The organism is Shewanella corallii (assembly GCF_023349125.1).
Taxonomy (GTDB): Bacteria; Pseudomonadota; Gammaproteobacteria; order Enterobacterales; family Shewanellaceae; genus Shewanella; species Shewanella corallii.
In genome coordinates, this window is sequence record NZ_JAKIKT010000001.1 from 865,073 (window position 1) to 922,743 (window position 57,671).

At 51.3% G+C, this 57,671-nt stretch carries 41 protein-coding genes and 1 pseudogene (2 of these 42 running past the window's edge); 19 read left to right on the top strand and 23 right to left on the bottom strand.

The window, feature by feature from the left end; translation table 11 throughout:
• The 3 genes from L2725_RS03815 to L2725_RS03825 form a co-directional block, all read right to left on the bottom strand.
• On the bottom strand, positions 1-2,479 hold the 5' portion of the coding sequence (locus L2725_RS03815) for a TonB-dependent receptor plug domain-containing protein (RefSeq protein ID WP_249247709.1). Its footprint begins 116 nt before the window's first position; 2,479 of the gene's 2,595 nt are visible here — the first part of the coding sequence; the start codon lies at positions 2,477-2,479; the stop codon falls past the left edge of the window.
• A 200-nt stretch (positions 2,480-2,679) separates the two neighbouring features.
• Positions 2,680-3,801 (bottom strand): PQQ-dependent sugar dehydrogenase, encoded by a 1,122-nt coding sequence (locus tag L2725_RS03820; protein ID WP_249247710.1) that lies wholly within the window; start codon positions 3,799-3,801, stop codon positions 2,680-2,682.
• Positions 3,802-3,957: 156 nt separating this feature from the next.
• On the bottom strand, positions 3,958-4,863 hold the full coding sequence (locus L2725_RS03825) for a permease (RefSeq protein WP_249247711.1): 906 nt from the start codon (positions 4,861-4,863) through the stop codon (positions 3,958-3,960).
• A gap of 223 nt (positions 4,864-5,086) precedes the next feature.
• On the opposite strand from L2725_RS03825, the gene L2725_RS03830 reads away from it, so the two are divergent.
• The gene (locus L2725_RS03830; RefSeq protein WP_249247712.1) at positions 5,087-5,395 is read left to right on the top strand and encodes an ArsR/SmtB family transcription factor; all 309 of its coding nucleotides are present in this window, start codon (positions 5,087-5,089) and stop codon (positions 5,393-5,395) included.
• A gap of 64 nt (positions 5,396-5,459) precedes the next feature.
• Here L2725_RS03830 and L2725_RS03835 read toward each other — a convergent pair whose 3' ends face one another.
• The 6 genes from L2725_RS03835 to L2725_RS03865 all read right to left on the bottom strand — a co-directional run bounded on the left by L2725_RS03835 (position 5,460) and on the right by L2725_RS03865 (position 12,424).
• Positions 5,460-6,623, bottom strand: coding sequence for a PQQ-dependent sugar dehydrogenase (locus tag L2725_RS03835; protein WP_249247713.1), 1,164 nt, complete (start codon positions 6,621-6,623; stop codon positions 5,460-5,462).
• 406 nt (positions 6,624-7,029) lie between these two features.
• Positions 7,030-8,187 carry an iron-containing alcohol dehydrogenase gene (locus L2725_RS03845; protein ID WP_249247714.1) on the bottom strand — a complete coding sequence of 386 codons (1,158 nt, stop codon included), beginning with the start codon at positions 8,185-8,187 and terminating at the stop codon, positions 7,030-7,032.
• 381 nt (positions 8,188-8,568) lie between these two features.
• Positions 8,569-10,014: a DUF3300 domain-containing protein gene (locus L2725_RS03850; RefSeq protein WP_249247715.1), complete on the bottom strand. Its 1,446-nt coding sequence runs from the start codon at positions 10,012-10,014 to the stop codon at positions 8,569-8,571.
• A 118-nt stretch (positions 10,015-10,132) separates the two neighbouring features.
• Positions 10,133-11,455 carry an ATP-binding protein gene (locus L2725_RS03855; RefSeq protein WP_249247716.1) on the bottom strand — a complete coding sequence of 441 codons (1,323 nt, stop codon included), beginning with the start codon at positions 11,453-11,455 and terminating at the stop codon, positions 10,133-10,135.
• Between the two features lie 2 nt (positions 11,456-11,457).
• Positions 11,458-12,132, bottom strand: coding sequence for a response regulator transcription factor (locus L2725_RS03860; RefSeq protein WP_249247717.1), 675 nt, complete (start codon positions 12,130-12,132; stop codon positions 11,458-11,460).
• Between the two features lies 1 nt (position 12,133).
• On the bottom strand, positions 12,134-12,424 hold the full coding sequence (locus L2725_RS03865; protein ID WP_115135249.1) for a PepSY domain-containing protein: 291 nt from the start codon (positions 12,422-12,424) through the stop codon (positions 12,134-12,136).
• A 225-nt stretch (positions 12,425-12,649) separates the two neighbouring features.
• Here L2725_RS03865 and L2725_RS03870 point away from each other — a divergent pair, with 225 nt between their 5' ends.
• Together L2725_RS03870 and L2725_RS03875 are read left to right on the top strand one after the other, a co-directional pair.
• Positions 12,650-13,432, top strand: coding sequence for a choice-of-anchor H family protein (locus tag L2725_RS03870; protein ID WP_249247718.1), 783 nt, complete (start codon positions 12,650-12,652; stop codon positions 13,430-13,432).
• A 118-nt stretch (positions 13,433-13,550) separates the two neighbouring features.
• Positions 13,551-13,889 carry a zinc ribbon domain-containing protein YjdM gene (locus L2725_RS03875; RefSeq protein ID WP_115135245.1) on the top strand — a complete coding sequence of 113 codons (339 nt, stop codon included), beginning with the start codon at positions 13,551-13,553 and terminating at the stop codon, positions 13,887-13,889.
• 119 nt (positions 13,890-14,008) lie between these two features.
• Here L2725_RS03875 and amrS read toward each other — a convergent pair whose 3' ends face one another.
• A complete protein-coding gene (amrS, locus tag L2725_RS03880; RefSeq protein ID WP_249247720.1) occupies positions 14,009-15,079 on the bottom strand; it encodes an AmmeMemoRadiSam system radical SAM enzyme in 1,071 nt (356 codons plus the stop codon).
• A 118-nt stretch (positions 15,080-15,197) separates the two neighbouring features.
• On the opposite strand from amrS, the gene amrB reads away from it, so the two are divergent.
• Both amrB and amrA read left to right on the top strand, forming a co-directional pair.
• Positions 15,198-15,983: an AmmeMemoRadiSam system protein B gene (gene amrB / locus L2725_RS03885; protein ID WP_249247721.1), complete on the top strand. Its 786-nt coding sequence runs from the start codon at positions 15,198-15,200 to the stop codon at positions 15,981-15,983.
• Positions 15,955-16,548: an AmmeMemoRadiSam system protein A gene (amrA, locus tag L2725_RS03890; RefSeq protein ID WP_249247722.1), complete on the top strand. Its 594-nt coding sequence runs from the start codon at positions 15,955-15,957 to the stop codon at positions 16,546-16,548. The genes amrB and amrA overlap by 29 nt, the downstream gene beginning before the upstream one ends.
• 51 nt (positions 16,549-16,599) lie before the next feature.
• On the opposite strand, the gene L2725_RS03895 is transcribed toward amrA, so the two are convergent.
• Positions 16,600-17,343, bottom strand: a complete 744-nt coding sequence (locus L2725_RS03895) for a sporulation protein (protein WP_249247723.1) — start codon at positions 17,341-17,343, stop codon at positions 16,600-16,602.
• 272 nt (positions 17,344-17,615) lie between these two features.
• Between L2725_RS03895 and L2725_RS03900 the strand changes: the two genes are divergently transcribed.
• From L2725_RS03900 to L2725_RS03915, 4 genes are read left to right on the top strand one after another with little or no spacing between them, the layout of a single operon-like run.
• Positions 17,616-18,131 (top strand): PepSY domain-containing protein, encoded by a 516-nt coding sequence (locus tag L2725_RS03900; protein ID WP_249247724.1) that lies wholly within the window; start codon positions 17,616-17,618, stop codon positions 18,129-18,131.
• A gap of 57 nt (positions 18,132-18,188) precedes the next feature.
• Positions 18,189-18,470, top strand: coding sequence for a hypothetical protein (locus tag L2725_RS03905; RefSeq protein WP_249247725.1), 282 nt, complete (start codon positions 18,189-18,191; stop codon positions 18,468-18,470).
• A gap of 24 nt (positions 18,471-18,494) precedes the next feature.
• Positions 18,495-19,193: a response regulator transcription factor gene (locus L2725_RS03910; protein ID WP_249247726.1), complete on the top strand. Its 699-nt coding sequence runs from the start codon at positions 18,495-18,497 to the stop codon at positions 19,191-19,193.
• Positions 19,187-20,380, top strand: a complete 1,194-nt coding sequence (locus L2725_RS03915; protein WP_249247727.1) for a sensor histidine kinase — start codon at positions 19,187-19,189, stop codon at positions 20,378-20,380. The genes L2725_RS03910 and L2725_RS03915 overlap by 7 nt, the downstream gene beginning before the upstream one ends.
• Positions 20,381-20,441: 61 nt before the next feature.
• On the opposite strand, the gene L2725_RS03920 is transcribed toward L2725_RS03915, so the two are convergent.
• Positions 20,442-20,945 carry an ACT domain-containing protein gene (locus tag L2725_RS03920; RefSeq protein ID WP_249247728.1) on the bottom strand — a complete coding sequence of 168 codons (504 nt, stop codon included), beginning with the start codon at positions 20,943-20,945 and terminating at the stop codon, positions 20,442-20,444.
• Between the two features lie 242 nt (positions 20,946-21,187).
• On the opposite strand from L2725_RS03920, the gene L2725_RS03925 reads away from it, so the two are divergent.
• The 4 genes from L2725_RS03925 (at position 21,188) to L2725_RS03940 (ending at position 24,595) form a co-directional block, all read left to right on the top strand.
• A complete protein-coding gene (locus L2725_RS03925) occupies positions 21,188-21,511 on the top strand; it encodes a DUF4242 domain-containing protein (RefSeq protein ID WP_249247729.1) in 324 nt (107 codons plus the stop codon).
• On the top strand, positions 21,508-22,164 hold the full coding sequence (locus L2725_RS03930; protein ID WP_249247731.1) for a hypothetical protein: 657 nt from the start codon (positions 21,508-21,510) through the stop codon (positions 22,162-22,164). The genes L2725_RS03925 and L2725_RS03930 overlap by 4 nt, the downstream gene beginning before the upstream one ends.
• A 64-nt stretch (positions 22,165-22,228) precedes the next feature.
• The gene (locus tag L2725_RS03935; RefSeq protein ID WP_249247732.1) at positions 22,229-23,527 is read left to right on the top strand and encodes a glycosyltransferase; all 1,299 of its coding nucleotides are present in this window, start codon (positions 22,229-22,231) and stop codon (positions 23,525-23,527) included.
• A 207-nt stretch (positions 23,528-23,734) separates the two neighbouring features.
• Complete coding sequence (locus L2725_RS03940; RefSeq protein WP_249247733.1) at positions 23,735-24,595, top strand: AraC family transcriptional regulator; 861 nt, start codon at positions 23,735-23,737, stop codon at positions 24,593-24,595.
• Positions 24,596-24,780: 185 nt separating this feature from the next.
• On the opposite strand, the gene L2725_RS03945 is transcribed toward L2725_RS03940, so the two are convergent.
• From L2725_RS03945 to L2725_RS03955, 3 genes are all read right to left on the bottom strand, one after another.
• On the bottom strand, positions 24,781-25,812 hold the full coding sequence (locus tag L2725_RS03945; RefSeq protein ID WP_249247734.1) for an HlyD family secretion protein: 1,032 nt from the start codon (positions 25,810-25,812) through the stop codon (positions 24,781-24,783).
• Positions 25,809-26,282 (bottom strand): magnesium transporter, encoded by a 474-nt coding sequence (locus L2725_RS03950; RefSeq protein ID WP_249247735.1) that lies wholly within the window; start codon positions 26,280-26,282, stop codon positions 25,809-25,811. Before L2725_RS03950 ends, L2725_RS03945 begins: the two co-directional genes overlap by 4 nt.
• Before the next feature lie 425 nt (positions 26,283-26,707).
• On the bottom strand, positions 26,708-27,028 hold the full coding sequence (locus L2725_RS03955) for a hypothetical protein (RefSeq protein ID WP_249247736.1): 321 nt from the start codon (positions 27,026-27,028) through the stop codon (positions 26,708-26,710).
• Positions 27,029-27,318: 290 nt separating this feature from the next.
• Here L2725_RS03955 and L2725_RS03960 point away from each other — a divergent pair, with 290 nt between their 5' ends.
• Complete coding sequence (locus tag L2725_RS03960; protein ID WP_249247737.1) at positions 27,319-27,801, top strand: DUF2569 domain-containing protein; 483 nt, start codon at positions 27,319-27,321, stop codon at positions 27,799-27,801.
• A 52-nt stretch (positions 27,802-27,853) separates the two neighbouring features.
• Positions 27,854-28,411: a hypothetical protein gene (locus L2725_RS03965; RefSeq protein WP_249247738.1), complete on the top strand. Its 558-nt coding sequence runs from the start codon at positions 27,854-27,856 to the stop codon at positions 28,409-28,411.
• A 111-nt stretch (positions 28,412-28,522) separates the two neighbouring features.
• Here the strand turns inward: L2725_RS03965 and L2725_RS03970 are convergent, their stop codons facing one another.
• From L2725_RS03970 to L2725_RS03995, 6 genes and pseudogenes are all read right to left on the bottom strand, one after another.
• Positions 28,523-31,498: a TonB-dependent receptor plug domain-containing protein gene (locus L2725_RS03970; RefSeq protein WP_249247739.1), complete on the bottom strand. Its 2,976-nt coding sequence runs from the start codon at positions 31,496-31,498 to the stop codon at positions 28,523-28,525.
• Positions 31,499-32,244: 746 nt separating this feature from the next.
• Positions 32,245-33,678 (bottom strand): annotated as a pseudogene (locus L2725_RS03975) (PfaD family polyunsaturated fatty acid/polyketide biosynthesis protein); the annotation flags it as partial.
• Positions 33,679-33,824: 146 nt separating this feature from the next.
• On the bottom strand, positions 33,825-39,632 hold the full coding sequence (locus tag L2725_RS03980) for a hotdog fold thioesterase (RefSeq protein ID WP_249247740.1): 5,808 nt from the start codon (positions 39,630-39,632) through the stop codon (positions 33,825-33,827).
• Complete coding sequence (locus L2725_RS03985) at positions 39,616-41,760, bottom strand: PfaB family protein (RefSeq protein ID WP_249247742.1); 2,145 nt, start codon at positions 41,758-41,760, stop codon at positions 39,616-39,618. Before L2725_RS03985 ends, L2725_RS03980 begins: the two co-directional genes overlap by 17 nt.
• Positions 41,760-49,157: a type I polyketide synthase gene (locus L2725_RS03990; RefSeq protein WP_249247743.1), complete on the bottom strand. Its 7,398-nt coding sequence runs from the start codon at positions 49,155-49,157 to the stop codon at positions 41,760-41,762. Before L2725_RS03990 ends, L2725_RS03985 begins: the two co-directional genes overlap by 1 nt.
• Positions 49,154-49,987, bottom strand: a complete 834-nt coding sequence (locus L2725_RS03995; RefSeq protein ID WP_249247991.1) for a transcriptional regulator — start codon at positions 49,985-49,987, stop codon at positions 49,154-49,156. Before L2725_RS03995 ends, L2725_RS03990 begins: the two co-directional genes overlap by 4 nt.
• A gap of 272 nt (positions 49,988-50,259) precedes the next feature.
• Here L2725_RS03995 and L2725_RS04000 point away from each other — a divergent pair, with 272 nt between their 5' ends.
• Positions 50,260-51,060, top strand: coding sequence for a 4'-phosphopantetheinyl transferase family protein (locus tag L2725_RS04000; RefSeq protein ID WP_249247744.1), 801 nt, complete (start codon positions 50,260-50,262; stop codon positions 51,058-51,060).
• A 122-nt stretch (positions 51,061-51,182) separates the two neighbouring features.
• Entirely contained in the window at positions 51,183-53,213 is a 2,031-nt protein-coding gene (gene fusA / locus L2725_RS04005) for an elongation factor G (RefSeq protein WP_249247745.1), read from the top strand.
• A 530-nt stretch (positions 53,214-53,743) separates the two neighbouring features.
• On the opposite strand, the gene L2725_RS04010 is transcribed toward fusA, so the two are convergent.
• Positions 53,744-54,928 carry an alginate export family protein gene (locus L2725_RS04010; protein ID WP_249247747.1) on the bottom strand — a complete coding sequence of 395 codons (1,185 nt, stop codon included), beginning with the start codon at positions 54,926-54,928 and terminating at the stop codon, positions 53,744-53,746.
• Positions 54,929-55,139: 211 nt separating this feature from the next.
• Positions 55,140-55,997, bottom strand: coding sequence for an NADPH-dependent 7-cyano-7-deazaguanine reductase QueF (gene queF / locus L2725_RS04015; RefSeq protein WP_248934539.1), 858 nt, complete (start codon positions 55,995-55,997; stop codon positions 55,140-55,142).
• A 60-nt stretch (positions 55,998-56,057) separates the two neighbouring features.
• Here queF and syd point away from each other — a divergent pair, with 60 nt between their 5' ends.
• Positions 56,058-56,705 (top strand): SecY-interacting protein, encoded by a 648-nt coding sequence (syd, locus tag L2725_RS04020; protein ID WP_249247748.1) that lies wholly within the window; start codon positions 56,058-56,060, stop codon positions 56,703-56,705.
• 174 nt (positions 56,706-56,879) lie between these two features.
• Positions 56,880-57,671: the 5' end (the start) of a hypothetical protein gene (locus tag L2725_RS04025; RefSeq protein ID WP_249247750.1), read on the top strand. 1,047 nt of this gene lie beyond the right edge of the window; 792 of the gene's 1,839 nt are visible here — the first part of the coding sequence; the start codon lies at positions 56,880-56,882; the stop codon falls past the right edge of the window.

Here is a 57,671-nt window from a genome sequence, read left to right on the forward strand (position 1 = left end):
CCAACAGGTTCTGGGCGCCAATGGAGGTGCTCAGAGCGTCGGTCCAGTGATAAGTCGCTTCAACATCCAGCGTGATTTCACTACCGGCATAGATGGGCAGATCACCACCTGTATCCAGGTGATCCTCATAATAGTCGCCGTAGTAGTTTACCCTCGCCAGCAGATCTACAGCCTGGTAACGCCAGTCTGTGGTAAAGGTAAACCTGTGAGCCGGCAGATTGTCTTCCAGCATCTGGACTTTGGCGTCATTGATGTTATCCGGGTTGAAGTCATCGACAGTGGTATCAGTCCAGTTATAGGCAAATGCAAACTTGGTATCACCACCTAGCAGCTCAGTATTGTAGTTGGCGACAAGATCTACACCCTGGGTGGTGGTATCAAAGTCGTTGGTGAAATACTTAACGCTGGAGAAGCTGGTGGCATCATTGATACCCAGCGCCAGCAGCGCATCAATATCCGCAGGCGTCAGCTCCAGTGGTGAGGTTTGGCTGATCCTGTCGGTCAGTTTGATATGGAAGTAATCCACGGTCAGATAGATACCATTATCAAACTCGGCTACCAGACCCGCACTCAGGTTAACAGACTCTTCAGGCTCCAGTGGCTGACCACCTTTTTGCACTGAGATAGGATTGGTTGGCGGCAGAGTTGCCTGATCTTCCAGACCATCCTCGGTGAAGGCTGTGGTGACGTTACGCACATTGCTTTGCCCCACGGTTGGAGCGCGGAAGCCTGTGCTGGCAGCAGCACGCAGACCTATGGTGTCGCCAACCTGATAATGGGTTGATACTTTCCAGTTGAGGGTGGTGCCGAAGTCACTGAAGTCCTCAAAGCGCAGCGCCGCAGTCATTAACCAGTCTTCATTCAGGTAAGACTCGATATCTACATAGGCCGCCCAGTTGTAACGTGACCAGGAACCGGCATCTTCAGGTTTGAAACCGGGGAAACCGTTGGAGCCGATACCAAAGCCTTGAGAGGCCAGAGGACCAATGGCAAATGACTTGGCGTCACCGGCTTCAATTTCGAAGGTTTCAGCTCTGTACTCCAGACCTGCTGCGAAGTTAACAGGCTCATCCCATCCGGAGATCTCGATAGGCCTGCTCACATCAAAGTTGTAAGTTTGCTCTATCTGGGTGTAGGTACCAGGTTCAAATTCGAACGGGGTATCCGGGCCAAGAGAAGGGTTGATGGTATTGTAGATGGAGTAATCCACATTGCTGTAACCCAGGCTGGCGCTGATGTCATACATCCAATCATTGCCCCATTCGCCCTTGGTGCCGAGCGCCATAGACATATCTGTTACTTCGCCACCAAATCTTGGTGTAAAACCACCGCGAAGACGGTCGATTTCATTGAACGCGAAACAGTTGGGATCGTTCAGTACCTGCTGGAATGCATCGCTTTGCAGCACATTGGCACCGGTAAAGACGGTGGGGCAGGTGAGCCCATCATCCGGTGTTAAATCGGCAACCAGCAGAGTGGGTGCCATGATTGGATCGCCATTGTCATCTACCTGTCCGGTCGGCTTCATACCACCGTCAAAGATGCCGCCACGGGTGTGAGGGTTACGATAGTAGAAGCCACCATCGATATCGCGCTTGGCATAGTTCAGCCACATGTAGGCTTCGTCGGTATCATTCAGATCCAGACCGAAGTTCGCCAGGAATTTAAAGTCTGATTTTATCTCAGGTGTACCCCAGATCTGGGCTGGAACAGGTACAAAGGTGTTACCTGCATCTATCAGTCCCTGAGCATCACTGCGCTGGACACTGCGGGAAGTGTCGTCGACAGTACGGTACTCTGCGGAGAAGTTGGCGAAGCCATTCTCACTCAGAGGCATACCTATATTGCCGCTTAATTGAACAGTATCACCGTCACCTTCATAGTACTGACCATATCTGGCCTCCAGCATGCCGCCGTCACTGCTGTCCTTGAGGACAAAGTTGATCACACCGGCAATGGCATCTGAACCATATTGCGCCGCGGCGCCATCCCGCAGAACCTCGACCTGCTTAAGTGCAGATACCGGAATATTTGAGATATCCGGCCCCTGAGCACCATCAGACAGACCACCACCGAGGAAGGTGATTACTGCGCTGCGATGGCGGCGTTTACCGTTAACCAGTACCAGAGTGTGGTCTGCCGCCAGGCCCCTGAGGTTGGCGGGACGCACCAGAGTAGAGGCATCATTGATGGGTTGGTCGTTCACGTTAAAGGAGGGGGTCACGCTGGACATCAGAGATTTAAGGTCGGTACTACCCTGACGGACAAACTCATCACCACTGATAATATCAAGAGGTACAGGTGAGTCTGTGACAGACCTGGGGGCAGCCCTGGTCCCGACGACAGCGATTTTTTCGATATTCTCATCTTTGGCTTGTTGATCTTCAGCGGCCGCTGAAGAGGTGAACATCATGGCTCCGGTACCGGACGCAAACGCCAGCACCATCGCCTTATACAGGCTGGTGTGTCTCACTTTCATGTTTTCCCCTGGTCTTCTCTAATATTTTTTGTAAGGTTTGCAGACCCCTGCTTTGGAGGTCTTACCACATACCAATACAGGAAAAACAATTGCGTGTTAACAAAAATGTAACCAAGGTTACAAATTTGCATTAGACATTAGTCGTAGGCTAAAGGGATGGGAGAAGGTGGACTAAAGTCCACCCTTTATAAATTAATGAGTTAGCTCTGCGGAGTGAGTTTAAGCAGTTTGCCGTTGCTGCTGTCGGTCAGCAGGTAAATAACACCTTCGGGGTCTATGGCGACATCACGAATCCGGCCGAATTGGTTATCCAGCAACTGCTCTTCACTGACGACTTTGCCATCTTTAATCTCCAATCTGACCAACAAGCCAAACTTGAGCGACCCCAATAGCAGGTCACCATTCCATTTGCTGAATAACTGGCCTTTGTAGGCGGTCATACCGGATGGCGCGATTGATGGCACCCAGTAGTGGACAGGCTGTTCCATCCCTTGCTTTTCAGTGCCTTCACCTATGTCTGTGCCCGTGCCATAGTTCTTGCCATAGGTGATGACCGGCCAGCCGTAGTTGTTGCCTTTGGCTATCAGGTTGAGTTCATCGCCTCCCTGAGGGCCATGCTCATGGGTCCACAGATCCCCCTGATCTGTGATGGCAATGCCCTGAATGTTTCTGTGGCCATAGCTGTAGATTTCCGGCTGTGCGCCTTTCTCCTGCCAGCTGGGGTTGCCCGGACAGGGAGCGCCATCAAATGTGAGCCTCAGCAGACTGCCGGTGTGACTGGTTAAATCCTGGCTGGAAGGACGCTCACCCCTGTCCCCCAATGTCAGCCACAGACATTGGTCCTGTACAGCCAGACGACCACCAAAGTGACGTCCACCGGAATGTTTGGGGTTAGCCGAGAAGATGGTTTTCACATTCACCAGGCGGTTGCCCATCAGCTGACCTTTGGCAACGGCTGTGCTGGCCTGGTTACCCCGGGTACCCTCTGAAAAAGCGATAAAGACTTCGCCGGTTTTGGCGAATTCAGGTGACACGGCTACACCAAGCAGCCCGCCCTGTCCCCGTTGCCAGGCATCCGGGCCACCTTCAATATCAGTTACCTTGCCGTCGGAACCGATAAGCTTGAGCTCTCCATTGCGCTCACTGACCAGCCATTGTGGACTCTCCCCGGGTAACAGAGCCATAGACCAGGGACGTTCCAACCCTTCTGCCAGCATATCGACCTGGATACTGTAGTCCTGGGATTTGATGGTTTCGGCGGCAAGTGTCTGGGTTACAGCTAAAGTGGCCAGAGTCAGGCATGTCAGAGTGCGGAGCTTCATGGTGTCATCCTTGTTGCACAATCAATGTGAAGATTCAGTGTACAGAATATGTACGAATTGTCCTGGCTGTAAATGTAACTAATCCCAACAAATACTTGTTAGCTCTGACAAACAAAAAGGCCCCGCACAGATGCAGGGCCTTTAACGTGAAGGTTATCAGAACAGCCAGGTGTAACCATAACCGGCAATGACTGCCATCAGCAGGATCACCGTAACAAAGGCGACGATCAGGCGGGTTTTGAACAGGGACTTAAGCAAAATCACTTCCGTCAAACTGGCTCCGGCGCTGCCAATGATCAGTGCCATTACCGCCCCCAGACTCATGCCCTTGGCTGCCAGCGCTGCGCTCAATGGGATCACTGCTTCGGCGCGGATATAAAGCGGGATACCAATGACAGAGGCAACCGGAATCGCAAACGGGTTGTTCTCACCGGCATATTTGACCACCAGATCTGTTGGCATAAAGCCATAGATCATTGAGCCAATGGCAATACCCAGCAGCAGGTAAGGCAGTACCTGTTTGAAGTCTTTCCAGGTGCCGTCCCAGATTTTTTTCCAGCGACTGACTTTCGGGCCACAGCTGCAACCACAGCCGCCGGCGGCTTGTTGCTCTTCCAGCGCCTCGGTGCGGATATACTTTTCATAGCCGAGCCTTTCCAGCAGCCAACCTGCCAACAGGGATACCCCCATGGCGACGGCAAAGTAGAAGAGTGCCACCTTAACGCCGAATGTCACCACAAACAGACCTATGATGATGGGGTTCAACAGTGGGCTGGCGAACAGAAATACCATCATGGTGCCGAACCCGGCTCTGGCCTTTAACAACCCTTTCAGGAATGGGATGGTGGAGCAGGAGCAAAAGGGAGTGATGGCCCCCAGTGCTGCGGCAATAAAATAGCCCTTACCTTGTTTGGCACCCAGGATCTGCTGAATCTTCTTTGGTGGCAGATAGCTTTGCAGCACGCCCACACCATAGCTGATCAGCAGGAACAGCAGGGTCAGTTCAACCGCCAGGAAGGCAAACATATGCAGCGCCTGCTGCAGTGACTCTGAAGTAAACATATCGAACTCTCTTGTGAAACTATATTTCTAGAATGTTCGAAATATTATTTGCGGGACTTGTGCTCGTCAAGATATTTCTAATAAAATCGAAATATAGATTATCGATAGGTCTGCTGGAACCTGGAAAATCTCGTCAGATCTTTCACTGTGGTTTTTGTAAAATCGATATAGTTCAACGTGTTAATCTTATGGGGTGAGCGAGCAGCCCAATTGGAGTGGGGTGATGACACAGGTAGAAGATATTGCCAAGGCGCTGAAAGAGTTGGGGCATCCAATTCGACTCAGCATTTTCAGACGTCTGGTTAGGTCTGGACATCAGGGGCTGGCCGTGGGCAACCTGCAGGAGGAGTTGGGCATTCCTGGCTCGACTTTGTCCCACCATATTGCCAGTTTGATGTCGGCGGGCTTGCTGAGCCAAAGGCGGGAAGGACGGGTGCTTTATTGTGTGCCGGAGTATGACCGGCTGAATGTGGTGCTCGACTTTCTGCAGGAGGAGTGTTGTCAGGACGAGTGCGCTCCGACTGGCGAGTGAGTCGCATCCCTGAGATAAAAACAGCAGGACAATTCCTGCTGTTTTTTTATTCACTGAGGGGTGATTAGTTAGCGGGAGTCATTCGCAGCAGGTGGCCATTGCTTGAGTCTGTCAACAGGTAGATGGCGCCATCCTGACCCTGTGCAAGATCCCGGATCGGCCCGTAACGATTTTTCAGCAGTCGCTCCTGCTTAAACACTTCACCATCGCGCAAATCAAGACGGATTAACTTGCCAAATTTGATTGAGCCCAGAAACAGGTTGCCTTGCCATTCGGGGAAGAGTTCACCGTTATAGCGCAACAATCCCGATGGTTTAATGCTGCTCACCCAGGTAAAAACCGGTGTCAGCATACCGTCGACATTGTCCTTGGCTCCCTGAGTCACCCTGGAAGCGATACGTGTTCCCTGAGTCACCACAGGCCAGCCATAGTTGCCACCTGGGGTAATCAGATTGAGTTCATCGCCTCTGTCCCGCCCCGCTTCGTGGCTCCATACCTGACCTGAGTCATCTATGGCCAGACCCAGGACTTCTCTGTGCCCATAGCTGATAATTTCAGGCCTGGCATCGATGGATTGCTCCGCCCAATTGGGGTTGTCCGCGCAGGGGGCGCCATTAACATCTATCCGCAGTATGCTGCCGCTGTGATTATTGGGTTGCTGGGCACTGGCTTCATCCCCTCTGTCACCGACAGATAGCCAAAGGCAGTTGCCTTCAATGGCCAGACGGCCACCAAACTGGCGGCTTCCCCGATAGGACGGCTGGCTGATAAAGATGGTTTCCATTGCTGACAACTGGTTATCGTTCAGCAGGCCCCTTGCTACCGCAGTACTGGCGGTGCCATCCTCATGTTGATGTGAGTATGAAACAAATATCTGCCTGTCTTGTTTGAAGTCAGGGGAAACGGCCAGACCCAACAGGCCGCCATCACCTCTTTGGCTAACGGGTAAAGAGATAGCCATTGGCGTGATATTGCCGCTTTGTGAGATCAGTTTGAGTCCATCCTGACGCTCGCTGACCAGCAGCTGCCAATCCTGCTCTGCCGGTGTTGGCAAAAACACCATGGCGGATGGATGACGTAATCTATCGGCAATCGACTCTACTTTGATTTTGTATTTGTTGGAGTTGAGTAGTTCAGGCTCGGCGGCGCAGGCAAAGCTCAGTGTCAACAATGATGCCATCAAAAGCATGGGGGGGAGCAGAGGAGTTGATGCGGTTTTCAATGTCATTTCTCATCCTGATATCGACCGGCTGAAAAAGCCTCATAGATCAACATACTCTTAGGGTCTGTTAACCTTTCATGGTTGAATTTTGCTCGAGATAGACGCGCTTTAATCGCGACGCAAGGTGTGCAGCTTAGGGGCCTAAGCAAATACCTTGCAACAAAGAGTAAAGCGCTTATAGCCGAGCCCTTCGGGCAGTGTTTGTCGTCGCTTTCTACTGCATTAACGCTCATTTATGTAGAACAACTACACCACAATCGCGTTGCTTTGTATAAAACAACGACAAAAAGCTGCAAAAACCATCTTCAAAGGTCAACAGACCCTAGTCGCTTGATTATTCCTTAAATAATTACTGGTTCCCGGATAGCAAAAAGGGACCACTGGCCCCTTTTTATACTGCCAATACTCAGATTCAGCTCAATGCCGCCATCAGGATCTTACGGCTTTCTTCCGGAGTAATCGCCTGGTTTTCCCCCATGGCGTTCAGACCATGTTTCTCCAGCTGTGTCATCAAGGCGGTGACTGCGTCATCTTTTGCCTGCCCCTGACGATCTTCACTGGTCAGTATTGATGCAACTCCCAGGCTATTGTAGAAGGCCTCAATGGCATCAATGGTTTGTTCAGCCAAATTATCACTGGCTTCAAGCCCAAATACATTACGGCCCATCTGCGCCAGTTTAGCTCGCTTAAAGTCGACTTGATTGCGCAGTAATGAGGGCTGGATGATCGCCAGAGAGCGGGCATGATTTACCCCATACAGCGCCGTCAGTTCATGGCCAATGGCGTGGGTTGCCCAGTCGTGGGCGACACCACTGCCGATAAGGCCGTTAAGCGCCTGGTTGGCTGTGTACATCAGATTGCTACGCCACTCATTGGTGTCATGGTCTGCAAAATCATTGCCCAGTACCAGCAGGTTTTTCAACAGGGATTCGGCATAGCCGTCCTGCACCATAGTGCCCTGTGGCCAGGTCAGATACTGCTCGCAAATATGCACCCAGGCATCAACGATACCGTTTTTCAGCTGCCATTCCGGCAGGGTTTTCATGGTATCCGGGTCCATCACAGCAAATACCGGCTGAACATAGGGAGACATAAAGCTGAGTTTGTCCTGAGTTTCCGCTTTAGTGATCACTGAGCCTGAGTTTGACTCCGAGCCCGTAGCTGGCAAGGTCAGGATGGCGCCAAGAGGAATGGCAGCAAAGATTTTGTGTTGGCCGGTGACTATGTCCCAGCCATCGCCGTCGTAGCAGGCGGCCGCGGCAATATACTTGGCGCCATCGATTACTGAGCCACCGCCCACAGCCAGAATAAAGTCAATATTTTCAGCTTTCACCAGGGCTACAGCCTTATCCAAAGTCTCCTTGGTGGGGTTGGGTTCGACACCGCCGAACTCAAGACACTGGTAACCCTGCAGGGCAGCTACAACCTGATCGTAGACGCCGTTGCGTTTGATGGAACCACCACCATAGAGCACCAGCACTTTTTGTTCAGGGGTAATAATTCGATTGATGTTGGCGATTTGGCCCTGGCCAAACAGGATATGAGTAGGGTTGTGGTAGTGAAACTGCATCTCAGACTCCTTATACCAATTTCATTTAATAGTTGATCTGTTTCAGCGGGAGTTCAATGCGCTTGAGACAAGGCGAGTCGGCGAAGTCATAGTGGTTCTATGTCAAGGCGACTTAACGCAGTATCAAGCGCATTGAAACCCGCACTGCGTTAGCGTGTCAGGCATCCTGCTTCTGTGTTGCATTGCTCTTAAAGGGAGCCACCCTTAGTCAATCAATGCGCCTTGAATCAGAATCCCTGACACGCTCTGAATTGATCAGACTATTAATGAAGTTGGTATTATTGCTTCCGGAAGGGCTCCGGTTGACTGTTTTGGCGATTCTAAGCTGCGGTGGTGGCAGGGACAACTGCTTTATGTCCCTCGGTTTATTGAATAATCCAATTAGTGCCTGCGCTGACGACTGCCATGATTGCTGCCTGAAGGGCGGGAGCGCGGAGTGCTGCGCACCGTCCTTGGGGCCTGTCTCACAGGTCGCACCTGACTGCGCTGCACGGATTGCCTTTGCATACCGGTTTGTCGCTGTGCATGGCTTTGACCTTGAGTTGTCTGTCGCTGGGGCGATTGGCGATTGACTCTCACCGACTGATTGTTATGCCTTGTTACGGCAGGGGCTGTGGCCCTTTGGCGGTCTGGGCTATTTAACTCAGATCTGATCCTGCGCTCTGAATTAATACCTGCCTGGCGTTGCACATTGGTGCGGCGTTCTCTGTCATTAATGGAACGCTCCTTCAGTGCTGCCTTCAACTCTGTTTGATTGTTTCTTTGCCTGTTGGCATGCCTTGTCTCTGAATCGCGATTGAATCGGTTGGCAACGGGCTTGTCCTGTCGATATTGATTGGTCTGCCTGTTTCCGTCCAGTCTCTGACGGGTTCTGTGCTCCATCTCTCTGACACGGGTTTGCCTGAACTCGCGTTTTACCTGTTTATATCCCTCAGCCACCCGTACCCTGTTGTGGTGCTTGTACACCCTGTCATGGATATTGCGATTGGCATAGCGGATCCCTTTTCTGTGGTGAGGGTTATGATGCCAGCGTTTGGCACCATAACTGGTGGCGACTCTGTGGCGGTAATGGGGCCTGTGGTGGTAGTGACCGTGTCTGTGCACCATCACATGGCGGTTATGCCAGTGAACACTGCCGAAGAAAAAGTTAAATGAGATATGGATTCCCGGACGCCAGTAAAACAGTGAGCCGGGTGAGCGATAGCTGAACCAAACCGGGTCATAGGCCCACCATACCGGCGGGTAGGCTGGCCAGCGCCAGTAGGGATAAACCACTCTTGGGTCGTAATAAGGTACATAGACTATCTGTGGTGAGTCCGACTCAATAATGATCTCCCGTTCAACCCGGGTCACAGTGACATTGTCCATCTGCTTCAGGTTGCCGGCATCATCCGCTTCCTGCCTCAGGGTTTGAACCATATCCAATACCCGACTCTCATTGGCAAGAAAGGCATCACCCAGACCTGAGGTCCAATCCAGCTCATCGCTCATACGTTCAAGCACATCGGGGAATGGCAGCAGGGCTTTGACGCTGGGATCCCAATCCTGCTTTTCTGCGCGTTCCACCAGTAACTCATTGCCCAGGTGCTTATTCTTGCTGCGCCAGCGGTCGGCTTCAATGATTTCCAGCGGGTAGGTAGAGGCGATAAGAATATGAGTCAGCAGGCTGTCAGGATAGAGAGCAACCGGTGCCAGCAGCTGGGCCAGTCTGGCTTCGCTGGGCTGTTGCTCACTGGCAAATGCATCGGTTTTGCACATCACCAGCACTGCGGTCAGCAGCAATAGGGTCAGCAATTTATGAAAGAGTGGCGACTGTGTTTTTAACATGGAACCCTCCCGGCAGCATTGCGGTAAGCCAGGCTGCACAATTTTGCATCATGGTTCTCAGTCTAGGTAAGTCAAGATGAACGCAGGCTGAAGGTTTCAAAGAGGGGATATAGGGGGATCAGTCGCCACTGAATTTAAGGGTAAAACGGGCGCCACCCAGGGAGGGTGATCGGTCGATAACCAATCTGGCCCGGTAGCTGTCAGCCAGGTCCTGCACTATGGCCAGACCCAGGCCATGGCCGGAATCATAGGAGTCGGCGCGCTTACCCCGCTGTACCAGTTCACCGGCTTTTTCCGGCGGCACACCCGGGCCATCATCCTCAATGGAGATACTCATGCTGTCGCCAGCCTTGACGGCATAAATCATCACTTTTGAGCTGGCGGCCTTGCAGGCGTTATCCAACAGGTTACCCAGCATCTCCATTAGATCAGCAGTATCACCGCGGAACCTGAGTTCCGGAGTCACGGCCTGATTGAACTCAATGTTGGGGTAAAGTTTGGCCAGAGTACGGCAGAGTTTGTCGGCAACAGGGGAGAGTTCAGTACCTAGGTGCCATGCGGATTCACCGGCACTTTGGGCTCGCTTGAGCTGACGGCTGATGCTTTGACTGATAGCTTGGATCTGCTCCTGAGCCGAGACCGGCAGATTTTGTTCACTCTGCAATACCGCCAGCGGTGTTTTAAGGCTGTGAGCCAGATCCGACAGGGCATTACGGAAACGTTTACGCTGATTTTGTTCGGTTTGCAGCAGGCGATTCAGCTGGGAGGCGACGGAATGTAACTCGGCTGGGTAGTCGGTGGATAGTTCATCACTGCGACCCTGCTCTACATCATTCAGCTCCTGACGGAAACGCTGCAGGGGTCTCAGGGTCCACCACAGCCAGCTGCCACTGATCACCATAAGGACGACTGTCATTACCAATAGCCAGTTACGCATCTGCTCGCCAAATTCCGCAGAGCTTGCATTTATCTCAGCCATATCCTTGATGATATGCACTGTGTAAGGCACATCTTTGCCTTTGTCTGTCACAAAGCTCACCCCGTAGCTTTCTACAAAGTGGGGTTGTCCCTTGATATCGAGCTTGGCAAAGTTGCGGGAGCCTGTGTCGGGTTTGGGTAGCGGCGGAAGTTCGAGCCCCAGCAGGGAGTCGGATTGCCAAACCGGTTGGCGGTCCTGGGTGATAATGGCGTAAAGGCCGGACTGAATCAGGTTAAAGCGGTTTTCCAACAGGGCGGCAGGCATCACCAGTTTGCCTTTTTCCACTTCTGCTACCGCCAGCACGCCATAGAGGTGGGCACCCAGCTCATCTCTGGCGGTTCGCTGCATATGTTGGTTAAAGGCGTCGACCAGAGTAATGCCGACCAGGGGCAGGATAAGCAGAATCATCAGGGCGGCACTGAGCATCACCCTGAATTTGAGGCTGTGAACGGCAGAACTCATTCCTACTCAAGTCTCCTCAGGCGATAGCCCTGACCCCGCAGGGTTTCGATAAGACCAAACTCGCCATCGGCATCCAGTTTTTTGCGCAGACGACGGATAAACACCTCAATCACATTGGAGTCCAGATCAAAGTCCTGATCATAGATATGTTCTGTCAGCACGGTTTTGGACAGCACTTCGCCGATATGCAGCATAAAGTACTCGAACAACTTGTACTCTGAACCACTGAGGCTGATAAGGGCATCACCACACTTCACTTCCAGTGTACTGGTATTGATGCTGAAGGGGCCGTTGTTCACCAAGGGGCTTGCTTTACCTGCGCTGCGGCGGATAAGGGCGTTGATACGGGCAACCAGCTCTTCCGGATGAAAGGGTTTGGTGAGGTAGTCATCTGCCCCGGCATCAAGACCTTCTACTTTATCCTGCCAACTGTCACGGGCGGTCAGGATAAGTACCGGATAGTCGATATCACTGGCTCTGAGCTGAGTGATCAGGGATATACCATCAAGCTTGGGCAAGCCGACATCGATAATGGCGGCGTCATATTGATACTCAGTGGCCTGAAACAGACCTATTTCACCGTCATCGGCGGTATCGACGGAAAAGTTGGCCTGTTGCAGGTGGGTTTTCAGGTTTTCCTGCAGTGATTTGTCATCTTCAACCAACAGCAGTCTCATCTCAGTCTCCCTGTATGCGTCCTGTTGCGGCATCAATCTTTACATGCATGACACGGCCGTCAGAGGTGACCAGTTTCACTCTGTAACCCGGATTGCCGTTAACTCTGGCACTTTCCACCTTCAGCACCTTACCGCCGTACTTGCCTTTTGCCAGGCTAACGGCCTGCTGCTCACTCTTTACTTTGAGTGCAGCCCCCTGAGCCGCCGCCATTAATGGCGAGGCCTGAAGAGGCTGGAATGTGGCAGGAACCAGCATAACCATAATAAGTGTCAGAATTCGTGTGATTTTCATCCGGGATGTCCATTGAGCGTCATGCCCTCAGTGTAAAAGAATCAATGCGCTATAGAAACGTTGCTATGCGTATTTCTTGGGATTTTTACGTTAATGAATATGAACTGCGGCTGAACAGTCAGTCTGGCTGCAAGCTCGCTGACTCACAGGAGTTTTTACGTTCAGCTTGCGTTCACTCGTGCAGAATTTTAATGGCAGCCATGAACCATTGTCGGGATGACGCGTATGAGATTTTTACGGAACCCTGTATCTGACTTTTTCGGCAAGGCCTCCAAAGCCCTGCTGATCACAACTATGCTGGCGGCGACTTATTCATCGGCATGGGCTTCTGACCTGGTCAATAAAGCCCAAAAGTCCGTCGCCGGCTCCACCCTTAATGCTGACAAGGCAGCTTTGCCAGGCCAACTGCAGGCGCTGAAAGGCACGCCTATGGATATTCAACAGGCCAGAACCCGTCAGCAGGTATTGGCCGACAAAGCCAGGCGAAATCAAAATGTGCAGTCATACAGCTGGCACAGTTTCAGTTTCTACGATGCTTATTCCCGTCTGTTTGAAGATGTGGACCGGGATGGTTATTACAGTACCTTCGGCGTGACCTTTGACGCTGACCTGCACAGTTATAACCCGCTGGAAGAGGTGGTTGTGTATGCAGAACTCTACCTGAGTCGTAACGGCGGTGATTGGGTGCATTACTATACGACAGATGCCTTTGTGATCACCGGCGAGTCGTCCAATGATGATTATGAGGTACTGACCACTCTGGAGCGGGGATATCGTCCGGGGGAATACGATGTGCTGATTGATCTTTACGAGGTGGGCTATGGCGATATTGTTGCGACCATCAGCTCACTGGAGACTGATGCACTGTATGGCTTGCCGCTGGAAAGTGCTGATTGGGACGAAGAATATATCAGTACCAGTGAAGGAGATGGTGGTGGCGCAGTGGGTCTGCTTGCTTTACTTGGGCTGGTAGTCGCCGGGATTGGCCGAAGAGTAGCAAAGGCTTGATTTTGTGACTCATGCTGAATTATGACCTTAATTTAATGTGGGATTATCACTATTGTCGTGCCAGAGCTCATGGCGATGGTGTAAAATCCCGTGTTTTGTTGAACGACCGAGGTTTCTAATGTCAGCGCTTCCAAATTGCCCTAAATGTAACTCTGAATACACCTACTTCGATGGCTCCATGCTGGTGTGCCCGGAGTGCGCTCATGAATGGGCCGAAGGTGCAACTGAGGCAGCTGAAGAAGAGCGTGTGATCAAGGATGCCAACGGCAACATCCTGCAGGATGGCGACACTGTAACTGTTATCAAGGATTTGAAGATCAAAGGTTCTTCTTCCGTGGTTAAAGTTGGTACCAAAGTTAAGAACATCCGTTTGGTTGAAGGCGATCACGACATCGACTGCAAAATCGACGGTATCGGTGCCATGTCTCTGAAGTCTCAGTTCGTGAAGAAAGTTTGATTCTTACACTCTGAGCTTTAAAGCAGCATTAAGGCGAGCCAATGGGCTCGCCTTTTTGTTAGGGTCTGTTGACTTTCATGGTTGAATTTTGACCTTCCTCAAAGGTCAGCAGACTCTGGTTACTCCACCCTGACCGCCAGGCGTTTGCGACCAAATGGGCGGCCATAGTGCTCAAATCGTCCTGCAACCGGGCTGCCACACTGCAGGCAATGGCCTGAATCATCCAGTTGATATTGACCCAGCTGATACCAATCTCTCTCTATCACCCTGGCATTGCAGTTGGGACAAAAGCTGCTGCTGGCCTCACTGTGATGCACATTCCCCACATACACATAGTTCAGCCCCTTGCTCAGGGCGATGTCTCTGGCTCTGAGCAATGTCGTCGCCGGGGTTCTGGGCTTATCCTGCATTTTAAAGTCAGGGTGAAAGGCGCTGAAATGCAGTGGCACATCGGGTCCCAACCTGTCAGCTATCCAGTCTGTCATGGCGTGCAATTCAGCATCTGAGTCATTTTCGCCTGGGATAAGCAGTGTGGTGATTTCAAACCAGACAGAGGTTTCGTGCTTGAGATATTCCAGAGTTTCCAGCACAGGAGCCAGACTGGCGCCACAAAGTTTATGATAAAAACTGTCGCTGAAGGCTTTCAGATCGATATTGGCGGCATCCATATGGGCGAAGAAAGCCTCTCTGGGTTGCTCGCAGATATAGCCAGCAGTCACTGCCACTGATTTGATGCCAAGTTGGTGACAGGCCTGAGCTGTATCCACGGCATACTCATGGAAAATAACCGGGTCGTTATAGGTAAAGGCGACGCTTTTGCAGCCATGTTTATGAGCCGTGGCGGCGATCTGCTCCGGTGTTGCCAGACCGGAAAGTGTATCCATATGACGGGATTTGCTGATGGACCAGTTCTGGCAAAAATGGCAACTGAGGTTACAACCTGCGGTGCCAAATGAGAGTACGCTGGAACCTGGGTAAAAGTGATTGAGTGGTTTTTTCTCAATAGGATCGATACAAAATCCGCTGGAGCGTCCCCAGGTGGTCAGAACTACTTCCCCATTATTTTCCTGTCTGACAAAGCAGGCACCGCGTTTCCCCGGACGCAGACTGCAAAGTCGCGGGCAAAGTGTGCACTGCACTAGCCCGTTTTCCTGTGCACGCCAGTATTGGGTGGGATAGCTTTCTGCCATTAGTCTCTCCGGTCGGAGTTAATACCCTGAGTATATGCCGGTTGGCAGTGGATGTTGAACTGGAGCCGGAATCACAACTTGGCTATGCTGAGTCGATGGCATTGAAAGGAGGCTGCTGATGATCAAGGTTCGTCCCACTGCGGTGGCAGGGCGTTTTTATCACAGAGAATCTGACCTGCTCAGGCAGGAAATTGTATCCTGGCTGAGCCCCAGAGACAGGGACGACAGGCTGCGCGCTGTGATAGTGCCCCATGCCGGTTATCGGTTTTCAGGACAACTGGCCGCTGACGCTTTTTCCTATATTCAGCCGCTGGCGGACAAATTCCGCCGGGTTATTCTGTTGGGGCCCAGCCATACAATGAGCTTTAAAGGGGTTGCAATTCCCTCTGTGGATCTGTTTGTGACCCCCCTGGGTAACGTGCCTGTAGACAAAGCGCTGGTGGAGGCGCTCAGAGACAACCCTCTGGTCAGCCTGGATGATGCTCCCCATGCCAAAGAGCACTGCCTGGAAGTGCAATTGCCCTTCCTGCAACAGACTCTGGGGGAGTTCAGTGTATTACCCATAGTGTACTCCAGAGCCATGCCATGGCATCTTGAGGAATTACTGAACGATATCTGGGACCCGGATGATACCTTGTTGGTCATCAGTTCAGATCTCAGTCATTACCATAACTATGAAGAGGCAACGCAGCTGGATGGAGAAAGCATGACCATGATTGAGGAGTTTGTTCCAAGATTAACGCCCCATCAGGCCTGTGGCGCAACCGGGATCAATACCCTGTTGCACCTGGCTCAGAGCCGGGGCTGGCAGCTGAGTCGGGTAGGTTATATGAACTCCGGTGATACCGGCGGTGATAAAAACAGGGTGGTGGGCTATGTCAGCTATCTCGTCAGCCAGGTTTAGTGCGGCCGAATTGTCCCAATTGCTGGTGGTGGCGCGCCAGGCAATAGCGACACATTTTGGTCAGAAAGGTCAGCAGCTGCCGAACGCAGAAGATTACGACGAGTGTTTATCTGCCTCAGCCGGTTGCTTTGTCACTCTGGAGGTAAGGGGAGAGCTGCAGGGCTGTATAGGGACCATTACCAGTCAGCAACCTCTGTTGCAGGAAGTGCACAAAAAGGCGCTCGCAGCAGCCTTCAGCGATAAACGTTTTCCCCCATTGGCGGTGGATCAGTTGTCTACTCTGACACTCGAAGTCTCCGTATTGAGCAAGCCCGGTCTGTTGGCTTCAGGTAAAGATCAGGACTGTCTCAATTATCTGGGGCGGCATCATCCCGGGGTGATCCTGTCTCAGGGTAAGCGCCGCGGAGTATTTTTGCCTCAGGTGTGGGATAAGCTGAAAACCCCCAAAGAGTTTGTCACCGCCCTGAAACGCAAAGCAGGTATCAGCGCCGAAACACCGCTGACAGAGCTCAGAGTTGAGATATTCAATGTGGACAGCCACAAAGAGGCGTACTGGCAGTCCTGACACTTAAAGTGAGTAAAAAGGCGACCCAGTGGTCGCCTTTTTAAGTTTAACTTAGCGCAGCAGGTGTTCCAACTGGTTGCGGACATTGGCAATGTCTGCATCTGTGTGGGCAATGGTCACTGAACGATAGCCATCGCCGCGGAAACCGCGGTCCAGTTCAATCAGTACGTGAGTCTGGTGGGCTTCAGGGACAAAGGAGAGCTCAACCTCTTTGACACCAAACAGGCTGCGACTGTTTGGACGATATTCAAGCTCCTGATAGATTCCTGAGTTAGAGCGGAAACCAGGTGCACTGATATAGCCTTTTTCAACATCCGCTTTCATCATTTGATAGCCGGCGCGTTCCATCACCTGCATGCATTCTAGTACTGCTTCATTGGGGTAGATGTACAGATGGTCCTTGTCTGACGCATCCAGGGCCATGTCGATATTCAGGCCGGTCGCCAGCCATACCACAGTCTGGTTCATGCGAACCGGCAATTCGGTAACAGGCGTCTCAGAGTGCAACTGAGCAGTGAAAGGAATGCGGATCTCCTCACCAGGCTGGATAGTGGTTTTGTCTGCAAGGTGCCACTGCTGGATAACCTGATTACGGAAGTAGCTGCCCTCATCGGATTCCACTTTGGCTTTGGTCATTAATGCCAGCTCCAGACCTGACAACTCCTGAGGGACGTCCCCGCCAGTGATGACAATTTCTGCATGGAACTCCTGACCGGGCAACAGATGCTCGGTTTGCAGCACTGTATCTACCTTGGCGGCGCCTATACCTACAGAGGCCAGAATCTTTTTGAACATATCTTGCTTGCTCCTTGTTCTTCAAACCCTTTGTTATCGGGTGAATTGATGTTGCGTTGCAACACTTAACCATAAATCGTCTGTGCTGTCTGCTGTGACGCAAAGGGATTGTGTTACCGAATGCAAGCAGCTAAATCCCGGTTGGGGGCGGCAAAGTGCGAACCTTACAAAAATGTATAGTTGGGGCAAGCTTGCCGCAAGCTCACTTTTATAAAGTAGCCACATCGACAGCGAGGCCTGTCACATTCAATTAAATAAGTGAGGAAACAAGTATGAAAACTTCAATCAAATTCAAACAATCTGTAGTGGCTGCTGTTCTGGGTATCTTCTGTGTCGGTGCGGCAGTGGCCGGTGACGCGCCAAAGAACATGAATGCTGATGCCATCAGTCTGAAAAAGGCGATAGCAATTGCCAAACAGCATACAGGCGCGGTTCCTGTGGAGGCTGAACGTGACTCCCATATGGGGTCAATTGTATATGAGATTGAACTGGTCGGAGAGCAGGGTAAAGAGTTCCACACTGTGATTGACGCTGACACAGGCGAAATCATCAAAAGCCGTGAACATCTTGAAGATGACCATGAAGATCTGCAGGAACAGGCAAGCTTCCTGGCCGGGGTGAAAAACGGTCAGTACCAGACTCTTGAAACCGCTCTGGCTGCGGCAGAAGCAAAGCATGCAGGTCAGGTGTATGAGATTGAACTGGATGATGACTATGGCATCTCCTATGAGGTAAAACTGCTGGCCGCAGATGGCAGCAAGGTTAAAACCCGTATCTCTGCCGAGTAATGGCGGTAGAGACCTGACAATGGGATGTCAATGGCTGGCATCCCCAAAGGAGGTGTTATGACAAACTCAACTATCTATTCAAATATGTGGGCCAGGCTGATACAGACCTTGAGTGCCCTGCGCCAGAATGGTCCTAAAGGCTTGGCCGAGCTGTTTGCTTTTACGCTGTTTTTTACATTAGGACTGGTTACACTGGGAGCCTGTTTGCTGGCTGGCACAGGCCTGGCATTGTATGCCCGTTGGCAAGCCTATAAGGCGAGTCAGGCAGAGAAAGAGGTGGACAGCCATGCCGCGGAAAGTGCGGGAAATTCCAATCAGGATCCAATTGTTGCCGCCTGAGCACGGCATAGAAAGAGAGTCAAAATGCGGATATTGCTTGTAGAAGATGATGCCAGCCTCAGTCGTTTCGTGGAGAAGGGGTTGTATGAGGCCGGACATCAGATTGAGGTCACAGACAATGGTAAATATGCGCTGACCTTATGTATGACAGAGCAGTTTGATGTCGCTGTGGTCGACCGTATGTTGCCCGGCCTGGATGGCCTCTCTTTGGTGAAAGCCATGAGAGCAGCGCAAATCACTACCCCAGTGCTGTTTCTGACCTCTCTTGGTGGGGTTGATGACAGAGTTGAGGGACTGGAAGCTGGTGGTGATGATTATCTGACCAAGCCTTTTGCCTTTTCAGAACTGCTGGCGAGGGTAACTGCCTTGTCACGTCGCTCTGTGAACATCACAGCCCAGGCCAGCCCTGAGCTGAAATATGCGGATTTGACTCTGAATCTGTTTGAACACACGGCCAGCAGGCAGGGGCAGGTATTGGATTTACAGCCCAAGGAGTTTCGCATTCTTGAGTTGTTTATGCGTCACCCCGGCCGGGTGATAACCCGTACCATGCTGCTGGAACATGTGTGGGATATTCATTTCGACCCACAAACCAGTGTGGTGGAGACCCATATCAGCCGTCTGCGCAATAAGCTGGAAAAACCCTTTGGCGATACCCTGATCCAAACCGTTCGGGGAGCAGGCTATAAACTGGAGCATAAAGCAGAGACTGGCTTATGTTGAAGCGATTAAAACAAAGGCTAAAACATACCCTGAGACTGCCTCTGTGGTTGCAAAGCAGCGCAGCTCAACAGGGGGTTATGTTTGTACTGGTCTCTTTTATGAGCCTGGTGCTGATGGCCAGTATCAGTCTGGCCTATGTGGATTATGAACTGGGAAAGCAGAACCGGGAGATAGTAAAAGAAACCCGGGAGATGATTCATGATTCTCATGGGGAGCTAGACGATGACCCCATTGAAGACGATGAGATTATGGCTGTGCTGACGACAGGTTTTGTGCTGTCGGGTGTGCTGGTGGCATTGCTGACAGCTGCCATTGTGGTGGTGATGACCCGGGCGAGCCAGAGGCGAATGAGCCGGATTGAACAGGTTCTGGCCGCCGCAGCCGAGGGTAACCTTGCCGCCCGAACCGGTGAAAAACGCAGAGTGAATGACCTTGCCCGAATCGGCGTTGCCGTGGACGAGATGTTGTCCCGACTCGAAGGTTCTGTGGCAGCCATGAGTGATATTTCGGCCAATATAGCTCATGAACTAAAGACACCGATTGCCAGGCTGCAGCATAACCTGTTGAACCTGAAGGCTGCAGCTGATGAGTCACAGAGCGCCAGGGCTGACAGCCAATTCAATGAAGAACTTGAGCTGGCGATGGTGGAGTCCAAACGTCTGGCGGGTATTTTTGATGCTTTGCTCAGGATCTCACAGATAGAGTCGGGTGCCAGACGCAGTCGCTTCAGCAGCATTGATCTGACCGGGGTGATAGCCACAGTTGCCGATATCTATGTGGATGTGGCGGAGGATGCCGGTATGTTACTCAATGTCGATTGCCCGCAGCAGGCGTTAATGATTCAGGGGGACAGAGAGTTGCTGATCCAGCAACTGGCCAACTTGGTGGAGAATGCTCTCAGATATTGCCCTCAGGGCAGTGAGATTCGATTGTCATGTGAGACTGAAGATGACCAGGTTTTGCTGACCGTGGCGGACAATGGTCCGGGTATTGAGGACGCTGAAAAACTGCGGGTATTTGAACGTCTCTACCGTGTCGATAAAAGCCGCACTGACGGTGGTCTTGGCCTGGGCCTCTCTTTTGCCAAAGCGGTAGCCGGACTGCACCATGGCAGTATCAGGTTGTATGACAACCACCCCGGCCTGGGTGTTCAAATCAGTCTGCCAACGAACTGTGCAGCGGAATAGAGAAAGGGGAGCTTGAGCTCCCCTTTGCTTTTTCCGGTCAATGGCGACGAGCAGGAATGGGCTATTCGCTGAAGCTGACTCTGTGATTGATATTCAGAGTATCCAGCGCGCCGGCAATATCATCGTCCGTCATCGCCTGTGGCACTTCCAATTGCAGTTTGGCCTGATAAACCGTTTCATTGGATCCCATTACTGCGACCCGGTTATTTTCCTGATGGGTAATGGCGATATCCAGCCCATCAAACAGGGTATTAATATCATGGGTTAATCCGCTTCTGTCTGCGCAATGCAGGGTAAGGGACAGTATCCTGTGCTCGGTTTTTTGTGGACCGGCTTCTTCGAAAGTAAACCTGAGTTGAGGGAAAGTTGACTCCAGTTGATCCTGCAGGGGCTCAGGATCGCCACTACTGACCTCCACCTTCATCATGGCACTGAATTGATCGTCGATACGAATGATTTTGCTGCTGAGCCAGTGGCCACCTGACTGTCGGGTGATTTTGGCGATATCTGCAATGAGATGCGGGGAAAAAGGTCCACTGACAGTACTGATAAAACATGCTTGCATAGTGCCTCCCGTTCAGCGGGGCAGGAACGAATAACTGCTGGAAACAGCCCCGCTTTATTTGCCCTTCAACCATATCAGTGTTTGTTTGGAGGGGGTATATTTTTCCCCTCCATGTTGGCTGAAATCACATTAATTTTGAGGCATCAATCGCTAACTTCATACTTGCCTGGTTGGGGGGGATGCGCAGCGTCGGTCCAAAGTATGGGTTTGACAAGGCTAAAGCATGAAGCATGGGGTTGTCTGTGTCTGATAGCTTGGAACAGACTTACACAGATGGAGTGCTGGCTATGAATAAGTACATTATCGAGCGAAATATTCCAGATGCAGGCAAATTCACTCAGGAGCAACTAAGCGGAATTTCCCAGACCTCCTGCTGTGTGCTCAATGAGCTTGGGCCCGAGATTAAATGGCTGGAGAGCTATGTGACAGGGGACAAAATTTACTGTGTCTACCTGGCTGAAAGTGAGGATATTATCAGGCAGCATGCCCGGCAGGGCGGCTTTCCCGCCGATAACATCTCTATGGTGACAGCCATCATCAATCCCTCTACGGCGACGCTGGCATGAGGGCCCCACAAGCAGGTGTGGGCTCGCTGCTGCGGGTCAAAGTGTGGCCACAAACCCTGAGAAAAAGAGTAATAAAGCCACTGGCGTCGGTGGCTTTAGTGCTTACCTCGTTTTTCTTGTCCTGTCTGGGCTGGGCCGGGCAGCCCGAATACCGGATAGTGCTGCTGGACAACAAACACAAGTCGTATCCTGTGGGCAGCCTTAAGCTAACGGCGCCTCTTGATGCCGGGACAGAGCAAAGTGTTGGCTATGAGCTGCAAATGGATCACAGCCGATTTAAAGATTTTTTTCTGTCCATGAAGGAGTTCAAATGCCTTGAAGGCCCTGAGCTATGGTGTTTTGTGCCATACCCTTACCATAACCCACGAAAGATAAGTGCTGCGGATTTGACCTGGCTTGAGCAGGACCTGATGTTTATGTTCAAGGACAAGGCCTCCTTCGGGGCCAATTTATGGAATGGGGTTTATTATCCTTTGACCCTGACGACTTCAGGTGAAATCAAAGGTACAGCCCATGCTGTAGATCTCAATTTGATAGCCGCTCCACCTGAGCCTGAAACTGCGCCAGGCATAGGGGAATTTGATATCGAGGAGATGGAAACCGGTAAGCGCTGGTTGCCTGAAATTCGTCTTATACCTGTTCCGGGGGAATAGCCAAGCGGTTGTTTCGGGAGTGAAAGCCTGTCACTTTATTGTTAACACAACAAGGTGGCACTTGATGAAAATTCTTATAACCACACTGGGTTCAACAGGGGATCTCATCCCCTACCTTGGTCTGGCGCAAACACTGAAACAACGGGGACACAGTGTGGTGATCTGTACCCATCTGGCTTTCAGTAAACAGGTGGTTGAGGCTGGGCTGGAATATGCCCCCATGAATAACGGCTTTATTGAGCTGTTGCAATCCGGCCTGGGGCAGCAAACCGTTAGCGGATTGGACAGAGTGACAGGATTTTTTAAGACTCTCTGGCGTCTGAGGCGCACCATTCGTTCCCTGCAGACAGATGCCCTGACCGACTCCTGGTACGCGGCCAATAAACACAGGCCGGATATTATCCTCTACAACAGTAAAACCAGCTGGGCGATTGATTTCGCCGAGTATCTGAATATTACCGCCATACCTGCATTTCTGTTCCCTCAATGGGAGGCGACACGGGAATTTCCTTCTCTGGGACTACCTGCTGCCACCTCGTCCAAAGGATGGCGGGGAGACTGGCACAGGTTCAGCTATCGAATTACCGGTTTTATCGCGGCAAGACTGTCGAAAGGGGTCATCACCAGGTGGCGTACGCAGCACAAATTGACCAGGGCTGAACACCTTTGTTTAACCGCTGACCGGAAAGGGCATCCTCTACCTGAGCTGCTGGGCTACAGTGCTCATCTGCTGCCGTCACCACAGGACTGGCCGAAGCAGATCCATGTGACTGGTTTCTGGCGGTCAGAGCCTGATATGGGGGGCACACTCAACCCTGAGTTGGAGGCCTTTCTCGAAAAGGGGTTGGATGAAAAAGACAAGCCTGTTTATATCGGTTTTGGCAGTATGGGCTTGAGAAAGGCTGACCAGCTAACCAGCCTCATGGTCAATGAGCTTAAGCGACTTGGCATACGTGCGGTTATCGCCACTGGCTGGGGTGGTCTGGGGTCCATGACGTCAGATGCCGATATTTTGTTTATTGAATCTGCTCCCCATCACCTGTTGTTTCCCAGAGTCAAAGCTGTGGTCTGCCATGGTGGGGCCGGCACTATCTCTGCGGCGCTGCACGCGGGCAAACCTGTTTGGGTCTGTCCCTTCTTTGGCGATCAGCTGGTTTGGGCAAGTCAGGTAGAAAAGCTGGGGCTTGGCCCTGCTGGCGTGCCCGCACGCAAGTTAACCCACAGTAACTTTGGCGCAGCGGTTCAGGCATTGATGACGCGCCAGGAATACCAGCAGAACGCTGAACTGATGGCGGGCAAGCTCAATACCGAACAGGGCACAACGTTGGCGGCTGAGGTCATTGAGGCTTTGTTCAGTCACTAATTTCAAACGCCTTAAGCGCTGAACATCGGACTTCCAATAGTCTTTGGCTGATGCAAACAGCAATTCTCAGCCGAGTGAGCAAGGAAAGGTGAGATCAACTCTGCCTGGACCGCTAGCATGCTGTTTCACGCTAGCATGCTGTTTCAGGAATCTGGATTGGTGGATTCGTTTGGGTCAGGAGGGCGGTGTTTGGATTGGGTAAGACGCATGACAATGGCAATTGACTATATCGAGGAGAACCTCAGTGGCGAGCTGTCCATTGATGATGCGGCAAGAGAGGCGTTCTCCTCCCGATATCATTTCCATCGCATGTTCTACGCTATGGTGGGTGTTACACCAGCCGAGTATATCAGGCGGCGAAAGCTCACCATGGCAGCAGCGGAACTGGCTGGTGGCCAAGGCAGGGTAGTCGATATCGCTGCCCGCTATGGTTACGACTCACCCAATGCTTTTACCCGGGCGTTCAGAAGTCTGCATGGGATTAATCCGGGTAAGGTCAGGGCGGGCCAGGTTCTGCTTTCCACCTATGATCGCATCTCTTTGAATTCAAACAGATCGGGAACTGCTATGTTGGAATACAAAATTGTTGAGAAACCTGAGTTCAGGGTATTGGGAAAGAGTCAGGAGTTCAGTTTTGAAAAGTTTGTCGCTGAGGGGCCTGAATTCTGGAAACAGTACGTGGGCTCGGATGAATATAAGTCATTGTTGGCTTTGAATATGGGGCTCGGGGGAGAAGTAACTCAGGCTCCTCTTCTTTCCGTTTATTTTCCCGATGAGCAGGAACGGCGGCAAACTTTCACCGATGTCTTGGGTATCGAGAGTTTATCTGAGGTGACGTCTGACGAGTTCAGTGCCCATATTGTGCCGACAGCCACCTATGCTGAATTCAGTTGTACCTATCAAAGCTCGATGAAAACCAACAAGTACATTTATGGGGAATGGTTCACTGCAACCGGGTATCAAAGAGACGGTTCCAAGCCGGATGTTCTTGCATATTTTCCGTTGCCTTTCCGCCCGGTGAAAGAAATGCTGTTGCGCTGGTGGATCCCTGTCATGAAGAAAGTCTGATACATGATGACAGATCTCCTCTCGTCCTGTTCGCCATCTGATTGCGAGTTTCGGCTGGTATTCTGACTCCAAAGCGTGCCTTATTTGCAATGCTCGTTTCGATACTATATCTGCAAGCTTGTACTCGGAGATGATTGAGCAACTGATGGCCTGCAAATGACGCAATCAGTTGCTCAAGTTGGTGTTTACAGAGCGTTAAAGTAGGCCTTGTAGGCTTTCAAGCGCACAGTGGCCGCACCGATAATGTCCATAAAGCCCAGCGCGTCATGGGGCTTTTTGGCCGATATCCAGGCTGAGCCTGTAGCCCCTATAGGGATTTCGTAACCCTCTGGCTGCTCAAACTCGATGACTACGGTTCGACCATGGTTACCCTGATTCATCCCCACGTGGCGGCTGACCATTTGACTGCCTGCGGTCGGTGTGATTCTGGATTCGCCTGTACCTGTGGTGATGCTGTGCACTTTTCCCCTGAATATTTCCCCCGGGTAGGCGTTGAGGTAGAACTCGGCGAACTGACCCGGCTCAATATATCTGAATGACTGATCGGGAATACGCATCTCGATAAACTTCCTGTTGGTGTCATACAGGTGCATGTTGCCTATGCGTGTGCCAGCGGCGATATTGGTGATCGACAACTGACCATCAAAGGGAGCGCGAACTTCGCGACGTTTATCCTGCCATTTGGTTGCCGCAATCTGGGCTTCAATCGCCTGAACTTTGGCGATACCTGCGGCTATCTGTGCCTTTGAAGAATCAATCGAGGCGGTGAGATCATCACGGCTGGATTGACTCGCAAAGTCACTGAGCTGGGTCAGGCGCTCCAGGTGACGCTTATCATTGGTCATACGGATTTCAAAGGCTTCAATCTCAGACTCTGTCGCCTGTTTTTGCGCTTTCAAAGCCCGTAGCTCTTCGCTGGTATCCACAGACACCAGAGTATAAATAAGGTCTCCTTCTTTTACCTTCTGGTTATGCTCCACAAAAATTTCATCTACCTCCTGACCAAACAGGGGGCTGAGTACGGCGTGAGGTGCCTTGACTGTGGTGGAGTCCGTCAGATCAGCCGGTGACCAGAATCTATGGGAGGTAAACAGCATAAAGGCGATAAAGGCACCCAGGCCTACACTGATAACGGCATTGCGCAGGTTCCATTGAATCACTCCCAGCCGCACCAGCAACCAGACGATCAGGATATAGGGCAACATAATCTCTTTCATGATTGCTCTCCTTTGATGCCGTTATTGATGATCCTGGAGAGGCTGTTGCCAATCACATCCCAACGGGCAAAGGCGATGACGATTGCAAGAACCCACCAGGCTTTGTGAAGGAACAAGCCGCACAGGGAGAGGGCAAATACCAGTTGGGTATGTACACTGGCCACCGCTTTGGCCCGATGAACTGCTACTTCGTGAAGCTGCCAGAACAGATACAGCACGTACACAGCGACCGCGATGGTAACCATAACGATAAAACCCATAAACAGGGTTGAGTCGAGCAGCCCCAGAATATTGGGGACGCCATGGGGATAATAATCTCCTTCGGACAGGTGTTGGCCGTGAATATCCCCGAGGGTGGAGAAAAGGTAACTCAGCAAGATGACTGAAGCGATGATGGCGGAAGCCACCAGGCCTTTGGTTAATATTTTGCTTTTGGTTTTATGAGCCTGATTATAGGTGTTGTTCGTCAAGGTAACTCCTTATATGACAATAGGTTGTCATTACTTCTTCCTTGTTTACGACGGTGGCGCCAAAGATGAAGTCGAGTAAAGGTATTATTGCCAATCTACTGACATCATTATGAAAAGAGTCACCTTGCCCGTTACTGAATGAAACTCCATTTCAGCAAGTTCAGGTCGACATGATTCTCTGTTAAGTAGGATCCGTTAAACTGGATGTGACTTTAGTCTTTGACGCAGGAGCTCAGGCAGATAGAGGTTTTGAAGGTACCTGCTTAATCGAGCCTTTGTGATGTGTGGAGTTGATGCAAAAAAACAGCAGGCAAGCCAGGCCTGTCTGCTGTTTGTGGGTTTCTGGTTTGGGGCGTCATTCTGACATCAATGTCGGGACGAAATCTCTGTCAGAGGGGCATATTGGGCGTTATACCTAATGGTGATTATTGGTTGATGGAGCAAAGCATCTGATTCCAAAGTTGCTTTCCCTGTTGATACAGGGAATCAGTGTCCCCGCTGCTTACCGAGCAGGACAGATTCAGGCTTTGTTGCTTTGAGCGCTCCAGGGTTGAAAACATAGAGGCACCGCCTGGGTCATACATTCTATTACCTCTGTCTCCGGGATCTCCTACCGGCGGATGTACAGGATCGTCCGGATCATCAACAATAATGCAGGGTTTTGGACGGCAATGAGCTTCAGCCACATTGGAAAAACTGGCCAGAGCCAACAATATCAAGGTTAAAAGGAACATTGGTATTTTCATATTTTTCTCTCCGTGTTTTGCACCGAGCCCCTGTACCCTTTTACTGCAATCTGCCTTGCTGGCATACCCGGAAGAAAGTACTAACCCTATCGAGAGGTTGGTCTCTGTCGAGGGATAAGGAGTGAGGCTTTGTGGCTGGCGCTGAAAATAACTCCAGTATGATCAGAGCACTATCTATATGGCTGATAGGACACCCTGACTTAACCTGTTAACTTCAACTTGTTTGTTGGGTCAATGGTGATACTGAGTAGTTCACCATTAGGACGATAATTTGTGACGAGAAGAAAATCATGACAGAAGAACAAGAAAATGAACTAAAAGGTCTGGGTGGTTGGCTGATACTGGTGGGGATAGGCATAGTATTTTCACCGGTTAAAATTATTATTTCTCTTTATCCGCTTTACTCTTCAATATTCTCAGACGGAACCTGGGAGCTGCTGACAACTCCCGGTTCTGAGTTTTATAACGCCCTGTGGTTACCTATTCTAGGCGCTGAAATAGTGCTTAATGCAGCCCTTGTTCTGGGTTGGCTGGGTATAGCCTGGCTGTTCTTTAGTAAAAAGCAGGCTTTTCGAGTTTGGTATATAGGTATCTTATTATTTACCATCGCTTTTCAGTTTGCTGATGCGTTTGCGATTGCCGCTGTACTGCCCGATGAAGAGGTATTTGATCCTGAGACCTTGATGGAGATTATTCGCTCATTGGTATATGCCGCAATCTGGATCCCTTATGTGCTGATTTCCGAGCGGGTTAAAGCCACTTTTGTGAATTAGTGAGATGGAGTTGTGGAGTTAATAAAAGTGCCACCGCACAGGGAGTATTTGAATGGGGCAACAGCGTAGTAAGTTGAACAAGGTGATTGCAGTATGCTGCATGCTTCATTGGTTGCCCTTGTGGGGACTTTCCCTTGTTTTTAATCTTTATCCCGGTTGGTATTTCCAGCCGGATGCTAATGATTACGATGTTGGGCTGGCTCTTTTGAGCTTTATAGTGACGGTTTCAGGTGTGAGTTATTTCACTGCACGCAGAGATCAGATTTATCTATGGTTTCCCGCCTGCTTTCTGTTTGTTCTCTATCTGACCTTTGCATTTGGCTGGGTGGCGCCCAGATATCAGGATAAGCTCCAGCTCGAGAGTGGTGATTATCTGGTGCTTGATGACCACAGTGCGGGCGCATTTGCGCCCGGCGGGTTTATGACGCTTGATCTGTATTTAAGCCTTGGAGGATTACTGCTGCAAAAGAGCACGCTGAAAACCTTTGACAATACCTATGATGGTTTTATCAAACTGGCTGATGGACAAGTTGCAGTGAGCCTGGATACCAATGATGGGGAGTTGATTCAGGAAAATTATTTCTTTGATGAGTTAGCATCCGGCGGTTGATAACGCATTTTATATTAAATGAATATTTTCAATTGCTCATTTATCCGATTGAAAATATAAAGGCCCCGGTCTGGACCGGGGCCTTTCAGCTTGTTGTTAATCTAACATCAATTAGAACCTTAGTTTCAGGCCTGCTTTGTAGATGGTGCCCAGAACATCATAACTACTCGGGAAGGTATTCCCTGAGTTATAAGCTGTTGTGCCCGCTGTATCACCTACAACAGGAGGTTGTTTATCCAACAGGTTATCGACACCAACAGTTACTTCTATATTTTCTGTGACCGCATAACTGGCGAACAGATCTATATAACTATAACTGCCGATATGACGGAATGGCTCAAACATGTTTTCAGCTTCATTGGGCAGAACATCAATTGCTCCCTGATATCTCCATAGCACGGATGTCGTTAAATCATCCCATGCCCAGGTTAAGCGAGTTGTCGCCTTGATATCAGAGATTGGATTACAACTGGTTCCAAAGAATCCGTTACAGTCTACAACAGGTGTTGCCGCAGAACTTTGAGACTCTTGAGTCAGGTATTTATTGACGTTACCGTTTAATTGAAGCTCTCCCCACGAGTCCAGCTCATATGTCAGGTTGTATCCGACCTCAATACCTTCTGCTTTCAGGTAGTCGAGGTTTGTTACGAAGGTATCAATACCGGCAAGGTCACCTGTGAGATCTCCTCCCTGACGGTTGATTTTGGCACATTGGGTAAGATCACCCAGTACATAACATCCATCGATAATTTCCTGTGGGCTGAATGACCCGATCACGTCCTCAATTCGGATATCGTAATAGTCGATAGATAAAGAGAAGCTATCTGCAAATGGCAACTCAGGTGTCAGTACAATACCTGCTGTAAAGGTATCCGCTGTTTCCGGCTTTGGCAGATTATCGGGATCACTGCCGTCAAATGTATTGACCTGACCAGCGATGATATCTGGAATCACTCCTACCTGAGCCGCGGTCATGCCTGTTGCCATACAAAGTTCTTTTAACCTTGCATCAATATTGCCAGCATTGGCCACTGAACAGGGGTCTATCGTCGCATCTCCCAAACCACGAGTGACCGGAGAGAAGAGTTCACCAATATTTGGAGCCCTTGTCGCCCTTTGCTCCATGACTCTGAACAATACCGATTCTATTGGTCGCCAGTTAAGGCCGACTTTCCACGCATCATTTGAACCAAAGCTTGAGTAATCTGCCGCTCGATAACCAAACTCCAGATTCATGCTTTCAATCAAAGTGACATCTTCGACTAATGGCAGCATACCTTCGAAATACCACTCGGTGACATCGTAACCACCACTGATTGGGAGGATGTTACCGCCAGCTCCCCCCAAACAGCTTGCCGGAGCTTGTTTCCAGCACTCATCAGGTTCGAAGCTTCCTGACTCAGTTCTCTTTTCAAAACCTAAGCCTAGAGACAGGCCTCTTGAGGCTGTTGGCAGAGTTGCAAATTCCAACTCGCCAGAAATGAAACCACCGAAAATTTCTTGCTCATAGGTTTCTTTCAGCAGTGCGGTAGCACTGGCATATGCAGCCATTTCCGGGGTGATACTACCGAACCCGCCGAATAGGTTGATTGGCACACAAGCCGCTTCTCCGTTTTCACAAACGATATCGCCATTTTCATTTGTTGTTGCCATTAAGGCATTTTGAATATTGGTGAGATTGGTATAGCCGGATGAGACGTTCAGACGGTTTGATTCGCCATACTGGTAGAAGAGCTCGTAGTCATAATTGTCGAGTAAGGTTCCCCGGATGCCTACTGTGCCTTGCCACAGATCGGACTCATAACTGGTTGAACGCTCACCCAGCTCCAAAGTACGACGTCTCAGACGAACATTAAGTAAGTCCTCAGAATCGACAACACCGTTAGCGTTAGAATCGGTCCAGTTTTGGCCTGCAACCAAGGTGCCTCCGACTCTGGCGGCATTGGCTTCGCTCAGCATGGTGGTTAACGCAGATGAAGAGATAAGAGGGTTATACAATGGCAGCACCAAACTGGCACCAAATGTGCCGGAAGGAGCAACTTGTTGAGTCACAGTAGCGTTTGTGAAGTGGAAATTTCCGAATGCCTCAATATCATCATTGATGGTGTAATGAGATTGAGCCATAAAGTTGTATCGTTCGAGCGGTGTCTGGTAATAGTTGAATGGATTGAAGTTGAATCTTGAGCAGGGTGCTCCCAATGAACCGTCGTCCCGGAACTGTAATCCTATTGGGGTGCCTAAGACTTCAAATCGTGTAGGAATTGAGGTGGTTGAGCCACTTCCCGAAATATCTACGACACTGGGGCCTCCACATCCAGATATAGGTGCCGGTGCCGTTGCGCCGTCCAGAAACTCTTGGTACCCAGCACCGTTATCCGTTCGTATCCCAAACTGTCCAAGAGGTCGATCTGCGAGTAGTACTGGATCCCGTTTGACATACCCAAACGACATCACAGCATTGCCATCTCCATCGTCAAAGTTACCGCCGAGAGTAATGGCGATATAGTTGTTTTGACCATCGCTATCTGCTGTTTCCGATATGTTTGTATCTACTGCAACACCAGAGAAGTCACGCTTTAGAATGAAGTTAACTGCGCCTGAAATAGCGTCTGAACCATATACGGCAGATGCCCCCCCTGTGACTATATCAACGCTTTCAATCATGGCGGTTGGAATTGAAGCTGTATCCACTCTTCCGCCGATGTTAAAGGGAACCATACGTTTACCGTTCAAGAGAACCAAATTACGTTGAGGTCCCAACCCTCTTAAATTGACAGTGGCTGCGCCAGCTGTACCGTTATTAACATTCCCGCCATCTCCCGGAATTGTCGAAGGAAGATCCCTGAGAATTTTTTCTACTTCAGGTTCCTGAGCCATACCAATCTCTTCCGCAGTCACAGTTTGAATTGGTGAGCTTGATTCGAGTCCTATCGCGGTAATTTTTGAACCAGTTACCTGAATACGTTCAATATTTTCAGTATCTTCTTCAGCAATAGCCGTGTTTACCATTACTGCAGTAGATGCGGCGCCAGCAATTAGTGAACAGCGAATCGCACATGCCAGCTTATTTGGAATGTGATTTTTCATTGTATAAACTCCCTGGGCTTTTTAATGTTTAACGGCAGCAGTTAATGCATGCCAAAAATCATAAAATCACAAGGTGATAACAATCGCAATAAAGTGTTTTCGTTGTTGCAGTTGCCTTTGAGGTAAGCCTAGAGGATGATTTTCAATTATTGTTTTTGTTTTTTAATAGCTTGATGTTTGAAATATTGAGTTACAACTAATTTGATGGTGTATCCAATATGTATGGTCCATTTTGATGTTGTTGGATGAGTTGTGGTATTAATCGCTTATTTTTATTAGTCGTTGTGACTTGTTATTCGCTCAAGCAAATTTGTATATGTCATTGAATTCGTGGTTTTAATGTCGGCATAATCATTCAGATGGTGAAATTATATTTGGATGGTTGTTTTTTATTTATCCTTTTTAAGAGTTTTTATAGATAGCTTAGTCTATTTTTTAATATTGAGTTGGCGAAAAAAACTCAGCGTGAAATGACTTTACGTTTATAAACAAGGTGTATTCCATTTTCTATAATCATGGCTTTTATAATGTACTCAATAACTTCGGTCAGACTGCCATGCTATTGATTGCTCCCTCTCAGAGCTGACTCCTCTGTTAAAGCACCTCAACAGGTTCCAAGTGTGGCTTGTCTACAATCCTGTTCTGAAGGAGAACTGGAGTTTGAACGCTGATGTGGCTTAGTTGTCATGGGTATAACTCTGATGGTGACAATAGCAAAGCCTGAGCTATTGTCACCGATTCGGTTATCAGCTTAATTGGCTTTCCACTACCTTGATTCGCCAAAGTTTGGCCGCCTCATTGAGCAGCAGCAGATTGACCTCTGCGACTTTACGGTTTTCCGGCTGCGCCATGGGGGTATCAGCAACCCAGGCATTAAATGCACCAAGAGCCGGCCCTGCCCAGATCTGATAATCCATCTCTCTTCCTGCTTCGCCTATGTTGGACCAGCGGCTCGAAAGACCCAGATACCAGCGAAAAATTAGTGCCATTTTACGCTTGGGGTTATCCAGCGCGCGCTCAATCTGGCGCGGGTCTCTGGCATTAAAATGTGCCTGGGTCATGGCCCAGATCTCGTCCAGCGAACTTCTGAAAATCTGGCTCTCCAGTTTGTCCCGTTCCACCGCCGGAATGGCTTCAATGCTGTCGTAGCGACTGTAGATCTCCCACAGCTTATTGGCGCGCATAGGGAACAGGGTGCCGCGCTTGACCACTTGCAGCTTCACCCCCATTTCAAACATATCGGCGGCAGGGGCCATGGTGACATCAGCCATCTGAGTCGTAGTCAGCAATGTGCGGGTATGCTCACTGGCACCGGCTTCAACACAGCTTTGGTTGATGGAGCCTGTCACGACGAAGGCCGCGCCCATAGCGAAGGTCGCCAGCATAGATTCTGGCGTCCCTATGCCGCCGCCCGCGCCAACACGGATAGGCTCAGGGTATTGGAACTGAGCCTGAAGTTGATTCTTCAACGCGATCAATGTGGGCAGCAGGGTAACCAGAGGGCGATTGTCTGTATGACCGCCTGAGTCAGCTTCGGCTGTAATATCGTCGGCCATGGGCACCAGTTGGGCCAGCTCAAACTGCTCAGGAGTAATATGTCCGGCTTCGAGTAAAGGAGTCAGTAACTTTTCCGGAGCAGGCGACATAAAGTGTTTGGCCACTTCAGTGCGGCTGACTTTGGCTATGACCTTATTGGTCATCTCAATACTGCCGTCAGGGTTGCGGCTCAGGCCGGCTGCACGATAGCGGACTATATGGGGGGTCAGTGCCAGAAAGGCGGACGCCTCCACTGTACGGACGCCATGCTTGAGGTACATTTCAACGGCACCCTGCTCGAGGGCTGGCTCACTGGGACTATGGATCAGGTTAAAACAGTAAGGGCCATTGGGAAGCGCTGACTGAATACGTTCAATGGCCTGTTCAACCCGGGCGGGAACCAGGCCTGCCGCACCAAAGGAGCCCAGCATACCTGCCTTGCCCATGGCAATGACCAGCTCTTCGGAGGCAATGCCATTGGCCATTGCACCTGCATATAAAGGAAATTTAAGCCCGTGGGCTTGGCAAAATGCACTGCCTCCCAGATTTGAAGGTTTCAGCGCAGGCACCATGGCCCGGGTATTGCTGTCTGGTGTCTGCTGCAGGGCAGCCTGGCCATTATCTATTGTCAGTGCGAATGCCTGAGGGTTTGCTTCCAGCAAGGCGGCCAGCTCATTAGCGGCAGCAAAGTTAACATCTTGGTGTGATGGAGCAGGGTTGTTGGTCATTATTTTGCTTCCATTGCTTGTGCGTTCAATACTCTTTTCATTGCCTGGTTCTAATTGTTGGCTTAATCAGCCTCGGTTATTTTGATTGCCAGGTTGCTGATTTCGTAAATTCTCAGTTTATCTTTGGACAGGCTGGCATTGGCGGTAAGGCATAATCCTGCTTCGTCCTGCTCGATCGCCGTGATATGAAGCTCCAGAGACATCTGTTTGTTATGTGGTGTTATCTGGCCCCGGTATTTCCACAATACCTCAGATTGTGGCCAGCTGAATCTTGGGTTTTTGAAACCATCTCCCAGTCCCGTTTCCAGCGCAAAGGCCTGCAGTAGTTCCAGCATGGCTTCTACCCCCAAAGAGCCCGGCATAACAGGGTCCTGATGGAAGTGACAGGGGAAGAACCAATCGCTGGCATCGACTGTACGCTCACCATAGGCATAACCCAGCCCCTGTTGACCGCCATCCTTGATAATGGCGATGGTATCAATAAAGTTGAGCTGGCCCCCGGCAAGATGCCAGTGGGGCTTGTTGGGAGCCGGGGCGAAGGCATTGATAGCGTTCAAATCCAGCTCAATATCAACCTTTTGATCCCGGGTTATGTGCCAGGGCTCCAGGGTTTCGCCCCTGTCCAATCCAGCCTGATGGGTCAGCGCATGGTCGTTAAAGTAGCCAAATACCGCTTCTCCCCTGTAGAAGGGAATCGCACCTGAATCTGTCTTGGTACTCAGAACAAAACTGAACTTCTGAATGATATTGGCCCCGGAGAATATGGTGCTGTTGAGCACAGTATCATTGATGATGGTTTGGCCCCTCAGGTCCAGATCTCTGAGCAGTTCGCCTTTACCGTCAAGATTGCGGAAGAACAGCGGCTCATCCTGATAGCTGAGTGTGGTACCCAGATACCCTGACAGGAATCCATTGGGCTGCAGGGCAATTTCCATCAGCACTGAATAGGGCATCTGGGAGGCGTGACTGTTGGCCTTGAAGTACCAGGCATCCTGCGGAACCTCGTATTCGGCACGGCAACTTGAGATGGATTTGAATTCTCCCCTGACGCCATCAATATGAGTCACGCTGGTGGTCAGTTGCAGGTCGCCGCAAGGGGTGCGGGGAGGCACCATACCACGATACACGGAGAACTCTGGGCCGAAGCAGTTTTCAATATCTCCGGTGGCAAACTCAAACAGGTGCCAGGGAGTGAAAGGCAAAGTATCCGGAGTCCGGTTGGCGAAACGCGTCATAACCGGAGCGGGAATATGCTTAAAAGGGATGACCCCTTTGTTGGTCGATGCCTCTTGGTCCGGGAGTTTCTGCATCAAAGGCGCTGTTTCGTGAGAGCACTGCGCGACATTTGACTGAATTGAGTCGTCTGAATATTGGTGGCAGTCAGCATTCTCCTTTAGCATCACGCCGAGATTCTGGAAGTCCACCACGACTTTACCATCCAGCAAAATATCGATATTGGCTCTGGCTCTCGGTGTGGGGTGCATGGTCAGCTCAGTGACTTCCATACGATAGGTGAGGGTTGCGGATTGGGGCAGTACCTGCCCCCGACATCTCACCTTCTGTGGTGCGTCAATCAGAGGTTGGAAGCGTGCATCCTGCATCTGGCTGTGCATCCCCAGCCACAGCATGTAAAACTGCAACAGCTGGCCACATCCCTCTGCCATCAGCGAGCCGGCCATCACCTCATCGCCTTTGAAGTGGCAGGGGAAGTACCAGTGGTCTGGCTCAAGGAATTTGTGACCTACCACCTCTCCCAGTCCCCAGGCACCGCCTTTGGCGTCCAGTGAGCTTATCTGCTCGATCATCATAAACTTGTGGGAAGCGAAACGCAGTGAGTCCTGTTTCAGCGCTGCCTGTGCATGCTTATGGGAGTCCCCAAAGCATGCGACTAAATCTGCCGTCAGCAGTGGCTCAAGTTGTTCACGGTTGAACTGAGTAGTGGGACATTCCAAAAGAGGCGTGAAGCTGCCTTTGATGGCATTTCTGCGAGCTGTCTCTTCAGCTTCGGTTCGGATCACGCCTTTGCCGTCTTCTAACTCTTTGTCGGTAAAGAAACCGGCACAACCGTTATCCATCTTCAAAATCAGGGTATCGCCCACATAGCAGCGGTAGGAGAAGAAAAACAGCAAGGTATCGCCGTTGCGGGCATAGTGATTGATGGAGATATCGTATCTCAGGGTATCGCCACCTCTTGGCAGATCACCGAGGAATGTGAGGGTACAGTCGAGCAAGCGATATACCCTGTCACCCCGGTTCTCGAAGTCTATGCCCAGGTAACTGATCAACATCAGGTCGCACTGGCCGGACTCCACGGCAACGGCCCAGGGGATCTGACCATCCACCAGATAGGGCGCATCCACAGGAATGTCATACTCTGTGGTCATGGTACTGGGTTGGTATTGTCCAAGCTGAGCATCTAATTTGGTGACTCTGGACACCAACAAATAGTCTCTGGAGGGCAAGCGCACTCTACGGCGGAAGCTGTCTATCTCGGCATACTCAGGCCCAAATACTTTGGCGATTGAGCCTTCGGCGTACTCCAGCAGGTCATCATAATCCCAGATGCAGGTTTTTGCTACCGTAGTGGCGGGCTGAGATTCAAGCGTTTGGTTTTGGATTGTCGGAGCAACCAAAGACGAGTCAGCAATTGACTGAGCTGCTTGTGATGAAGGTGCTTGTGATGAAGTATGTGCAGGCGCTGCAACAGAGGCCTGAACTGTTTGTGTTGCAGCCGCTATGCTGTGGCTTTGCCCAAGAATCGCGGCGATCTCCTGCTTCAGGAGTGTGTCTGCCTGACTCAGGCCATGGTGACGGCCTTTAAGAAACTCAATATGTACCTCACTCATCAGATCCTGGTTACTGGCCTGGGCATTGTCATAAACAGGGCCATTGGCAGAATGCTCAGGCGTTTCTGCTCCATCAACTGAGTGAGTTTCAGGAGTGGGCACAGTGTCTGAATCTTGAGTCGTTTCTGAAGCTTGCATGTTCTTTGAAGTATGCTCTGGAGTATGTGCGGTGTTTGCCGAATTCATGGTATTGGGCTTATTAAGGTAGTGACCGAGAACCTGCAGCGCAGCCTGCTGAACCTGATCTGCAATGCTTTCCCCTCCCAGGGTAAAGGTTTTAACCAAAGAGGGGCCTTCATGGGGTTGGACACCTTTATCAAGACGTTGTTTGAGCGCCGCTTTATCTGAGCTGGACTGATTAAGCAGCAGTGCACTGCTGAGCTCATCCTGCCTGGACGTCAGCATGCAGGTTCTTGTTTCAGAAGCAGAGTGCTTGTTTGAGTGAGAGTTTGGCTCAATATTGTAACAAGCGTCCGACAACAGGGCTGAAACCGCCGCGACCATGCCAGCTGCCGCGCCACTGTGGCCCAGAATTTCGGCGGTGTTGAGTGTTGGCACGTCCGCAAGCAAGGCGCCACTGCCAGCCAGAACATGTCGGCATATAGTGGCATTCGGATACTGTCCGCCCAGATGGGTGAGCAGGGTATCAGCCAAAGCAGAAGGTGAGTCTGAGTTTGACGCAACATCAAGGCTAAATACCGGTGTACTCAGCTGGCCATATTGCTTGCTGCCCAATGCCAGCTGCCCGGAGGAGCATAGTACCATAGCAGCAGCGGCATCAGCCGGAGGCAGATCCATATTGGCTCCCAGCAGACAGGCTTCTGCGCCACCAGCCAGCTCGACGCTGCACAGCACCACAGCGTCGGCATCACCGGCATCAATCAGTTGCCTTGCGACCTCCACACCCCGGGCAAACCCTTGCTCTCCGGCCGACAGGGTAAAAGCTGGCCCCGAGAAGTCCCACAGGGCGGCAACCCTAGATGCCATAATATTGCCGATAAAGCTGGTGTACTGATTCAGTTGGGCTTTACCCAATACGGCATCCATCACCAGAGGTTCCAGTTGCTGGTATTCAGCCTGAGTCAGCTGGATACCCAGTTGCTCCAGATACCCGGGCAGAAGGGTATGTAACTCTACCCGGCCACGGAATTGATGCAGTTCAGGCTCGGTTTCCATGGCAACCAATACCGCTGTTTTACTGCCTGCTTTCAGGCCTGCATCACGTATGGCGATATCGGCTTGCTTGAGCAGTAACAGTTGTTGGGGGATAAGCTTATCCTCCTCGGTCGCAGGCAACTTGAACTGCATCATGTCCAGCTGGAAGCTCTCGATATATCCCCCTTTCGGGGCTTTGTGATTTGGCAGGAGTAGCTCCAGGCCTTTCCAGCGTTTTGGCGGTAACTCTTTTAATGCCACCGCACCCTGACTCAGCGTTTGGTTAAGAGCCTCCAGTGAGTCACTGGCGCCGATATGGGCAGACACACCTGTGATGGCCAGTGTTGTCGAGCTGGTCGCCTGGCGCGAAGGGGCAATTTCAATATCTGCTGATTGTGCTGGGCCATCAGTCAGTACCAGATGAGCATTGCAGCCACCGAAGCCAAAGGCAGATATCCCTGCAACTTTGCGCCCATTAACTGCTGTGTTGTCATCGGCTCTTTTCGGCCAGACTTGCTGGGTTCTGGCGACTCGCTCTGCAAATCCTGAGGCAAATTCAGTTGTAAATCCGGCTGCTGTCCCGGTTTGAATTGCTTCTGCCCCAGAACCAGACTCAGAGCTTTGGGGCAATCCCGGACTGCCGGGAACCGTCCCCTGCTGCATGCCTTTCAAGGTCTTGACCATGCTGACCATGCCGGCGGCCGTCAGCAGGTGTCCTACATTGCCCTTGGCTGAGCCAATCAGTGGACAGTGTAATAAAGGAGGTTCAGGAAGCTTGTCACCAAAAAAACTGTCCAGAGAGCCCAGTTCCACTTTGTCACCCAGAGGGGTACCTGTGGCATGACACTCAATCACATCAACCTGTCCGGGTGTGAAGCCATGTTCGCTGGCCTGATGCCAGGCGCGTTCAAATGCGGCTATCTGTCCTTTGGGATTTGGACTCAGTACAAACTGTCCACGACCATCATTGGACAGCCCAGCCCCCTGAATGACACCCAGTATCCTGTCGCCTTGAGTCTGGGCATCCTCCAACCGCTTGATGACCAATACAGCGGCTCCCTCTCCGGCAAACAAGCCCTGAGAGTCTGGCGAGAAGGGGGCGGATATGCCATTTCCCGGGAAGGCCTGGAAAATCGAGAAGCCCATATGAATGAACAGAGGGTCGGCACCGCTGACAGCTGCGGCCAGCATCACATCGGTTTTACCCTGTGCAAGATAGTCACAGGCCAGCTTGATGGCATACAGGGAGCTGGCGCAGGCAGCATCCAGACTGAAGTAACTTGGCCCCAGCCCAAGCGCCCTGGCTATATTGGCGGCAGCATCGGAGGCATTGGATAGCCTGGTATTGCCAGAGGCACTGAAGGGGGGGCTGGACTCTGTATCCTGCTTTTCCAATGCACTGGCCAAGGCTGATTTCACCGTGTTGTGATACAAGGGCAAGCAGTAACTGTTGGTTTGTTTATCCGGAAAAGACAGGGCACCCACTACGACGCCGGTTTTCGCTCTCTGGTTTTGGGCTATCCCGGCATCAATGAGGGCATCCCGGGCAACGCTCAGCAACCATTGCTGGCTTTCATCGAGAGATTGCAACTGGGCCTCGGCAAGTTCAAATCCCGTCGGGTCAAACTCAAAGTCCCGGATATAGCCGCCCTTGGTGCAGTAAAATCGATCCGCTTCACCTTTATTGCCTGTGTATGCGGTAACGTCAGCCCCCAGATGTGAATTTGTAAGCTCGCTGCGACAATCAACCCCTTCAAGCAGTTGTTGCCACAGCGCGTCCGGGCTATCTGCTCCGGGAAAGCGGCAGGCCTGACCGACGATGGCAAACTGGCCTCTGGGGGAGGGAGAAGAGTTAGCGGCTGATGACATGCTGTATTTCCTGTGGCTCTTGGCCTGATTGTGTAACCAGTGGCTCTGAAGTATTGGCCGCGCTTGAGTTTGTGTTCGGCAGCCAGTCGCTTGTTTCTACTGGTTCGATATTCTTTTGGTCATTTGTGTGCTGATTTTCAGGGGCATAAGCCAAAGGCTTATCCAGCTCCAATCCGAGCGCCCGCAGTGCGGCGATAGCTTTAAGCAGACCGGTGTGGGGCGCAGCGCCTTTGCTGTTGCAGGCCAGGCTGGCGACCGGATGCCAACTCAACTGTTGTTTACCCAGCAGGCTGGAGAGCTGTCGGTCTGCCCCTACTTCAAGCAATACTCTGGCTCCCTGTTTGACTGCCCGCGAAATCAGTGCGGGGAAGTTCAGCGGGGCACACAAGGTATCGGCAATGCTGGTGGCGATATGGCGGCTTAAGTCCGGTATTGAGGTCAGCAGGGGTTGTGGCTGGGATGCGCTGAAAAACACACAATTATCCAGCTTGCTCTGGGACGCGATCTCTCTGTGATAGAACGCCTGCAACTGGTCGTGAAGGTGCCAGGTTGCCGGTGTATGCATCGCGGTGATCAGCGGCGACGGAATGGCGGTACAGCCCAGTGCGTTGATTACACTCAGGGCCTGCGTATTGTCTCCTGCCAGGATGCAGGAATCAAAGTGGCGAACAGGGATATAAAGCCTGCAGCGGCTGTCAAACAGGGTATCAATCTGTTGTTGTACCTGTTCGCTCTCGGCTCTGAGCATAAAGCAGCCCCAGTCCGGGCTCTGCTGTATTTGCGCTTCAAGGCCTTGTGCTTGAGCGTTTTGGCGCTGCCACTGCCAAAGATCTTTTACTGCGTTCAGAGAGCCTGATAATTCCCGGTTAAAGATGGGAGAGTTCAGTGTCGGGGCAATCAAGGTTTCTGGATTTCGCCAAACACCGAGTGCAGCCCACATACTTATCTCGCCCATGGAATAGCCCAGCGCCATATCCGGCTTGAGATTAAATTCCCGGGTCAGTATTTGGGTCAGTAACCAGGATTGTCCCACACCGGCCACCGCCTGCTGAGCCAGCGACAAGTCAGTCATTTCATGCTTGCTGCGGCCAGCCTGAGGAGCCCTTCGCAATTGTTCAGACTGCAGCATGTTTGCCAGTGGCAGATGTTTGCTGTCTTCAAACAGGGAGGGGAAATAGAGATGCAGTCCCTTAAACATGCCGGGCCAGACTGTGCCGACCCCGGGATAGATAAAGGCGAGTTCTCCGGGCTTCACGCTGTGATGGGGCGGGCAGTAGCAGCTGCCATGGGGCGATTGCATCCATGCGGTGGATCTTGATTCAATATGGGACAGCAAGGCCTGACGTTCAGATTCCAGTCTGCTGTCACTGTCAGCCACAAGCACCAGCCGATAGGTGTCCGGCCTGTCCTGTGTTGGATCCGGGGTCGGAGTGAGCTCCTGTTTCCGGCCTGAACCCTCAGATAAATCTGATACAGAGGTCAGTGACTCATATTTAAGTTTGTCAGCGAGACTCAGTTTTTCGGCGAGCTTGAGTTTTTCAGCAAGCTTAGCAGCGCTGTCAGCACTGAACTCCAACCAATATTGAGTCAGGGGTTTGGGGGGCAACAGAGCGCTGCCCTGAGCCAGTAACAGGGAGACTTCTTTATTCTTGCCTGAGCCGATAATGAGGGTGAGTTCACGTCTTTTCTCTGGCTCACAAAACCAGTAATCACCGCTGAATTTGGCTGAGTTATCCTGACTGGAGATATTCTCAGGAGGCAGATCTCTGGCGGCCAGAGAATGACAAACCTGCCACAACCAGTGGAATGCCTGGGACTCATCTGACTCACGACTGAGCTTGTCGCTTGAATCCTTTTCTCCCTCTTTCCCATGGTGAGGATAGAGTCTGGCATGGGGATGGATACGGCCTCTCATCGCCTGCCTGGCATCAAGCAGCAACAGACGCCGCTCGCCCTGTGTCAGGGCGATGGTGGCGTCAGGTTTCTCCTGCAAATATTGTTGTGCTTGGACGAGTGCGGAAATAAAGCTCTCCGCACTCAATAAGAGCTCAACTGTGTGAACCTGCTTAAGAGCTTCCGGTATAAGGACAGCGATGGGAATGACACTGTTGGCAGCCGCTGGCGTCATTAATTGGCATTCTCCACCACAGCCGATTCCTGCTGAGCTGTTCTTTTGCTTTCCACAGCCTGACTTTGACCACTGGCATTCAGACGGGTAGTGCTGAGGGTCAGTTTGACCCCTTTGACCACGGCCAGAGTCTCTCCGGTATCGGCAAACAGGCTGGCATCACACTGGAAGGAGTTACCCATCAAAGTGGCGTTGTGCAGCCACAGGCGTCCTTCATTGAAGCTATCCAGTTGTTTGTTAACCGCAAGTTGGGCAAATCCCACCGGCAGGCTGTCCTGGCCACTGAGGTTGTGGGCCAGTACCAGTGCTCCCTGAAGTATGGCGTCCAGTGCGCAAACCCGGTTTTTACGGCCGGAAAAGTCACCAAAGTCTCTGGCATTTGCTGGCAGGCTGACATTGGCCAGTAACTGTGACTCTGTAATGGCGAGGCTGGTCAGCAAATGCAGTCCGGGCCCATGGAACAAGGGCCCCTGTTGATAGCTGTCACGCCCGGAAACACCGTGGTTTTTATACTCCTGCAGCAACCTTTTGGGTATGGCTGGCGTGCTTATAGCACCGGCAATAACTGGTGCAGCCCGGTAGCCGGGACGACCATCAACACTGAGTAGCAGCTTGTCACCCGAGTCTGAACTCAGGCTTTCCAGTGACAGCTTGGCAGTGTCTTTGTCATCAAACACCAGGCCTTTGAGCAGCTGGTAATGACCCAGAGCCGTCCAGTCACCGTTTTGTGGTTGCTGGTTGTCGCTCATCAGGCTGTCTAGCATTAAGCTGAGGGCACAGGCGGTTGGCATCACAGGGTTTCCAAGAATGCTGTGATCCTTTAAAAACTCATTGTTCTGTAACGTGAGTTGCCAGTCTGCCTGCACCCCTTCAGGCTTTTTTACCTGAATGTCTCCATTAGGCGCAGTGCCGGTGCTTTTCTCAGTCCCATTTTCATCAATATCAGTGCCTTGCATATCTGTGCCTACAAGGCAGTGCAGCAAGCCAGGCTCCAGCACTTGCTGAGCAAAAAGTTTCGCACCGGCATTTCTTGGAATAACGTACACGCCGCGGCTTTCAAACATAGCCTTAAGTCCGGCCGTTACCATGCCGCCGTCCCAGGGGCCCCAGTTAAAGCTGGTGACCTTGCACTCTGGTGATTGGGCTTTAAGGCTGATGGCATAACGGTTCAACACTTCGTTGGCCATGGAGTAGTCACTCTGGCCTGAGTTGCCATAGAAACCGGCTGCCGATGAGAACAGGCTGACAAACTTAAGTGCTGACGGGGTCAGCAGCGCCAACAGGTTCTGCAGACCGATAACCTTGGTATCAAACACCCGGTTGAACTGGGACAGGGTTTTCTCTTCGATCAGCTTATCGGCCAGTACTCCTGCTCCATGGATCAGACCATTGAAAGGACGGATAGCAGCCAGAGGTGACAGCTTTTCATCTAACTGTTTGGCATCTGTGATATCCACCGCCAGATACTCTGCACTGGCACCGGCAAGGGTAAACTGCTCAAGCGCCTGGTGGATTTCCACTGCGCTGGCAATCGGTGCCAGCTCGGCGTCCAACTCTTTCGGTGTCAGCTTTTTACCCGACTCTTTCATATGAGCAAGCAGCGCAGCTTTCAATTCGCCAGGGGCTTTATTCTGCGCCCACAGTGGCAGTGACTCAGGCAGGGCGCTTCTTCCCAGCAGTACAAAGTGGCTGCCACTGCGACGGGCCAGCTCCAGGGCACAATCAAGGGTGACACCTTTGGCACCGCCACTGACCAGGATGGTATCGCCATCATCAAGGGTTATGGCATCCTGCAAATCGGCGCTTGCGGCGACCGGTGTCAGGCGGATCAGATTGCCATCCTGCTCACTAACGCCGGTTTCTGTGTTGTCAGTGGTCTGGGTCAGTTCTTCTATCAGGGCAGTTGCATAGGTGTGTCCATCGATATCGGCATCGACATCCAGGGCTTTACAGTGCACCTGAGGCCACTCATGGCGCAGGGTTTTACAAAGGCCATGCAGACCGCCACTGAGCAGTTGCTCTGTACCTTTGAGGTAGCCAAAGCCACCATCCTGTCGGGTCACAGTGGCAAACAGGGATGGAGTAGATGCCTTTAGGTGTGGAGAGGCCAGTTTGGCAAGCAAGGTTGCAGCCCTGAGCGATACCAGTTGTTGCTCGCTGGATTGAGTGGGGTCTGTCAGTATGACCAGACCACACAGCTCGTCACCCAATTCAGAGACAATCGCGGCCAGTTCGCCTTCCAGGGTTTCCTCGCCAACTGCCTCTGCAGAGACTGTGAATTGACTGATGTCTGAGGCAAGCACTCCGGGCGTCCCCATGGACAGCACCACAGGGCTCAGGTCCAGTCCTTTGAGCTTTTCTGCGATAACGCCGGCGTGGTGACCATCGTCCAGCAGGAGTACTTTTCCACCCTTCGGCAATTCGATTGTGCTCAGTGCATCAGAGGCCTGGCGCAGCGCGACACCTGAATAGGGAGGCAGAGCGGACTCGTCAGTGGCTTCCGTATTATCTGCAACAGAATAAGCAGTCTGAGCTGAAGGTGCATGTGGAGTGGCTGGTGAGGCTGATGCCAGTTGCACTGTAATTTCGGCCAGAGTCCGGCATTCCGCCATGGCTTCAGGGCTAAGGGATGGCAGGTTAGGCAAGGCTTCCTGCACCGCCCCCAATATCTCTACCCGCTTGATAGAGTCGATACCCAGGTCAGCTTCCATATCCATGGACAGCTCCAGCATTTCAGCCGGATAGCCGGTTTTATCTGCCACTACGTTAAGCAGAACGGCAATCACATCCTGATCGTTGTGGCTTGAATTATCGACACTGTCAGAGTGGGATACCGGGGCATCTGCTGTTGCAGGCAGTGACTCAGGCATGGTGGATTGAGCGGTACCTTGAGAGGGCGCCTCAGGAGCACTTTGGCTCAGCAAAATGCAAATTTCTGCCAGGGTTCTGCACTCAGCCATGGCCTCCGGGCTCAGTGCAGGCAGGCTGGGCAAAGCTTCCTGCACAGCGCCTAAAATTTCTACCCGCTTGATGGAGTCAATACCCAGATCGGCTTCCATATCCATAGACAGCTCAAGCATTTCCGCAGGGTATCCCGTCTTGTCAGCCACGACACCCATGAGTACAGGCTGAACATCCAGTCCTGCGACTGCCGCCGCGCTTGTGTTGGCTGCGCTTGTGTTGGCTGCGCTTTTGTTGGCGACGCTTGGCTGGGCTGCTTGTGCAGGAAGCGTGCTGATAATTTCAGTCTGAACCTGCTCCAGCGTGCGACATTCGGCCAGTACATCCGGGCTAAGGGCTGGCAGTTGTGGCAGGGCTTCCTGCACTGCACCTAGGATCTCAACCCGTTTGATGGAATCAATGCCCAGATCGGCTTCCATATCCATGGACAGCTCCAGCATCTCTGTCGGATAACCCGTCTTGTCGGCTACCACACCCATCAGGACGCTCTGAACATCCACTTCAGCGGTTTGTGCCTGTGCTATACCCGCGTTGGATTCTACAGCCATTTGTTCAGGCAGGGCATTGAGGATTTCCTGTTGAACCTGCTCCAAAGTGCGGCACTCTGCCAATACATCCGGGCTCAGGGCTGGCAGCTGTGGAAGAGCTTCCTGCACAGCTCCCAGGATCTCCACACGTTTAATGGAGTCGATACCCAGGTCAGCTTCCATATCCATAGACAGCTCCAGCATCTCGGTCGGGTAGCCGGTTTTATCTGCCACCACGGCAAGCAAGGTGACAGTAACATCCTGTTGGGTTTCAGATGCTGTTGATGGTGAAATCGAAGCTGAATCCGCTAATGCAACCGATAGCGAAACTGGGTTTGACGTCTGGATTTGTTCTGCAACCTGGGCTTGAGCGGGAGATTGTGCAGGAAATTGCGTCTGGGCCGGAGCCGCAGGTGATGAAACCCCGGCTGTTGGAACCCCGGCTGTTGAAGCAATTGATGGCGCACTGACAGCTGGCTGAGTTTGTGCCTGTGCCTGGGGCAATACCTGAGCGGCCAATGGCGACGATTGAGTTGAACCGGACATTTGTGCCAGATAGGCATGATGTACCCTGAGTGTGTCAGCCTGATGCTGGTGGAACAGTTCGATGGAACGTTGCAGACTTTCAGGCACAGGCAGCCCCTGTTTGGCCAGCTGCAACTGAGCCTGCATCAGTTCATTGAAGGTCTCATTGTACTGTTTGGGAATATCCAGGAACGCCTGATGCACCTTAGCCGCCTCAGACTGAGCGCCAAACAATGACTCCAGCGATGAGCCGGAAGGAGCTTGCAGATGGCCGCTGGAGGCAACAACAGAGCTTGCTGAAGCAGATTGGGTCGGGGCGGAATGTTCTGCGCCGTAACCCAGATGTGATGACTGAGGTTTTTCCACGATTTTTTCTACGACCTTTTCGATAGTTTGAGTTCTGATTTCCGGGGATATTTGGCCTTGCTGCAAAGACAGGCTGGCCTTTTCCCGGGTTGCCGGGCTGACGTAGTGAGCGCCGTTAAGGCGAATATTCATGGGTGAAGGCTTGACCATATGGCGCTTGTGTTGAATTGCCCAGGTGTCAGGATCTGTCATTGACTGACCTGCCACAGCCAGTTGCACGGCCGCCAGCTTCAGTTGTTTGTCACTGCGGTCCTGCGCACCCGATGAGCTTTTCACTTGCGTCGGGCTGACGCTCAGGGTAATCACCTGCTCTTTAAGCTCGGGGAAGTACTCCTGAGTAATGGCACTGACCAATTTACTCTGGGTATTCTTGGGGCCAAACTCTACAAAGGTGCGGGCGCCGGATTCAATCATGCCTTTGATTTGGCTGACATAGTCCACCTGACTCAGCATATGCTCAGACAGCTGACCTATAATATCGTCACCATAGGGTTGGCCTGTCTGATTGCTCCAAACCTGAATGTCAGCCTGGCTGATGCTTTGCTCACTGATAGCCTGGTTATATTCAATGGAAGCCTGCGCCATCATAGGGGTATGGAAAGCGCCAGCCACATTGAGGGCCACCGCTTTAATTCCCTCAGCCTTGAGTCCGGTAATCACCTTCGCCAGTGCTGCTTCCTCACCGGCTATCACCAGCTGAGATGGAGAGTTCAAATTGGCAATAGCAACATCCGGGTTAGCCTCCAGCAGAGCATCGAGTTGCGCTCTGTCTTGCTGTTTGCCCAGCACTACCGCGGCCATACTGCCTTTGGGCTCTTGAGCAGATGCCAAAGCCATCGCCTGTCCTCTTGCCTGCGACAGTTGGCAGAAAGCCTCATCTGAGATAGCACCGGAGGCCCACAAGGCAGTCAGTTCGCCATAACTGTGGCCGGCCAGCATATCGGCCTTGAGTCCGGCGTTGCGCATCAGTTCATACTGGGCTGCGCTGAGGGCGCCGATGGCACTCTGGGCGTAGCGGGTATCTGTCAGCTCGGCCTGTTGGCGGGCTTTTGTCTCATCTTCAAAGGCTTCGAACGGATACATCACCCGGGACAGAGGCTTAAGCGCAGCGCCTTTAAATACAGTGTTGAACTTTTCCAGCCAGTTGCGTTGCTCTGGATACAGGCAGGCAAGCTCCCGCCCCATTTGCAGATACTGATTGCCCTGACCGGTGAACAGGGCGGCCAGTTTGCCTTGCTGAGCACTGGGGCGATAGCTCACCCCGTTGGGCGTTTGCCAGGGGCTTGAGCCGGATTTTGTCAGCATACCCAGTGCCTGGGATAACAGGGAACTCAACTCCTCCGGGTTGCTGACAGCCATCCCAAGTCTTGGGTGTTCATCGCTACAGGGGGCCAGAGCAAACTCCTGACACAGGCTGTCAAAGGCTTCGCTGGCGTTGTTACCCAGTGCCTCAATGGCTCTGCTCAGGGTTTGGCTCAGGGCATCAACCGAAGGGGCTGAGAACAGCAGAGGTCTGGTTGACCGGCGCAGACGGTAAGGGCTGGAGTGCTCGCCCTGATACTCTTCAAGCACAATATGGAAGTTGGTACCGCCAAAACCGAATGATGAGACACCCGCACGACGGGGAGCATTATCTTGCCCGATCAGCCAGGGGCTGGCCTGGGTCGACAGGTAGAAAGCTGAGTCTTCCAAAGTCATTTTCGGGTTTGGTTTGCTGACGTTAATGGTGGGGGGCAACACCTTGTGATGCAGTGCCAAAGCGGCCTTGATAACCCCGGCAGTCCCTGCAGTTGATTTGGTATGGCCTACCTGGGATTTAACTGAGCCCAGCGCAATATGCTGTTTCTCATCCCTTGGATTGCCGGACTCATCCTGACTGAATACTGAGTTCAGGCCATTGAATTCGGCAATATCACCTGCTGCAGTGCCTGTGCCATGGGCCTCTATCAAACCTACTGTGTGTGGCGCAAAACCGGCATCATCATAAGCCCGTGCCAGCGCTTTGGCCTGACCTTCAGGTCTTGGGGCATAAATACTCTTGAAACGACCATCAGAGGAGGCGCCAATCCCTTTAATGACAGCATAAATACGGTCGCCATCCCGTTCGGCATCCTCAAGTCGCTTGAGGGCCAGCATGCCGATGCCTTCACCTATCATCATGCCTTTGGAGTCGGCATCAAAAGGCTTGATGTTGTCATCTTTGGTAAAGGCAGGTGTCTTTGAGAAACTCATATACATGTAGGGAGAGTTGTCGGTACAGACTCCACCGGTGAGCATCATATCACTGCGGCCTTCCAGCAACTCTCCAAGCGCCATGCGCATTGCCGCCAGAGAGCCTGCACAGGCGGCATCCACCACACAATTCATGCCACCAAGATTGAAGCGGTTGGCAATTCGTCCGGCGATCACATTACCCAGAGAGCCTGGAAAGGCATTCTCCTGCCAAGGGATATATTGGTCCTGAAACTTGCGGATAAGCATCTCGCAGTCATCATCACTGATGCCGCTGCTTTTAAAGATTTTCTTCAATACCGGGTACTGGAGGCGGGCATTCATAGCCTGACTGATCTTCTGACCGCCACCTATGCCCAGGGTGATACCAACCCTGTTTCTGTCGTAATTGGCTTCATCTTCGATACCGGCATCAATCAACAGATCCCGGGCAACCAGCAGGGACAGCAGCTGGGCAGTATCTGTTTGTTCCAGAATATTGGGCGGCAGACCGAAGTCCAGCGGGTTGAACTCCATCTCAGGCAAAAAGCCACCACGCTGACAGTAGACTCTGTCCGGGGTATTGGGGTCAGCATCAAAATAATCTTTAGGATCCCAATGTGAATCAGGTACCTGAGTGATGGCATCGATCTTATCGACAATCAGATCCCAGAACTCATCCAGATATTTGGCATTGGCGAACAAACTGGACATGCCCACAATCGCCACAGGCGTATCCTTGAGGCGGCGTCCGAGTCGGGCGTCCGCTGAGGAGTGGGTGTCAGACTGGGTGTCAGGATGGCTCATGCTTGAGTCTCCGTGTTGTGATCGCCTTTGGCGGTCCTGGATGGTAATTGGGGGTTGGCGCTGTTGCCATTGAGTGCACGCTGGATATCTGCATCGGGAAAGCGTTGCTGGAATTTGCGGTAATTACGGGCGAGCAGGCGTTTGAGTTTAAATGGCCCGTTTTGCAGCACATAAGCTATGTAGCGATTGGCTGCCAGAGTATCGCTATCGGTGTAAATATCGACATAGATCCAATCAAAAGCAGGCTCCAGCCCTATCATGACTGAACTTGGGGCTTGGTTGTCCTGCTCATCGACCAATGGGATATGCATTGCCTCAATCTGCACAACTTCGGCTTCGTCCAAAGTTTGCGCAAGCGTACTGGCATTGAGGGTGTAACTCTCAGTGGTATCTGAACGGTATACGGGAAGCTTGGTAAAGTGTTTGGGGGGCAGGGATTCGCTGGGTTCAATCTCACCTATGCGGGATACACCGTGACGCTTAAGGCAGCGCGCCAGACCCGAGCGGGAGACGGCAGGATTGATAAAAGTACGGGTGACCTCAAGCAGCCTGTCCAGTGTCAGCTTCAGCTGATACCTCAATCCCACCACTACATATTCCTGTGCCGGGGTCAGGGTCGTATTAAGGTGATGGGGGGTGTGATCTCTGTCTTTGACGTCGCTGCGGCGACGCCATTTGCGTACAGTGGTTTCACTGATATTGAGGATCTTCGACAGTTCCCGCACACTCAGATCTGAGTTCTGGATGAATCGCCGCATTTCCGGCGTAGTTTGACTACGGGTTGTACTTTTCCCTTTAACTGGAGCACATTGCGGACGCTCCGGTGGCATTGCCATTATGCTTCCCTGTTGTTGAAGTATCAGCCGGGACTATAGTCAATATGACTCGTCCCGAAGTGGGCAGAAATCCTTCGTGCCGCCTGTTTTTTATAAAATCAGGGCAAAGATTAGCCGACATTGTGACTCGATACAATCATATGGGACTGTAAAATTAACAGCCTGGTATCACACTTGCAGCAATTTAAACGCAGGCTCTGGTTTTTTTCGTTAAGGAGCGGGAGTTTGTGAGACAATGCCAAACAGATTTAGCTAATGGATTAAAGATGAATTCTTGTCAGTTGCACGTGTGGTTTATCTCTCTGACTGACCCTGTTGAAGGTGTTTCTGAGGCACAGATGCTCGAGTGTCTGAGTCAGGATGAGAGACAAAGGCAGGCAGGCTTTACCCATGCCAAAGCGGGGCGCGCCAATTTGGTGTCCAGAGCTATGTTGCGTCATGTGCTCAGTCGTCACTGTGACCTGGCCCCGCACCAGTGGCGTTTTGTTACCGGTGAGCAGGGAAAACCGGCTCTGTGTGAGCAGCAAACACGGCAGTTCGGGTTGGGATTCAATGTCAGTCATAGTGGCGATTGGCTGTGTATTGCCGTGATTGAAGGCATTGGTGTGGTTACAGGGGCCGCTGACCAGAGGGAAATTGGTGTCGACATAGAAAGATTTCGCCGGGGAGTCTCGGTCGATTCTGTGCTGAACCGTTTCTTTGCGCCTGATGAATCAGCCTCACTGATGGCAATGCCAACGGCACTAAGAGAGCAACGATTTTTTGATTTATGGGCATTGAAAGAGTCATTTATCAAGGCAACAGGGCAGGGACTTGCTCGTGCGCTGGATAGTTTTTCCTATGAGATCAGTACGCTGGATGGTGGTGCAAAAATTGCGGTCGATACAAGCGCCGATCCCCGTTTGCAACCGGGCTCTGGAGGAGTAGCATGGGAATTTGTCGCCCTGTCCGGCAGTCATACTCATAATTTCAGCAGTCGATTTGTCCGCCTGACAGATGAATACCGGGTCGCCCTGACCTGCAGTGCATCTCTGGATGAGCTGCCCGTGGTATGTCGTTTCTGGTAAGCCCACTTTTGCCACTGATGTCAGGTTCTGTGCAAATTATGCGCCCGGTCAACTTTTGTGCTCCCGGCAGTCTGTATATTCGAATATGACTGACGGAATATGAGACACAAGGAGGCCACGATATGGCTGAGTATCGAACCGGACAGATCCGTAATTTCGCCGTGTTGGGACACACGGGGGCGGGCAAGTCCAGCTTGCTTGAAGCGCTGCTTTTTGGCGCCAGGACCATTGCCCAAAAGGGCAGGGTCGATAAAGGCACTAATCATGCTGACTTTACCGCCCAGGAAAAAGCCCACCAACATTCACTCGAACCTTCCTTTCTGAACATCGACCACGACGGTCACCACATCAACCTGATAGACACCCCCGGACTTCCAGACTTTTTTGGCCGTGCACTGCAACCCTTGCCTGCGGTTGAATCAGTACTGCTGGTGATAAACGCCGCCACCGGCATTGAAAGTGTTACTGCCAGAGCCTTTGCGGCAGTCAGAGCCCAGGGCAAAGCTGTGATGCTGGTGGTCAATCATATAGATGGAAACGAAGACAGACTTGAGGCGCTGCTTGCAGATATCCAGCAGCAGTTTGGCCCCAGATGCTTACCGGTGAACCTGCCTGGTGATGATTGTGTTGTCGATTGTTACCTGCACCCGGCCTTTGAGTCTGCGACCCGGTTCTCTGATGTCACCACTGCCCATGAACAGCTGGTGGAAACCGTGCTGGAAGAGGATGACAAGCTGATGGAGCTGTATCTGGAGCAGGGAGAAAACCTGAGTCCTGAGCAGCTGCACGAGCCATTGGAAATCGCTTTGAGAATGGGGCATCTGGTGCCAGTGTGCTTTACCAGTGCCGAGCAGGATACGGGTATCCCTGAGCTGCTGGAGTTGCTCATTCAACTTATGCCCAACCCTCGAGAGGGCAACCCACCTCAGTTTGTGAATGGCACAGGGGACAAAGTCAAACCCGTGGATCTCAGTACCAAGTCCACTGACCATGTGCTGGCCCATGTGTTTCGCGTCAATATCGATCCCTATTTTGGCCGTATGGCGATAATGCGTGTGTATCAGGGCAAGATCACTAATGGTATGAAGCTGTTTGCCGGGGTCGAGCGCAAACCATTTAAGGTGACCCATTTACTTTCATTGCAGGGAGATAAACAGGTAGAAATGGGACAGGCTGTGCCCGGTGATATCTGTGCCCTGGCCAAGATTGATGAACTGGAAGTGGGCTCAGTGCTGCACGAAAGCCACGATGAAGATGAGTACCATCTGCCACCTCTGGTGCTGCCTCAGCCTATTTTTGGTCTGGCAGTGTCATCCAAGCGCCGCGGTGATGAGCAGAAGATTGCCGAAGTCCTGAATAAGCTGGTGGCAGAAGACCCCAGTCTCAGCATTGCCCGCAATGAAGCGGAAGGCCAGACAGTACTGCAGGGGCTGGGCGATATGCATCTTCAGATTGCACTGGAAAAGGCACTGCAGGTATTCAAGGTGGATATGCACACTGAAAAACCCGCAGTTGCTTACCGTGAAACCATTCTTAGTCAGGGACAGGCCAGATACCGTCACAAGAAGCAATCCGGCGGCGCAGGTCAGTTTGGCGAGGTCGAGTTGAGGGTTGAACCTCTGCCGCGGGGCGAAGGTTTTAAGTTCGAGTCCAGGGTGGTCGGTGGGGCGATCCCCGGTCAGTTTATCCCTGCGGTGGAAAAAGGGGTAAAAGAGGCAATGAAGGCCGGTGAACTGGGTGGCTATCCGGTTGAGGACATCAAGGTCACTGTGCTTGACGGAAAACACCACAGTGTTGACTCCAAAGAAATTGCCTTTGTTATGGCGGGAAAGAAAGCCTTTATGGATGCGGTATCTGAGGCGAAACCCGTGATTCTAGAACCTATCGTTCAGATGCAGATTAAAGTGGACTCGGCTCAGGTGGGGGACATTACCGGTGATATCAGTAGTCGTCGGGGCTTTGTGTGTGGCACTGAGTCTGATAATGACGGCAGAGTAGTGGTCAGTGTGGAGGCTCCTTTGGCGACGGTGGACGATTTTGCTACCCGACTAAAATCAATTACCGGCGGTGAAGGGGAGTACACCATGGTATTTGCCAGGTATGAGCCTGTACCGGAACACGTTCAGCAACAAATGGTTAGTGAAAAAGCCTGATGAGCAGAGGGCTGTGGCCGAAAAAAAATAGCAGCCAAAGCCCACAATTTCTGACGAGTTGGCAAGATTTAAGCTTGTATTGACTTTTTGTGACAGCGGGACAAATACTGAACCTGAGTACGGAATTTAATGGCAAACAGCATACTGTTTTTATCTGTGTTCAGTTAAGTCCCATTGAGCGGGAAAGACACCCGCATCGCGGAGGGGAACACACAGACGTTACTCACAAATTTTTTAGCCTGTACCCATAGCGGCAACAGAACATTTTAGGCCAGGTTATCAACCTGAGCACAGGCCGGATGGCTATCAGTTCAGTTGCGCCGGAGAGGTCATAAGCAGACATACAGCTGTCGACATGACTCTGACAGCACATTGCCCGGGTTGAACCGGTCGGTCTGGGACGTATCTCAGGGGTATGTAACATTTACCCACAGACAAAGGAGGCGAAGAGCGTTTGGTTCTTTACAAATTTCAAAACGAAACAGCGCCGCAAGGCGCTGTTTTTGTTTGTAATTATGATAAAGTCAACATCAGAACTTTGCTTCCAGCGTCAGCCATAGCTTGTCGGTATCGGCGCTGAATCCATAGCCAGCATCCGCGCCACTGAAAGCCGCATATTTAATGCTGGCATTGTAATAGTTGGCAAACTTGTAGCCTGCACTGATCCCCCACTCCTGGCCCATATCTATGTTGCCGACATCGGACTCAAAAGTGTGGTACACAAGGAGCAACTTGACGCCTCCCAGGTTGGTGTTAGCGGCAATATAGGTATCTGCTATGCCTTTATCCCAGTTACCTGCGCCACCAAACAAAAACTTGTCCGTCCAACCTTGGAACTTGTGCAGGGTTGCCAACGGTGTGATAAACCCGGCTTTACCATCATCTGAGCCAAGCACTTCATATCCCAGTTTTAACCCCACAGCACTAAAGTCAGCCCTGGCTTCTGCCGAGAGGTAATCTGCTCTGTAATCCAGAGTATTGTTACCGCCGTTGCTTTGGGTGGCGTACTCCAGCGCGTAACTCAATTTCACCGGATCGATATCTGTTTTACCTGTCAGTCGCACACCATAGGTATCTGTAGAGAAGCGAGCTATCGCCAGGTTATCAATCAGGTAGGCGTAGCCGGTCAGCTGAGCGGCTTCCACTGCACCATAGTGCAGGTTGAACAGGTGGGTTTTGTTTTTATGATCTGACTTGCCCGAGTCCTCGCTGAAGATACGGTTGACATTGTTGATGTAGGCATAGAACGCTTTCAGATCTTGGACACCAGTGCTGACTGTGCTGAAACCATCATAGGTTTGCTCATTTTGTCTGAAGCCGACACCACCAACAAAGCGCTGATTGTCCAGCAGGATCCTTTGGCGACCATACTTGAGGACTGAATCGGCCGGTGCACGATAGCCAATATATGCCTGGTTGATTTCCGTATATTGATAGTCGGCAATCATAGGCTCATCGTCACCTGAGCGGACATCGTCCACTTCTGCCAGGGTAAAGAAGTTGTATAGATCGCCACTTTGATAGGTCAGTCGGGTTCTTAGGGTGGTTTGGTCCTGCTTGCTCTGCGCCTCGACATCAACCTGCTCAAACCGGGCACGGAACTGCAGGTTCAATTTGGCATCGTCAATCAATGTGGTTTTCAGATCTTCTGCAACTGCCGAGAAGCTTCCAAGGAGTGTGGCAATAGCCAGTGTGGTCATCCGGGTTCTCATCATAATTCTCCTGTTGGGGGGATAGGATGAGTGTTGGCTTTGTTGCTTTAGTAAAGGTTGATCTAAAACAAGTTGTTACCGGAAAGGTTATTTTGGTTAACAAAGTGAGATCTTTGTCAATGCTGTGTATCTATAAAGTGGTATATATTGCGTGGGTAAATGTTGATAAGAAAACAGCCCCGACTGAATCGGGGCTGTTTTGTGATGCTACAGGCTACTGTCTAGCCAGTCGCTGGCTTTCTGGCGGGTGCTCAAAATCACTGCGGAATGGGTTGATATCCAGGCCACCTCGACGGGTATATCTGGCATAAACCGTTAATTTGCTGCATTGGCAAAAGCGCTTGAGGTCCGTAAAAATCCGCTCGACACACTGCTCATGAAACTCATTGTGCTGACGGAAAGAGATCAGATAGCGCAGCAGTTTTTCCCTGTCTATTTTAGCTCCCTGATAACGGATCATCACGCTGCCCCAATCAGGTTGTGAAGTGATCAGGCAGTTGGACTTAAGCAGGTTGGAGTTCAGTGTTTCTGCCACAATTTGCTTGTCATCTGTGCTGTTTTCCAGATGTTCCGGACGAAACTCAAAGTCTTCCACTTCGATATCCAGATCGTCGATACAGTGTCCAGGCAGTTCGACCACACGTTGATGACAAAACTGTTTGGGTTCGATGATTTCAACTCTGACTTCACCTTCAGCACAACGGCTCAAATCGTCAGTAAGTAACTGCTTGAGAGATTCCACTGATTCAACCCGAGTCTGGTTGAAACTGTTCAGATACAGCTTGAATGACTTGGATTCGACCAGGTTTTTGCTGTCGTGATTCAGGAAAAACTCGGCAATGGCGACCATAGGTTTGCCTTTGGCATTCAGCCAGGACAACTCATAGCCGGTCCAGATATCTACGCCGTGGAATGGTAAGGGATCGGTAAGATTGATGGCGTCGCGGTTCAGGGTACGGGGAACACCCTGCAACAAAGAAGGGTCATACTCTGACTTATAGTCTGTGGCTTTACCCAGAGTCAGCCCATTCAGCTCATCGGCATGCTGATAAGGGTCGTGATGCTGTGTCATCTAAAATCATTCCATGTCAAAATTAAGCCTGAATTATACCTCAAATTGGGATCTGCTTAAGTGTCTTGTTTGCCTGCATTGGAAAGCTTTCTGAATCTGTATGTTACCGCCTATCAATCCAAGCTGGATGAGTATCCACGTTATTTTCCCCAGGGAGAATCTTCCCCCTGTGTGGTCAGTGGTGACGTAACCTCTGGCAGTGCTGTGCAGTGGCAGCCGGTTGCTCGGCAGAGCAAAGGCAATTTTGCCAATGTGGAGCAGGCACTGGATATTCAACTGCACGGGGATATTAATGATTTTTTCGGTGGCTTCTGGATGGCGCCGACTCTGTTTTCATCCCCTTTTGGCGAAGGTGAGCTTACCGGGGTGTGGAATCAGGAGGATTTTGAATACCTGCAGCAGAACATCATAGGTCACCTTATGATGAAGCAGAAACTCAAGCAGCCTCCTACCTGGTTTATTGGTTTGCTGGATGAAGGCGAAAGGATGCTGACCGTGAACAACCATGATGGCAGTGTTTGGAGTGAAGTGCCCGGTGAAGAGCAGGGTGAAAAACTGGCCGGCAGTATTGCGGAATTTATCTCTCAGCTGAGCCCCAGAGTGGCACCGCCGGTTAAGCATGAAGAATTGCCTATGCCGCAACTGGAACACCCAGGCATTATCAGCCGCCTGAAAATCATGTGGAATAACCTGCGAGGCAGGAGTTGATTAACCAAGTTGTCAGCGGTTTGATTAATTAGTCATCACTCAAACTTAGGCGGCGATTTACTTGCATCAAGTTGAGGGCTGAATCACATTCTTTAGCGTTGCAAGAACTGGCTTTGATTGTAGGATAGCCGACCTTTTTTGTGTTTCTTATTCCTACAATTCAGAGCTGAAATCATGTCTTCTGCTAAGTTGAAACTTGCACTGTCTGCATCTTTGCTGTTGTCTGCCTGTGGCTCAGACGATAACGCTACCTCAACGACTCCACCGGTTGAACCTGCTAAACATCTTGCTGGCGCCTTGGCTGATGGCGGTGCGATTCGCGGTTTGGTTGAAAACAATGCTCAACGGCTACAACGTCAGCAGTCAACTCCTGTCAAAGCAGATGGTCACTATCAAGTGGACACAGACGTTTTGGTTGCAGGTAGTGTACTGAAGATTGAAGGTGCACAGGGTGGTGAGTCGATGACTCACTACAGTCTGATCACTGACTCTATGCTGACTGGTGGTGTTTCAAATATCACACCATTGACCAGTATTTTGGTATCCCGGATTACGGGTGTATCAGCTGCAATTGCATATGCTGAAGGGAAAACGGATTTAATTAATGATGATGCTCTGGACGTTGCCGAAGCTGAATTGCGTCAGGTGTTGATGCCTCTGTTAACAGTATTGAGCCTCAATGATGTTTCATTTGCCCGCGAGCAGTTTGAAGCGAACATGACTGGCCTGGACGCACTGTTGGGAACCCTTAAATTCAACTTTGGTGAAAAAGCTGTAGAGCTGACATACATACCCTCTGGTGATTCGGTAACCTTGCCCTACAAGGGAGATTGGAATGGGCTGCAGTTAACCCCACAACATGAGGTCACTGAAACCGAGCTTTCTGTGATTTATCATGCAGATCAGCTGCTTGAAAGCATGGCGTTATCACTTTCATCGGAAGGTGGTCGTACAAACTATGAGGCA

Coding starts and splice junctions, on each gene's coding strand:
- L2725_RS03820 (WP_249247710.1), bottom strand. CDS start 3,801: ATGAAGCTCCGCACTCTGACATGCCTGACTCTGGCCACTTTAGCTGTA.
- L2725_RS03825 (WP_249247711.1), bottom strand. CDS start 4,863: ATGTTTACTTCAGAGTCACTGCAGCAGGCGCTGCATATGTTTGCCTTC.
- L2725_RS03830 (WP_249247712.1), top strand. CDS start 5,087: ATGACACAGGTAGAAGATATTGCCAAGGCGCTGAAAGAGTTGGGGCAT.
- L2725_RS03835 (WP_249247713.1), bottom strand. CDS start 6,623: ATGACATTGAAAACCGCATCAACTCCTCTGCTCCCCCCCATGCTTTTG.
- L2725_RS03845 (WP_249247714.1), bottom strand. CDS start 8,187: ATGCAGTTTCACTACCACAACCCTACTCATATCCTGTTTGGCCAGGGC.
- L2725_RS03850 (WP_249247715.1), bottom strand. CDS start 10,014: ATGTTAAAAACACAGTCGCCACTCTTTCATAAATTGCTGACCCTATTG.
- L2725_RS03855 (WP_249247716.1), bottom strand. CDS start 11,455: ATGAGTTCTGCCGTTCACAGCCTCAAATTCAGGGTGATGCTCAGTGCC.
- L2725_RS03860 (WP_249247717.1), bottom strand. CDS start 12,132: ATGAGACTGCTGTTGGTTGAAGATGACAAATCACTGCAGGAAAACCTG.
- L2725_RS03865 (WP_115135249.1), bottom strand. CDS start 12,424: ATGAAAATCACACGAATTCTGACACTTATTATGGTTATGCTGGTTCCT.
- L2725_RS03870 (WP_249247718.1), top strand. CDS start 12,650: ATGAGATTTTTACGGAACCCTGTATCTGACTTTTTCGGCAAGGCCTCC.
- L2725_RS03875 (WP_115135245.1), top strand. CDS start 13,551: ATGTCAGCGCTTCCAAATTGCCCTAAATGTAACTCTGAATACACCTAC.
- amrS (WP_249247720.1), bottom strand. CDS start 15,079: ATGGCAGAAAGCTATCCCACCCAATACTGGCGTGCACAGGAAAACGGG.
- amrB (WP_249247721.1), top strand. CDS start 15,198: ATGATCAAGGTTCGTCCCACTGCGGTGGCAGGGCGTTTTTATCACAGA.
- amrA (WP_249247722.1), top strand. CDS start 15,955: ATGTCAGCTATCTCGTCAGCCAGGTTTAGTGCGGCCGAATTGTCCCAA.
- L2725_RS03895 (WP_249247723.1), bottom strand. CDS start 17,343: ATGTTCAAAAAGATTCTGGCCTCTGTAGGTATAGGCGCCGCCAAGGTA.
- L2725_RS03900 (WP_249247724.1), top strand. CDS start 17,616: ATGAAAACTTCAATCAAATTCAAACAATCTGTAGTGGCTGCTGTTCTG.
- L2725_RS03905 (WP_249247725.1), top strand. CDS start 18,189: ATGACAAACTCAACTATCTATTCAAATATGTGGGCCAGGCTGATACAG.
- L2725_RS03910 (WP_249247726.1), top strand. CDS start 18,495: ATGCGGATATTGCTTGTAGAAGATGATGCCAGCCTCAGTCGTTTCGTG.
- L2725_RS03915 (WP_249247727.1), top strand. CDS start 19,187: ATGTTGAAGCGATTAAAACAAAGGCTAAAACATACCCTGAGACTGCCT.
- L2725_RS03920 (WP_249247728.1), bottom strand. CDS start 20,945: ATGCAAGCATGTTTTATCAGTACTGTCAGTGGACCTTTTTCCCCGCAT.
- L2725_RS03930 (WP_249247731.1), top strand. CDS start 21,508: ATGAGGGCCCCACAAGCAGGTGTGGGCTCGCTGCTGCGGGTCAAAGTG.
- L2725_RS03935 (WP_249247732.1), top strand. CDS start 22,229: ATGAAAATTCTTATAACCACACTGGGTTCAACAGGGGATCTCATCCCC.
- L2725_RS03940 (WP_249247733.1), top strand. CDS start 23,735: ATGACAATGGCAATTGACTATATCGAGGAGAACCTCAGTGGCGAGCTG.
- L2725_RS03945 (WP_249247734.1), bottom strand. CDS start 25,812: ATGAAAGAGATTATGTTGCCCTATATCCTGATCGTCTGGTTGCTGGTG.
- L2725_RS03955 (WP_249247736.1), bottom strand. CDS start 27,028: ATGAAAATACCAATGTTCCTTTTAACCTTGATATTGTTGGCTCTGGCC.
- L2725_RS03960 (WP_249247737.1), top strand. CDS start 27,319: ATGACAGAAGAACAAGAAAATGAACTAAAAGGTCTGGGTGGTTGGCTG.
- L2725_RS03965 (WP_249247738.1), top strand. CDS start 27,854: ATGGGGCAACAGCGTAGTAAGTTGAACAAGGTGATTGCAGTATGCTGC.
- L2725_RS03970 (WP_249247739.1), bottom strand. CDS start 31,498: ATGAAAAATCACATTCCAAATAAGCTGGCATGTGCGATTCGCTGTTCA.
- L2725_RS03980 (WP_249247740.1), bottom strand. CDS start 39,632: ATGTCATCAGCCGCTAACTCTTCTCCCTCCCCCAGAGGCCAGTTTGCC.
- L2725_RS03985 (WP_249247742.1), bottom strand. CDS start 41,760: ATGACGCCAGCGGCTGCCAACAGTGTCATTCCCATCGCTGTCCTTATA.
- L2725_RS03990 (WP_249247743.1), bottom strand. CDS start 49,157: ATGAGCCATCCTGACACCCAGTCTGACACCCACTCCTCAGCGGACGCC.
- L2725_RS03995 (WP_249247991.1), bottom strand. CDS start 49,987: ATGCCACCGGAGCGTCCGCAATGTGCTCCAGTTAAAGGGAAAAGTACA.
- L2725_RS04000 (WP_249247744.1), top strand. CDS start 50,260: ATGAATTCTTGTCAGTTGCACGTGTGGTTTATCTCTCTGACTGACCCT.
- fusA (WP_249247745.1), top strand. CDS start 51,183: ATGGCTGAGTATCGAACCGGACAGATCCGTAATTTCGCCGTGTTGGGA.
- L2725_RS04010 (WP_249247747.1), bottom strand. CDS start 54,928: ATGATGAGAACCCGGATGACCACACTGGCTATTGCCACACTCCTTGGA.
- queF (WP_248934539.1), bottom strand. CDS start 55,997: ATGACACAGCATCACGACCCTTATCAGCATGCCGATGAGCTGAATGGG.